We start from the raw sequence: 56,423 nt of genomic DNA on the forward strand, positions 1-56,423 counted from the left end.
TCGAACTGCTCCGCCAGATCAGCGTCGGGATCTTCAGCTGGGGAACCGCGGGGCATCTGCTCTACTTCGTGGTGATGATTGCCCTCGGCCTGACCCTGACCACTAACCGGCTTCGGGCGCTGTTCCTGAAGTAGGGGCGCTTGTTGGGCCGGTCAGCTGGCCGTATGTGCGGGCGAAAACTTCGGCGAGGCGGTCGTTGAAGAGCACGAACTCGGCATGCTTCAACGACACCGGTGTGTGGTGCAGGAGTTCCTGCAGGCCGATGCGGGCCACGGTCCCGGGGTCCCATCCGTACACACCGGCACTCACGGCAGGAAAGGAAATGCTCCGGGCGCCCAGCTCCTCGGCTGCGGCCAGGGCGGTGCGGAAACAGGACCTCAGCAGTTCCGGATCGGTTTCCCCCGCGCCGGCGTTGGGACCCACGGTGTGCACCACCCAGCGCGCCGGCAGGTCGAACGCGTCGGTGGCGACGGACAGTCCGGTCGGCAGCCCCTGCGGCAGCGAGGTTCTCCGCAGTTCCTTACACGCCGCCAGCAGCTGCGGGCCGGCAGCGCGGTGGATGGCGCCGTCCACTCCGCCGCCGCCGAGCAGGGAAGAATTGGCGGCGTTGACGACGACGTCGGTATCCCGCGTTGTGATGTCGCCGGTGGCGATGGTGATCTCCATCGAGCCAGTCTGCCACTGCCGCGGATCCGCTGCCACCGCCTACGGAGCGGGGTGCAGTCGCGCGGAGCGAACACGGCACCGGGCACCTGTCCAAGTTTGAGAGAATGGGAGCATGCAGTCGATCCGAAACGGCAAGACGCCGTCGTCCCCGTCCTCACCCGGCCGCGGCATCAGCCGCAGGATGGGCAATACGGGCATCGTCGTGATGCTCATTGTCTTCCTCGTCGCCGTGGTTTTTGCCGCCAACCAGAATGACGTCATCGGCTGGCTGGTGGTCATTGTGTCCCTTGGCTGGCTGCTCCTGTCGACGTTCGTGGTGCTCTCCGTCCGCAGCGCCACCCGCAAGGCGACCGCGAAGCTTGCCGGTGCCACCGCCGGCCTCGCTCCCCGCGCCGGAGTGCAGGTTGTGGATGAAAGCACCACGGTCCGTGACCAGAAACTGGACCACAGCTTCAAGATTGTCCAGGTCCAGGCCAAGGTCATCGCCGACAACCTGGACACGGACCGGGAAATGGTGGACCGTGCCTTGGAAACCATCGAAATCACGGCGCACAACGGCCGTGGCATGATCAAGAAGGACGAGGGCGGTCCGGTCGAAGGCACCGTCGTCGACTAGGTTCACCCACCGGCGGAACCCTGCGGCCCGCCGGATCGGTCGTTTCGGGATGAACAGCTACTGAGGAGTATGGTTATTCGCGTGAGTTCGGCATCAACGGGAACTATGGACAGTTCCGGAAAAGCACTGCGCATTGCGTCGGTGAATGTCAACGGCATCCGCGCCGCCTACAAGCGGGGCATGGCCGATTGGCTCGCGGACCGCGATGTGGACATCCTGTGCCTGCAGGAGGTACGTGCCCCCGACGCCGTCCTGAAGGACCTCCTGGGCGACACCTGGCACATCCAGCACGCCGAATGCATCGAGGCCAAGGGCCGCGCCGGCGTCGCCATCGCCTCCCGCACCGCTCCGGTGGCGGTCCGCGAACACATCGGCGACGACTACTTCGCCCTGTCCGGCCGCTGGGTCGAGGCGGACTTCAAGGTGCCCGTTGCGGGAGAGGAAAAAATCCTCACCGTCGTCAGCGCCTACGTCCATTCCGGTGAAGTGGGCACCCCCAAACAGGTGGATAAATACCGCTTCCTCGACACCATGGCCGTCCGGTTGCCCGCCCTCGCGCAGACCAGCGACTTCGTGCTGGTGGTGGGGGACCTGAACGTGGGCCATACCCCCCTGGACATCAAGAACTGGAAGGGCAACGTCAAGCGTGCGGGGTTCCTTCCCGAAGAACGTGCGTACTTTGACCGCTTCTTCGGCGAGGAAATCGGCTACACGGACGTACACCGATCCCTCGCCGGCGAGGTCAACGGTCCGTACACCTGGTGGTCCTGGCGCGGGCAGGCTTTCGACAACGACTCCGGCTGGCGCATTGACTACCACATGGCCACGCCGGAGCTGGCGGAACGAGCCGTCACCGCCGTCGTCGACCGTGCCCCCACCTACGACTCCCGCTTCTCAGACCACGCTCCAGTAGTGATCGATTACCAGTTCTAAGGGCCTCCTTCCATGACATCGAACTCTTCCAGCCGCCGCCGCATCCTCTCGGGCATGCAGCCGTCCGCTGATTCCCTGCACCTGGGCAACTACCTCGGCGCCCTGGTGAACTGGGTGCGGCTCCAGGACGAGTACGACGCCTACTTCTTCATCCCCGACCTGCACGCCATCACGGTGCCGCAGGATCCCGAGGACCTGCGCAAGCGCACCCGCGTCACCGCCGCCCAGTACATTGCCGGCGGTGTCGACGTCGACAAGGCCACGCTGTTCGTGCAGTCGCAGGTGCCCGAGCACGCCCAGCTGGCCTGGGTGCTCAACTGCCTCACCGGATTCGGTGAAGCTTCCCGCATGACGCAGTTCAAGGACAAGCAGCAGCGCTTCGGTTCGGATTCGGCCAGCGTCGGCCTGTTCACGTACCCGATCCTGCAGGTGGCCGACATCCTGCTCTACCAGCCGCACGGTGTGCCGGTCGGCGAAGACCAGCGCCAGCATGTTGAGCTCAGCCGTGACCTTGCGAAGCGTTTCAATACGCGGTTCGGTGACACCTTCGTAGTGCCCGAGGTCTTCATCCAGAAGGAAGCGGCGAAGATCTACGATCTGCAGAACCCGTCCGCGAAGATGTCCAAGTCCGCGGCGTCTCCCGCGGGCCTGATCAACCTCCTCGACGAGGACAAGGTCATTGCCAAGCGGATCAAGTCGGCTGTGACCGACGACGGCAGCGAGATCCGCTTCGACCGGGACGCCAAGCCGGGAATCTCGAACCTGCTGTCCATTTACTCCCTGATCAGCGGACGCAGCGTGGAAACCCTGGAGAAGGAATACGAGGGGAAGATGTACGGTCACCTGAAGGTGGATCTCGCAGACGTGGTCACCGAACACATCCGGCCCATCCGGGAACGTGCCCTGCACCTGCTGGACGATCCGGCCGAACTGGACCGCCTGCTGGCCGTCGGTGCGGCCAAGGCACGGGAATCAGCATCGGTGACCCTTGCGGATGTCTACAACAAGGTCGGTTTCCTGCCGCTGGGCAGCGTTACCGCATAGCCTTATGAAAATCTCCGAATCCTTCGACCAGGCCATGGCAGCAGGCGCCCACGCTCCCCAATGCGCAGCGCGCTGCGTGGGAATAGTCATTGCGGTTCCGGAGCCGATGGCAAGCGAGCTGAAGGCGGCTCGTGCGTCCTTCGGAGATCCCCTGGCCGCGGTGATCCCGGCCCACATCACCCTGGTGACCACCACGGAAACCGATGACTGGGAAGCCACGCTGCAGCATGTGCGGAAGGTTGCCGCCGCGCAGGAGCCGTTCCGGGTGACCCTGGAGGGGACGGGTTCCTTCCGGCCGGTCTCGCCGGTGGTCTACCTGAATGTCAGCGAAGGTTTTAACGAGTGCACGGCCCTGCACAAGGAACTCCAGAGCGGTCCGCTTGCCCGGGACCCGGCCTTCCCGTTCCATCCGCACGTGACGGTGGCACACGACGTCAGTGAGCAGGGCATGGACGAAGCAGCCCGCCGGCTGCGCGGCTACTTTGCAGGTTTTACCGTGGACTGCGTGGGCCTCTACGAACACGATCCGACCGGGCTGTGGAAACTTCACGAGCACGTCCGGCTCGGATCCGGGGCCGACGGGTCCTAGTCGCCCGGGTCCAGGTCCACATAGGTGCCGGCCCACGCTGCGATGATGGCCGCTGCCCGGGCCGTCTGCGGACGTTCGACCATGAGGTGGTCGCTGCCCTCCAGGGAGATGAAGTTGCGGGGATGGCGCGCCGTCCGGAAAATCTCGCTCGCGTTCTCGATGCCGACCGTGTTGTCGGTGGGGGAGTGCATCACCAGCAGGGGCAGGTGGAGTTCCCTGATGTGATCCGTGAGGTCGTGGCTGTGCAGGTCCTCAATCAGGTGCCGGCGGATCTCCAGCTCTCCGCCGCCGAGGTCCACGGAAGCCGACCCTTGATCGGCAATCCGGTCCAGCTCGGATTCAAAGAGATGAACCACGTGGGAGGGGCGGAAAGGGGCGGCGATGGTCACCACTGCGTCCAGCCCGGGAACCCGGGAGGCTGCCGCCAGGACCGCCGCTCCTCCGAGCGAGTGGCCGATCAGCAGGGATGCCGGGCGCCCGGTCTCCGCCATGAAGGCGCACGCGTTGAGGACATCTTCCACCTTCGTGCTGAAGCTGCCGTCCTCCCAGTTGCCGGTGGATCCGCCCAGGCCGGCCGCGTCGTAACGCAGCACGCCGATGCCGTGGCCGGCCAGCGCCTTCGAGATCCGGGACGCGGCCGCACTGTTCTTGCCCAGCGTGAAACCGTGGCAGAAGACCGCCCACGCGCGGGCACCGCCGTCGGGCACATCGAGGGTTCCCGCCAGAGTGGTCCCGTTGACGCCGGAAAAAGACACAGATTCGAACGAAGGCATGGACCAACCCTATCGGGAACGCAAAAGGCGCCGGTAAGCGGTTGAAACCGCTTCCCGGCGCCTCTCTGGCGTGCTTAGAGGGAGCGGGACAGGATGGCCTGCTTGACCTCTGAAATAGCCTTGGTGACCTGGATGCCGCGGGGGCAGGCTTCCGAGCAGTTGAAGGTGGTGCGGCAGCGCCACACGCCTTCCTTGTCGTTCAGGATTTCCAGGCGCATGTCGCCGGCATCGTCACGCGAATCAAAGATGAAACGGTGTGCGTTGACGATGGCCGCCGGGCCGAAGTACTGGCCGTCGGTCCAGAACACCGGGCACGAGGACGTGCAGGCGGCGCACAAGATGCACTTGGTGGTGTCGTCGAAACGCTCACGGTCCTCGGCGGACTGCAGGCGTTCCTTCGTCGGCTCGTGGCCCTTGGTGACCAGGAACGGCATGATCTCGCGGTAGGACTGGAAGAACGGCTCCATGTCCACGATCAGGTCCTTTTCCACTGGCAGGCCCTTGATGGGCTCAACGAGGATGGGCTTGGACGTGTCGAGGTCTTTCAGCAGGGTCTTGCAGGCCAGGCGGTTGCGGCCGTTGATGCGCATGGCATCGGAACCGCAGACACCGTGCGCGCAGGAGCGGCGGAAGGAGACGGAACCGTCATGCTCCCACTTCACCTTGTGCAGGGCATCCAGCACGCGGTCGGTGCCGTACATGGTCAGTTTCCACTCGTCCCAGTAGGCTTCGTCGGAAAACTCCGGGTTGTAGCGGCGGACCTTCAGCGTGATCTCGAACGAAGGGATTTCTCCGCCGATCGATTCGGGGAGCTCTACCTTGGAGGCCGGCTCGGCGATTTCGGTTGTCATTAGTACTTCCTCACCATCGGCTCGTAGCGCGTGAAAATGACCGGTTTGGTGTCCAGCCGAATGCCGGCGGTGTGCTCGGAGTTCTCGGTTTCGTCCACCTTGTAGGCCATCGAATGCTTCATGAAGTTCTCGTCGTCGCGCTCCGGGAAGTCCTCGCGGAAGTGACCGCCGCGGGATTCGGTGCGGTGCAGGGCGGCAACGCTCATGACCTTGGCCAGTTCCAGGAGGAAGCCCAGCTCCACGGCCTCCAGGAGGTCGAGGTTGAAGCGCTTGCCCTTGTCCTGGACGCTGATCTTCTGGTACCGCTCCTCGAAGGAAGCGATGTCCTTCAGGACCTGCTGGATGGTGTCCGCGGTGCGGAACACCTGCATGTTCAGGTCCATGGTGTTCTGCAGGTCGCGGCGGATCTCGGAGACACGCTCGGTGCCTTCGGAGTTGCGCACGTGGTCCAGCAGGGCAACCGTTTCCAGTTCGGAGTTCTCCGGCAGGTCAACGAAGTCCGCGCCCAGGGCGTACTCTGCGGCGTAGATGCCGGCCCGCTTGCCGAACACGTTGATGTCCAGCAGGGAGTTGGTGCCCAGCCGGTTGGAGCCGTGCACGGACACGCAGGCCACCTCGCCGGCTGCGTACAGGCCGGGGATCACGGTGTCGTTGTCCTGGAGGACCTCGGCCTTGATGTTGGTGGGGATGCCGCCCATGACGTAGTGCGCGGTCGGGAACACCGGCACCGGTTCGGTGTAGGGTTCCACGCCCAGGTAGGTCCGGGCGAACTCGGTGATGTCCGGCAGCTTGGCATCGATGTGCGCCGGTTCCAGGTGCGTCAGGTCCAGCAGGACGTAGTCCTTGTTCGGGCCGCAGCCGCGTCCCTCGCGTACCTCGTTGGCCATGGAGCGGGCCACGATGTCACGCGGGGCAAGGTCCTTGATGGTCGGTGCGTAGCGTTCCATGAAGCGTTCACCCTCGGAGTTGCGCAGGATGGCGCCTTCGCCTCGGGCGGCCTCCGAAAGGAGGATGCCCAGCCCGGCCAGGCCGGTGGGGTGGAACTGGATGAACTCCATGTCCTCCAGGGGGATGCCCCGGCGGAACGCGATACCCATGCCGTCGCCGGTCAGGGTGTGTGCGTTGGAGGTGGTCTTGTAGACCTTGCCTGCGCCGCCGGAGGCGAACACCACGGACTTGGCCTGGAAGATGTGCAGCTCGCCGGTGGCGAGGTCATAGGACACGACGCCGGCAACCCGCTTCTGGCCGTTCTGGTCCACCACGGTGATGAGGTCCAGCACGTAGAACTCGTTGTAGAACTCGACGTTGTGCTTGACGCAGTTTTGGTACAGCGTCTGCAGGATCATGTGGCCCGTGCGGTCCGCTGCGTAGCAGGCGCGGCGCACCGGTGCCTTGCCGTGGTCACGGGTGTGGCCGCCGAAGCGGCGCTGGTCAATGCGGCCTTCGGGGGTGCGGTTGAACGGCAGACCCATTTTTTCCAGGTCGAGCACGGCGTCGATGGCTTCCTTGGCCATGACCTCGGCTGCGTCCTGGTCCACCAGGTAGTCACCGCCCTTGACGGTGTCGAAGGTGTGCCATTCCCAGTTGTCTTCTTCGACGTTGGCCAGTGCCGCACACATGCCGCCCTGCGCCGCACCGGTGTGGGAGCGGGTCGGGTACAGCTTGGTCAGTACCGCCGTCCGTGCACGCTGACCGGATTCAATGGCGGCACGCATACCGGCGCCGCCGGCGCCGACAATGACGACGTCGTACTTGTGGACCTGCATAGCAGATGCTCTTTCTGTTGGAACTACTAAGAATTCTTCGCGGGCGTACCCGTGGTGGCTCTCCGGCGGCTGCTGCTAGCGCGAGCTGCAGAAACTGCCGATCAGTTCAGCCGGTGCGTCTGCGGGGCAGGGATCGAAGGTGAAGATCACCATGGTGCCGAGCAGGACAATAACGAAGGTGGCGATGTAGAGGACCGTCTTGAGCCACATGCGGGTGGTCTTCTTGTCACCGTAGTCGTTGATGATCGTACGGACGCCGTTGGCGCCGTGCAGCATCGCCAGCCACAGCATGACCAGGTCCCAGACCTGCCAGAGGGGGCTGGCCCACTTGCCGGCCACGAAGCCGAAGTCCACGGCGTGGATGCCGTCGCCGACGACCAGGTTCATGAACAGGTGGGTGAAGATCAGGACCACCAGGATCACGCCCGAGAGGCGCATGAACAGCCAGGCCAGCATTTCGAAGTTGCCGCGGCCGGACCCGTTGCGGGTGTACCGCGGGGCAATGCGTCCTGACCGGGGTGCTTCGAGGGCGTGGGCTTCGTTTGTTGATGTGCTCATTGGTTACTAACCCCCGAAGACGTTGGGCAGGTGGCGGATGGAGAAGCCGATAACCGTAACGGCCCACAGGGCAACGACGCCCCAGAGCATCTGGCGCTGGTACTTGGGCCCCTTCTTCCAGAAGTCGATCAGGACTACACGCAGGCCGTTGAAGGCATGGAACACAATGGCTGCAACGAGGCCAAGCTCGCCCAGGCCCATAATCGGGTTCTTGTAGGATTCGATCACCACGTTGTAGGCCTCGGGTGAAACTCGCACCAGTGAGGTATCCAGGACGTGGACCAAAAGGAAGAAGAAGATCGCCACGCCGGTGATACGGTGCACTACCCACGACCATTGGCCCTCGCGGCCACGGTAGAGAGTGCCTGCTGGTAACTTCGACACTGAATTTTCCTCCCTGCATCGCAGCGGCGTTAGCGCGTGTTCCACGCAGTGATGACGCCGGTGCGACAGCGATATAAGCTCTACCATAATCTAGGCTGACGTGACGGGGCTTTCAATTTAGGTTGCCCTATGGTGTGACCCTGATTACATTGAATCGGCACCCTGAACGGTGTAGTGGGCCGGTTCCTGAGGTTCGAGGGCAGGCTGGGCTAACCTTGGCAATGATGAGTAACGAAAAACCGCATGCCGCTCCCGCGTCCGCCGTCCTTGACCGCTTTTACGGGGTCATCCCGGCCGGCGGTGTCGGGACGCGCCTTTGGCCCCTGTCGCGTGCCGCAGCGCCGAAGTTCCTGCATGACCTGACAGGGTCGGGCTCCACCCTGATCCGGGCCACGTATGAACGCCTCAGCCCGCTCAGCGGAGACCGGGTCATGGTCGTTACCGGGGCGGTGCACCGCCAGGCCGTGCGGCAGCAGTTGCCGGAGATCTCCAACAAGAACCTGGTCCTGGAACTGGAACCCAAGGATTCAGCCGCCGCCATCGGCCTCGCTGCGGCCATCCTCTATAAGCGGGATCCGCAGATCATCATGGGCTCCTTCGCTGCGGACCAGGTCATTGCTCCCGTCGAGGTTTTCCAGGCTGCCGTCCGGGAAGCGGTGCACACGGCGGCGCAGGGATATATCGTCACGATCGGCATTGAACCGACGCATCCCTCCACCGGTTTCGGCTACATCTGCGCGGGGGAGCAGCTCCGCGTCGCCGGTGCTCCCAGTGCACGCTCCGTGGTCGAGTTCGTGGAGAAGCCTTCGGCGCAGGTTGCGCAGACGTACCTGGACAGCGGCAGCTACAGCTGGAACGCAGGCATGTTCGTGGCACCGGTGGACCTGATGCTCAAGCACCTCGAAGCCAGTGAGCCCGTGCTTTATGCCGGACTGATGGAAATCGCGGACGCCTGGGATACGACCAGGCGCCGCGAAGTGGTGCGGCGGATCTGGCCCACCCTGCCCAAGATCGCCATTGACTATGCCGTCGCGGAACCGGCGGCGGCAGCGGGCGACGTCGCCATGATCCCCGGAGCCTTCAGCTGGGACGACGTCGGCGACTTCGCCGCGATCGGCCGCCTCAACCCGGCAGCGGAAAACAGTGACCTGACCGTGCTGGGGGAGGGGGCGCGGGTCTATTCCGAAAACGCCACGGGAATTGTCGTCTCCGACACCAAGCGCGTCATTGCGCTGATCGGCATCGACGACGTCGTCATTGTGGACACCCCGGACGCCCTGCTGGTGACCACGAAGGAGCACGCGCAGGAAGTCAAGAAGGCCGTTGAACACCTGAAGGCCAGCGGCGACACCGACGTCCTGTAACCGGGAGGCGCCGGGACGCCGACGTCCAGCCGCCGGGAAGTAAAGACCCGTCACGGGGCGTCGTTTCCGACGCAGCGCATTCCCGCTTTGGTCCCGAAATTGGCTAACCTTGAAGTTGTGCAGACTATCCCGTTGAGCAATTCCCCCATCCCCTCACTACAGGGGAGCGTGGCGCCGCTCCTCGACGGATTGATCGGGTTCCGGCGGGACCTGCATGCCCACCCCGAGCTTTCGCACAAGGAGTTCCGCACCACCGACCGCATTGTCGAGGCCCTCGAAGACGCCGGGCTGGCGCCGAAGCGCCTGGAGAATACAGGTGCCGTGGTGGACATCGGCGACGGACCCATCTGCCTTGCCGTGCGCGCCGACATCGATGCGCTCCCGGTGCTGGAGGAGACCGGACTGCCCTATTCCTCGGAAAACACCGGCATAGCCCATGCCTGCGGCCACGACATCCACACCACGGTCATGCTGGGCGTTGCCAAGGTGCTCGCGGGGTTCGACGCCGCCGGTGGGCTGGGCGGCCGGGTGCGGGTGATCTTCCAGCCGGCCGAGGAAGTGATGCCCGGCGGTGCGCTCTCGGTGATCGAACAGGGCGCCCTGGACGGCGTGCCGCGGGTCCTGGCCTTGCACTGTGATCCCCGGGTGGACGTGGGACGGGTGGGCACCCGCATCGGTGCGATCACCTCGGCCTCGGACACCATCCGGATCGAACTCACCGGCCGCGGCGGGCACACCTCCCGGCCGCACCTGACCGAGGACCTAGTCTTCGCCCTGGCGGAAATCGCCGTCAGCGTCCCTGCCGTACTTTCCCGCCGGATCGACGTCCGCAGCGGCGTCTCCGTGGTCTGGGGGCAGATGCATGCAGGCTCCGCCCCGAATGCGATTCCCGGGCACGGCTTCATGGCGGGTACCATGCGCTGCCTCGACGCCGAGGCCTGGCATGCAGCGGGTGAGCTGCTGGACAAAGTGGTCCGGGAAATCGCGGCACCGTTCGGTGTCGACGTCCATCTGGAGCACATCCGGGGAGTTCCGCCGGTCATCAATGCGGACGCCGAGATCAGCCTGATTGAGGCGGCGGCGCGCGCCGAGCTGGGCGAGGACGCCGTGGTGCTCGCGCCGCAGTCCATGGGCGGAGAGGACTTCGCCTGGATGACGCAGGCGGTGCCGGGAGCCCTGATGCGGCTGGGCACACGCACCCCGGGCGGCGAAACCTTCGACCTGCACCGCGGTGACTACAACCCTGACGAACGGGCCATTCGCTGCGGCGTCAGCGTAATGGCCGCGGCAGCCCTGCGGGCGGCCAGGGGCCTGCGGCACTGACGCTGCGCGTCTCCTTCCCGCCGCAACGGGCCGCGTAACGCGGCGACACAATAGGTCCCGCCCCGCCGCCGGGACCTTAGCAGTCCCGTCAGGGCCCGTGGTGGAGATTTGGTAACGAGATGCCAACAATGTCCGGCCAGCGCCGGATTTGGACTTAGTGTTGCCTCCGACACATTATGGTTATGTTGCTGCGGTCCAACGACGGACGAGCGCTGCGCCACACGCTGCACCTCCGAGAGGGCACCGTACGGCGAATACCATTTCTTTTCTGGAGGAACATTGAAGAATTACCCGCGCAGCTTTAAGCGCAACGCAGGCGTTTCCGCCGCAATGCTCGGCGTGTCAGCTCTCCTGCTTTCCGGCTGCGGTGCTGCACCGGAAGAGGAAGAAGGCGGTTCCGAGGCGGCCAACAGCGACTTCACCGGCTGCATCGTCTCCGACGCCGGCGGCTGGGATGACCGCTCCTTCAACCAGTCCAGCTACGAAGGCCTGATGGCGGCCAAGGATTCGCTGGGTATCGAGACCCGGGACGCCGAGTCCCAGGCTCCGACCGACTTCACCAACAACGTGGACAGCATGGTCCAGGCCGGCTGCGACCTGACCGTGACCGTCGGCTTCCTGCTGTCCGATGCCACGAAGGCAGCGGCCGAGGCCAACCCCGACGTGAACTTCGCCATCGTCGATGACAACGCCATCGAGCTCGACAACGTCAAGCCGATCATCTACGACACGGCCCAGGCTGCCTTCCTCGCCGGCTACGTCGCTGCAGGTTCCTCCGAGACCGGCACCGTTGCCACGTACGGCGGCATGAACATCCCCACCGTGACCATCTTCATGGATGGCTTCGCCCAGGGCGTCGAGTACTACAACGAAGAAAACAGCGCGGACGTGAAGGTCCTCGGTGCAGATTCCTTCGTCGACAGCTTCGACAACCGCGCAGCAGGCAAGACCCTCACGGAGAACTTCATCAACGAGGGCGCCGACGTCATCATGCCCGTCGCCGGACCGGTTGGCCTGGGCACCATGGAGGCCGTGGTTGAGGCCAACGACGGCGGCAAGAACGTCCGTGCCGTCTGGGTTGACTCCGATGGATACGAAACCGCCGAAATCGGCAAGGAATTCATCCTGACTTCCGTCATGAAGCTGATGGGCGACGCCGTCGAAGACGTCGTCACCGAGTCCACCGAAGACAACTTCAGCGCCGAGCCCTACGTCGGCACGCTGGAGAACGGCGGCGTCGACCTGGCGCCGTTCCACGACCAGGAAGCCAACGTCCCGGACGAGGTCAAGACCGCGGTCGAAGACATCAAGGCCAAGATCATCTCCGGTGAAATCCCGGTTGAGTCCGAGTCCAGCCCGAAGCAGTAACGGCGGGCAGACCTGCTCCACAGACAACCGCCGTGTCCCGCAGTTGCGACTGCGGGACACGGCGGTTTGTCTGTGCCGGACAGCCCTACCTCCCACACAGCACTTTAGAAGAAATAGATTGGTTGGGGTTTTGTGAAACTCGAGCTTCAAGGCATTACCAAGCGATTCGGTTCGCTGGTTGCCAATGACCACATCGACCTCGTGGTCGAGCCGGGGCAGGTACACAGCCTCCTCGGCGAGAACGGCGCGGGAAAATCGACGCTGATGAATGTCCTCTACGGCCTCTACGAGCCGACAGAGGGAAAGATCCTCATTGACGGGCGGCCGGTGACGTTCAACGGCCCCGCGGACGCCATGTCCGCAGGCATCGGCATGGTGCACCAGCACTTCATGCTCGTCCCGGTCTTCACCGTGGCCGAGAACGTGGCCCTGGGAAATGAGAAAACCAAGTTCGCCGGAATGCTGAACCTGGACGAAACACGCCGCCGGATCCGTGAGATCTCGGACCAGTACGGGTTCGACGTTGATCCCGACGCCCTCGTGGAAGACCTGCCCGTGGGCGTCCAGCAGCGCGTGGAAATCATCAAGGCGCTGATCCGGGACGCCGAAGTCCTGATCCTCGACGAACCCACTGCGGTCCTCACCCCGCGCGAAACCGACGAACTGCTGGGCATCATGCGCCAGCTCACCGGCGACGGCAAGGGCGTCGTGTTCATCTCGCACAAGCTGCGGGAGGTCAAAGCGGTGTCCGATGTCATCACGGTCATCCGCCGCGGCAAGGTGGTCGGCTCCGCAGACCCCAGCGCCGGCACCACCGAACTGGCCGCCCTCATGGTAGGCCGCTCCGTCAGCCTGAGCCTGGACAAGGCACCGGCAGTCCCGGGCGAGGAAACCTTCCAGGTTGAAAACCTCACCGTTGTTTCCGCCAGCGGCCAGCCGGTGGTTAACGGCCTGAGCTTCGGCATTGCCAAGGGTGAAATCCTGGCCGTCGCCGGCGTGCAGGGCAACGGCCAGACCGAGCTCACCGAAGCGGTCATGGGCCTGCAGGACCACGTGACCGGCTCCATCCGGCTGGACGGGCGGGAACTGGTGGGTATGAAGACCCACAAGATCATCGATGCCGGAGTCGGCTTCGTACCCGAGGACCGCAACGTGGACGGGCTGGTCGGTACCTTCTCGGTGTCCGAAAACCTCGTCCTCAACCGCTACAACGAGCAGCCCTTTGCGCGCGGCCTGTCGATGAAGCCGGCCGTGGTCGGCGCCAATGCCGACGAAAAGATCGCCGAGTTCGATATCCGCACGCAGAGTGCGGCCACCCCGGCCGGCACGCTGTCGGGCGGTAACCAGCAGAAGGTAGTCATGGCGCGGGAACTGTCCCGGCCGCTCTCTCTGTTTATCGCCAGCCAGCCCACCCGCGGGGTGGACGTCGGGTCGATCGAGTTCCTGCACCGGCGGATCATCGCCGAGCGCGAAGCCGGTACGCCGGTGATGATCGTGTCCACCGAACTGGACGAAGTCCTCGAGCTCGGGGACCGCATTGCCGTGCTGTACGGCGGCCGCCTGATGGGCATAGTCCCCGGCGGCACATCGCGGAACGTGCTGGGCCTGATGATGGCCGGCATGACCGCCGACGAGGCGCTGGCCCGAGAGGCCGCGCCCGAAGAGAACCACATTGAGGGAGGGGCCCAGTGAGCCCGGAAAAGTCCACCACAGGTGGGCCAGCACCAGACCGTAAGACGTCGGCCGCCGACGAGGCACGCCTCGAGGTAGCCGCGGAGACTGCCGGAGGCCAGCTGGCCCCGCCCGCCGCCGCTGTCGGCAGCACCATTACCCCCGAACCGGATACCCGGCGCGGGGTCCTCGAGCGGATCGTGACCGGAAACGGCCTGGTATCCCTCCTCGCTGTCCTGATGGCCCTCGTGGTGGGCGGGGTGCTGATTGCCCTGACCAACGAGGAGGCCACCGAGGCAGCAGGCTACCTCTTCAACCGGCCCGGCGATTTCTTCGCCGCAGCCTGGGACGCGGCGGCCAGTGCCTACTACTCGCTCTTCCAGGGGTCGGTCATCAACCTGGAGGCGGAGTCCTTCTCCCGTGCGATCTACCCCCTCACGCAGACGCTGACCACCGCCACACCGCTGATCTGCGCCGGTCTCGGCGTGGCCCTGGCCTTCCGTGCCGGCCTGTTCAACATCGGTGCGCAGGGCCAGATCATCATCGGTGCCACCCTGGCGGCGTGGGTCGGGTTCACCTGGCAGCTGCCCGCAGTACTGCACATCCTGCTCGTGATCATCGCCGGCCTGCTCGGCGGAGCCATTTGGGCCGGCATCGCGGGCCTGTTGAAGGCCCGCACGGGAGCGCACGAGGTGATTGTCACGATCATGCTCAACTACGTGGCCATCCAGCTCGTCGCGTTCCTGCTGACCACCCCCGGTTTCCAGCGCGAGGGAAGCAACAACCCGATCAGCCCGCTGGTCGCTGACAGCGCCATGTTCCCCAAGCTGCTGGGCTCTCAGTTCCGCCTGCACTGGGGCTTCGTCCTGGCGATTGCCGCCACGGTCTTCGTCTGGTGGCTGCTCAACCGCTCCACGGTCGGCTTCGAACTGCGTGCCGTGGGTGCCAACCCCGACGCTGCCCGCAACGCCGGCATCAGCACCACGAAGGGCTACGTAGTGGTGATGCTCATTGCCGGTGCCCTGTCCGGCCTCGCCGGTGTCTCCCAGGTTTCCGGAACGGAGCGCGTGCTGACCACCGATGTGGCGGCCAGCTTCGGCTTTGACGCGATCACGGTGGCCCTGCTGGGCCGTTCGACGCCGTGGGGCACCTTCGCCGCCGGACTGCTCTTCGGTGCCTTCCGCGCCGGCGGTGTTGCCATGCAGACCAACACCGGTACAAGCATCGACATTGTCCTTGTGGTCCAGTCCCTGATCGTGCTGTTCATCGCGGCCCCGCCGCTGGTGCGGTCGCTGTTCAGGATCCCCACACCCGGAGCATTCCGCTCCAACCGCAAGTCCGCCGCAGCCGCCGGAGGAGCAGCATGAGCACCGCAACCACCACCACCCCCGCGCTGACCCCGGCACCCGCCGCCCTCGTCCGCAGCTGGAAGACTCCCATCCTGCTGGGCGTCCTCGCCCTGCTGTCCCTGGTGTTCTTCGCCTTCGGGGCTCCGTCCACCGATGTCACCTTCCGCCTGACCGATCCGGGGGCAGCAATTACGCTGCCGGACCTGGTCTTCTCCGCCAAGGCCTTCGGCTGGGCCGGAGCCATCGTGCTGGTCCTGGCCGCCGCCTGGGCGTTCGTCCTGGTCCGTTCCGGAAGGCGCGTGCCGCTCTGGCTCCCGGTGATCTTCGGCGTCGTCTTCGTGGCTGCCTTCCTGTCCTGGTCCGTCGGCAGCGCCGGCACACCCAACATTGCCCTCTACGGCCTCCTGGCCGGCAGCATCACCCTGGCCGTACCCCTGATCTTCGGTTCGCTTTCGGGCGTTCTGTGTGAACGCGTGGGTGTGGTGAACATCGCGATCGAGGGCCAGCTGCTCTTCGGCGCCTTTGCCGCCGCAGTGGCAGGCACCCTGTCCGGCAGCGCCTTCGTCGGTTTGCTGGCGGCCGCCGTCGCCGGTGTCCTCGTCTCGCTGGTGCTGGCGGTCTTCAGCATCAAGTACGTGGTCAACCAGGTCATCGTGGGCGTGGTGCTGAACGTGCTGGTATCGGGCCTTACCGGCTTCCTCTTCTCCACCGTGCTCAGCGCCAACCCGGCGGAACTGAACTCCGCGCCGCGCCTGCCGAACATCCGGATACCGCTGCTGGCGGACATTCCCATCATCGGACCGATCCTGTTCGACCAGTCGCTGATCGGCTACCTGATGTACCTGGCCGTTGCCGCGGTCTGGTTCGGGCTCTTCCACACCCGCTGGGGCCTGCGGACCCGTGCAGTCGGGGAACACCCCAAGGCGGCGGACACCCTCGGTGTCAACGTCAACCGCACCCGGTTCACCAACGTGCTGCTTGCGGGCGCGGTGGCCGGCATCGGCGGTTCGTTCTTCACCCTCGTATCGGTCTCCAGCTTCGGCCAGGACATGACCGGCGGACAGGGCTACATCGCCCTCGCGGCCCTCATCCTTGGCCGCTGGAACCCGCTGGGTGCCGCAGCCGCGGCCCTGCTGTTCGGCTTTGCCACCAACCTGCAGTACGTCCTGGGCCTGCTGGGCACCCCGGTGCCCAGCCAGTTCCTGTCGATGCTGCCCTACGTGGTGACGATCTTCGCCGTGGCAGGGGTTGTGGGCAAGTCCCGCGGTCCCGCCGCCAGCGGCGTGCCGTACATCAAGGGATAGCTCGTAAAGGGACCTGCCGCCGGGAAACCGGCGGCAGGTCCCTTTCCGGTCCTGCTGGACCGGACGCTCCATTGGAAGGAAGATATGACACAGACAACCCCCGGCCAGGTGGACTGGGAGCTGCTCCTGGAAACCGCCCGCGCGGCCCTGGCCCAGGCCTATGTGCCCTACTCGAAGTATCCGGTGGGTGCCGCGGCACTTACCGACGACGGCCGGATCGTTTCCGGCTGCAACATTGAAAACGCCTCCTACGGGCTGACCCTGTGCGCCGAGTGCTCCATGGTCAGCCAGCTGCACATGACCGGCGGCGGCCGCCTGGCCGCCTTCGCCTGCGTGGACGGCTCCGGCAACGTACTGATGCCCTGCGGCCGCTGCCGCCAGCTGCTGTACGAATTCCGGGCACCGGGCATGCAGTTGATGACCGTAAGCGGCATCCGGAGCATGGACGAAGTCCTGCCGGATGCCTTTGGACCGCAGCACCTCGAAGGGCAGGACAACTAATGAGCGCGGAAAAGTTCGACGCCGTAGACATCATCGGCATCAAGCGGGACCGGGGAACACTGAGCCCGGAACAGATTGACTGGACCATCGACGCGTACACCCGCGGGGCCATCGCCGATGAGCAGATGGCCGCATTGAACATGGCCATCCTGCTCAACGGCATGAGCCGGGAGGAAATCTCCCGCTGGACTGCCGCCATGATCAATTCGGGGGAGCGGATGGACTTTTCATCCCTGGGCAAGCCCACCTCGGACAAGCACTCCACCGGCGGTGTGGGTGACAAGATCACCCTTCCGCTGGCCCCCCTGGTCGCCGTGTTCGGCGTTGCGGTTCCGCAGCTCTCCGGCCGCGGGCTCGGCCACACCGGCGGCACGCTGGACAAGCTCGAAGCCATTCCGGGCTGGCAGGCGGCCCTCACCAACGATGCGCTGATGGCCCAGCTGCGCGACGTCGGCGCCGTCATCTGCGCCGCCGGTGCGGGCCTGGCCCCGGCGGACAAGAAGCTGTACTCGCTGCGGGATGTCACCGGTACGGTGGAAGCCATTCCGCTGATCGCCTCCTCGATCATGAGCAAGAAGATCGCCGAGGGCACCGGCTCCCTGGTGCTCGACGTCAAGGTCGGCAGCGGCGCCTTCATGAAGGACGAGGCCCGCGCCCGCGAACTGGCCGAGACCATGGTGGCACTGGGCAAGGACGCCGGCGTCAACACGGTGGCGCTGCTCACCGACATGTCCACGCCGCTGGGCCTGACCGCCGGCAACGCCATCGAGGTGCAGGAGTCCGTGGACGTGCTCGCCGGCGGCGGTCCCGAGGACGTCGTGGAGCTCACCCTGGCCCTGGCCCGGGAAATGCTCACCGCGGCGGGACAGCCCGACGCCGACCCCGAAGCGGCGCTGAAGGACGGCCGTGCCATGGACGTCTGGCGCCGGATGATCTCCGCCCAGGGCGGCGATCCGGACGCTGCGCTTCCGGTGGCCCGGGAATCCGAAACCATCTACGCCCCGGCGGACGGTGTGCTGGTGGAACTTGATGCCCTCTCCGTCGGTGTGGCAGCCTGGCGCCTCGGCGCCGGCCGTGCCCGCAAGGAAGATGCCGTCCAGGCCGGAGCCGGCGTCGTTATGCACGCCAAGCCCGGCGCCACGGTCCGGGCCGGTGAGCCGCTGATGACGCTGCTCACCGATACCCCCGAAAAGTTCGACCGGGCCCGCGAGGCACTGGCCGACGCCGTCGTCGTGGCTCCGGAGGGATCCCGTCCCGCCCGGAAGCTGATCATCGACCGGATCAGCTAGGCACGCCGGGCCCCCGGTGCCCCCGCGGCGCTTCGCCGCGGGGGCACCGCTGTGTCCGTGGCATGCTTGTAAAAGGATCGGTTAGCTATTTCAAGGAGCGGCACCTGTTGGATGTTCTCAGTGCCACGGTGGACGGCATCAACAACTTCATCCTCTCCACAGCGGGTTCGCCGTGGGTCTACGTGGGCCTTCTGGCCTGCTGCCTGATCGACGGGTTCTTCCCGCCGGTGCCCAGTGAGTCACTGGTGGTGGCGCTGGCTTCCCTGGCCCTCAGCGGCGCCGGCGTGAACATCTGGCTGATCATTCCGGCTGCGGCCCTGGGCGCCTTCCTGGGCGACAACCTGGCCTACCTGCTGGGCCGGTGGATCGGAATGGACAGGTTCGCCTGGATGCGCCGGCCGAAAACCCAGCGGTCCTTCACCTGGGCCCGGCATGAACTGGAAAAACGCTCGGTCTCACTGATCCTCGTGGCCCGGTTCATTCCGGTCGGCCGCGTGGTGGTGAACCTCACCGCGGGCGCCACCGGCTTCCCGCGCCGCCGGTTTATCTTCCTCACCGCGGTATCCGGGGCCGTCTGGGCCGCCTACAGCGTGGCGATCGGCGCGCTGGCCGGTGCCTGGTTCAGCGAGCACCACCTGCTGGGGGTAGTGGTGGGTGTCACCGGCGCCCTGGTGCTGGGCCTGATCATTGACCGCGTCATCACCATGGTCCGGGGAACCGCGCCCGGCGCCCCGCGTCCCGCCGCAGACGACATGCCGAACGCCGGCGAAGAGGGATCCACGCAGAAGGCCGCCTGAAACACCGTAGAGTTGCCGTGTGACTGAGCCTACAAACAATCTCCAGAAACCTGTCTCCGACGTGCGCAGCCTGCCGAAGGTGTCACTGCACGACCACCTGGACGGCGGCCTGCGTCCGGCCACCATCATCGAGCTGGCCGCCGCCGTCGGGCATACCCTGCCCAGCACCGACCCCGCGGAACTGGAGGCATGGTTCCGCGACTCGGCAGACTCCGGGTCCCTGGAGCGCTACCTGGAAACTTTCGACCACACCATTGCCGTCATGCAGACCCGCGAGGGCCTGGTGCGCGTGGCCCGTGAATTCGTTGAGGACCTGGTGGCCGACGGCGTGGTCTACGCCGAAGTGCGCTGGGCCCCGGAGCAGCACGTGCAGGCCGGCCTGAGCCTGGACGAAGCCGTGGAAGCCGTCCAGGCCGGGATCGAGGAGGGCGTCGCCAACGCCGAAGCGGCCGGCAGCTTCATCCAGGTGGGCCAGCTGATCAGCGCCATGCGGCACGCCGACCGGGCGATGGAAATTGCCGAACTCGCCGTCCGGCACCGCGATTCCGGCGCGGTGGGTTTCGATATTGCCGGTCCCGAAGACGGTTTCCCGCCCGCACGGTTCAAGGCCGCCTTTACCTACCTGGCGGAACACCAGTTCCCGGTGACGGTGCACGCCGGCGAAGCTGCCGGAGTCGAAAGCATCGTTGACGCCCTGGTGCACGGGCGGGCGCTACGGCTGGGCCACGGCGTGCGGATCGCCGAGGACATTGACGTCGAATTCGAAGAACCCGCAGCCGCAGATGAGGCCGAGGTGGGCATCGTGAGCATGGGCCGGGTGGCCAACTGGGTCCGGGACCGGGGGATCCCGCTGGAGGTCTGCCCGTCCTCGAACCTGCAGACCGGTGCCGTGGCCTCCTTCGGCGAGGACATCGAGACGCATCCGATCGACCTGCTGTACCAGACCGGATTTGCCGTCACCATCAACACGGATAACCGCCTGATGAGCTCCGTCACCCTTACCGGCGAATTCGAGCTGCTCATGGACACCTTCGAGTATGACCTCGACGACGTCCTGGAACTCACCATGAACGCCGTCAACGCGGCATTCCTGCCCCTGGACGAACGGGCCGCGCTGTCCGCCTATGTCACCGAGGGATTCAACCGCGCCCGTGGCTGACCTCGCCCTGCCCGATGACCTCGGCGAGCGGTTCACCCGCCTCGCCGAGGTCATCGGTGCCCTTCGGGAACGGTGCCCGTGGACCCGGGCGCTGACCCACGAGTCGCTGCTCGAGTACCTCGTGGAGGAAACCTATGAGCTGGTTGAAGCAGTGGAAGGCGGCACGGCCGGTCCCGGACGGACGGAGGAACTGCGCGGGGAGCTCGGCGACGTCCTGCTGCAGGTGCTGCTGCACGCCCGCCTGCAGCAGGAAGCCGGAAGTTTCTCCGTGGCGGACGTGGTTGACTCCCTCACCGCGAAGATGATCCGCCGCAACCCCCACGTTTTCCGCCCGGACGGCAGTCTTCGCGAGGGCACCGGGGAATCCGGTATTGCGGCCATCGAACAGGCCTGGGATGAGGCGAAGAAAGCGGAGCGCCCGTCCCGGACCTCGGCCTTCGAAGGAATTCCGGCCGGGCTGCCGGCCCTGCTCCTGGCCGCCAAGACAATCTCCCGCGCCCGCAGGGCGGACCGGCCGCTGCCCCCGCCGAGGCGGGCACCGGATGCTGGATTCACCGACGAAACCGAACTCGGGGACGTCCTGCTCTCCCTGGTCCGTCGCGCCTCGGAGCAGGGGCTCGACGCCGAGGCGGCACTTCGTGCGGCCATCCGCCGGTACACGGCCGACGACGCCGCACGCTGACCGCGACGCCGGTCGGCGGCAGCCCCGGATTTGCCCGATCTCCGTGATTCAGCCCACCGGACCTTACTCGGAGCCGCGATTCTATTAGGCTAAGAAGCAGACACTGTGACCTGCTGCCCAAGCAGGACTGCGGTTTTCTCCCTAATCGTTCCAATGAACAGGAGCAATTCCATGGCCATCATCGATGCCATCCATGCCCGTGAAATCCTCGATTCCCGCGGCAACCCCACCGTTGAGGTGGAGGTGCTGCTCGACGACGACACCTTCGGCCGCGCAGCTGTTCCCTCCGGCGCCTCGACCGGCGCGTTCGAAGCGAACGAACGCCGCGACGGCGAGAAGAACCGCTACCAGGGCAAGGGCGTGCTGCAGGCCGTTGAAGCCGTCATCGAACAGATCCAGCCGGCCCTGCTCGGATTCGACGCAGCCGACCAGCGCGCCATCGACCAGGCCATGATCGACCTGGACGGCACGGAGAACAAGTCCGGGCTGGGTGCCAACGCCATCCTCGGCGTGTCCCTCGCCGTCGCCCGTGCCGCCGCGGAGTCCGCCGCGCTACCGCTGTACCGCTACCTCGGCGGCCCCAACGCGCACGTCCTGCCCGTGCCGCTGATGAACATCCTCAACGGCGGCTCGCACGCCGATTCCGACGTCGACATCCAGGAATTCATGATTGTTCCCCTGGGCGCGCAGACGTACTCCGAGGGCCTGCGCTGGGGCGTCGAGGTCTACCACAACCTCAAGTCCGTGCTGAAGGAAAAGAACCTCTCCACCGGCTTGGGTGACGAAGGCGGCTTCGCGCCGAACCTGCCCTCCAACCGCGCAGCACTGGACCTGATCATCGAAGCCATCGAGCGGGCCGGCTACGTTCCGGGCAACGACATCGCCCTGGCCCTGGACGTGGCAGCCTCCGAGTTCTTCAAGGATGGTTCATACCTCTTCGAAGGACAGAACCGGTCCGCCGCCGAAATGTCGGCGTACTACGAGGAACTGGTCCGCGACTACCCGCTGGTCTCCATCGAGGACCCGCTGGACGAAGAGGACTGGGACGGCTGGAAGACCCTGACCGCCTCGATCGGCGACAAGGTGCAGATTGTGGGCGATGACCTCTTCGTCACCAACCCCACCCGCCTGGAAACCGGTATCAAGAACAACGCCGCCAACTCGCTGCTGGTGAAGGTCAACCAGATCGGTACCCTGACCGAAACCCTGGATGCCATCACCATGGCCCAGCGTGCCGGTTACACCACCATCACCTCCCACCGCTCGGGCGAGACCGAAGACACCACCATCGCGGACATCTGCGTGGCGACCAACGCCGGGCAGATCAAGACGGGTGCCCCGGCCCGTTCCGAGCGCGTCGCCAAGTACAACCAGCTGCTGCGCATTGAAGAGGAACTGGACGACGCCGCCCGCTACGCCGGGCGCAGCGCCTTCCCGCGCTTCACCGGCGCCAAGTAACCGGACCGCTGCCTGCAGCCGGAAACCGGCTGCAGGCGTTGCGGAACAGGCAGCAGACACTGCGGGTGGGTAACCTCATAGGAGGGAACCCACCCGCGGGTGTTTCCTGACCCATTTCAGCATCGATACAGACAGGATCCGCATGCCGACCCGACGCCCCAAGGTTCCCAGGCCTGCGGCCCCCGTGAACGCCCATGGAGCGAGTACGGGCGGAGGGAAACCCGCATCGACACCGGCTGCGGCGAAGCCTTCCGCCGCAGCGAAACCTTCCGCAGGCAGGCAGGCATCGGTTCCACAGGCTGCGGCGCCCAAGACCGCAGCGCCCAGGTCTGCTGCACCCAGAACTGCAGCACCGAGAGCCGCCGCACCCAAAGCCACCGCACCCAAAACCGCTGCACCGGAAGCCAAGCCGCGTGCGCGGAAGCTGTCGGCGTCGGACGCCCGGGCAGCGGTCCGTTCGCAGCTCTCCGGCGGCATCCGCCGTCAATCCGATCCGGCACCGGAACACCAGGCTCCGGCTGAAGCCGAGACCCAGGACGAGCTTCGTCCCGTCCCGGCCAAGGCGTTTTCCGGACGGCTGCTGGTGCTGGCCATGGTGATGATCGCGATCACCGTCCTGCTCGCACCGTCGGTCCGGACGTACCTGCAGCAGCGCTCGGACATAGCGGCGGCCAAGGCGGAAATAGCCGAGGCCGAGGCAACGCAGGCAGAACTGGAAGTCCAGCTGGGCCGCTGGGAGGACCCCGCCTATATCAAGCAACAGGCCAGGGAACGGATTTTCCTGGTGATGCCCGGGGAAAAGCGGTACCTGGTCAAGGGTGAAAACGGCGTGGAAGAAGCCGAGCAGCTCGCCGCCGAAGAAGAGACCGAAGACCTGCGGTGGGTCGATTCCCTCTGGGACTCGGTCAAGAAATCCGCCACGGCACAGTAATCTGGAGGCTGATAGAAGAAGCAGCCCGGGGCCCTGACCGGCCCCACGGAAGGAACCTCCTGCATGACCCAGGACCAGCTCGCCCCCACCCAGGAAGACCTGGAAACCCTGAGCCGGCAGCTTGGCCGCCCGGTGCGCGACGTCGTTGAAATCGGCGCCCGGTGCGTCTGCGGCAACCCGTTGGTAGCCACCACGGCCCCTCGCCTGAGCAACGGCATCCCGTTCCCCACCACGTACTACCTGACGCACCCGATCATCACGTCCGCCGTGTCCCGGCTCGAAGCCGCGGGAATGATGACGGACATGTCCCGGCGGCTGGAGGAGGATCCGGAGCTGGCGGAGCGTTACCGCAGTGCCCACGAGCACTACCTGCGGGTCCGCGACGAAATCGGAGAGCGGACCGGTACGGGCCCTGTGCCGGAAATCGACGGTGTGTCCGCGGGCGGGATGCCCACCCGGGTGAAGTGCCTGCACGTGCTGGTGGGCCATTCCCTGGCCGCCGGACCGGGGGTCAATCCGCTGGGAGACGAAGCGCTGGCCGCCATCAGTCAATGGTGGACAACGGATCGCTGTTACTGCGAAGGTGCTTGGGACACCGCTGCTCCCGCTCCGGCACGCGACCTGAGCCGCCACACCAAGACGCAGGGCCTCAGCCCGGAAGAACTCGAGAGCAAAAAGGCTGCCCGCCGGCAGGCAACGGACGCCGCAACCAGTGAAGGGGAACTGTGACAGGCCAGGAAGACAGCCGTGCCGAAGGCATGCGCGTAGCCGCCATTGACTGCGGCACCAACTCCATCCGACTGCTTATTGCAGACATCACCCGGGACAGCGGTGGAGCAGCGCAGCTGACCGACGTCGTACGCCTCATGCGGGTGAACCGGCTGGGGCAGGGAGTGGACGCCACCGGACGGCTGGCCGACGACGCCCTGGAACGGACCTTCGCCGCGGCGGACGAGTACGCCGCCCTGATCCGCGAACACGGAGCTTCGCGGATCCGCTTCGTCGCCACCTCCGCCAGCCGCGACGCGGAAAACAGGCAGGAGTTCGTGGACGGAATCCGCGAGCGGCTCGGCGTTGAGCCTGAAGTCATCAGCGGTGACGAGGAGGCTGCACTGTCCTTCGCGGGCGCAGCAAGCGTCTTCGCCGGAGGAAACGGCGCCAAGACGCTCGTGGTGGACCTGGGCGGCGGCAGCACCGAGTTTGTTCTCGGCGACAGTTCCGGTGTCATCGCGGCCAAGAGCACCAATATGGGCTGCGTGCGATTCACCGAACGGTACCTGCACTCGGATCCGCCCGGCGAAGCGGAAATCGCTGCGGCGAGGACCGAAATCCTGGACATGATTGCCTCCGCGCTGGTCGCGGTCCCGCTGGCTGAAACCGACCGGCTGGTGGGGGTGGCGGGCACCATCACCACGGTCACCGCCGCTGCCCTGGACCTGGCGGAATACTCTCCCGATGCCATCCATGGAACCGAATTGAGCCGAGAACAAATCGACGCCACGGCTGATGCCCTGCTGCGCCGGGACCGCGCTGCGCGGGCGGCCCTGCCGTACATGCACCCGGGCCGGGTGGACGTTATTGGTGCCGGCGCGCTGATCTGGCGGACCATCGTGGACCGCGTGGACGAACTGACGGACGGCCGCGTGTCCACAGCGTTCGCGAGCGAGCACGACATCCTTGACGGCATCGCCCTGAGCGCGTGAGTTTCTCCGGGACCGCCCCCGGCCGCCGCCGGGGAGCAGCGGCACGCCTGCGAGCCGCTGCCGCCGTGCTCTGCGCTGCCGTGGCGCTTCCGCTCCTGGCGCCCGCGCCTGCCTCCGCGGACGAATGGCGGGACAAGCAGTACTGGCTTGCGGACTATGGCGTCACCGAGGCCTGGAAGACCACCAAGGGCGCGGGCGTGAAGGTCGCCGTCATCGACACGGGCATCGACGCGAGCCATCCCGACCTCGCCGGAGCGGTCACGGGCGGATTCGACGCGTCCGGCGCCGGTGATCCGCAGGGCGCCAAGGGCCTGGGCAGCACCCCAGGGCACGGCACGCTGGTGGCAACGCTGCTGGCCGGCCGGGGGCACGAAAAACCCGCGGAAGACAAGGACTCCAAGGACTCCAAGGACGGGGAGGACAAGCCGGGCAAGGAGACGGAGGGCGACGACAAGGACAAGCCCGCCGACCGCCCGGACGGGATCATCGGCGTTGCTCCGGAAGCGGAGATCCTCGCCGTCTCCACCTGGATCGGCGGTACCAATCCCGCCGGCGTCCCGATCGACATGCAGATCCCCACGGCTGTCCGCTGGGCTGTCGATAACGGTGCCAAGGTCATCAACATGTCCCTGGGTAGTTCCTCGACCGCGTGGCCGGAGAGCTGGGATGACGCGTTCCTCTACGCCGAGCAGAATGACGTGGTGGTTGTCGCCGCCGCCGGCAACCGCGGCGGTGGCATGGTCCAGGTCGGGGCGCCCGCCACGATTCCGGGAGTTCTCACCGTCGCCGGGCTGAACCGGCAGGGCGAGGCCAGCCAAGGCTCGTCCTCCGAAGGCATCAGCATCGGCGTGGCCGCACCCGCCGAAGACCTCGTCGGCGGGCTGCCCGGAACCACCTCCCGCTATGCGGACTGGGAGGGCACCTCCGGGGCAGCGCCGCTGGTATCCGGGGTGGCTGCACTGATCCGTGCAGCGCATCCGGAACTCAGTGCGGCGGATGTGATTAACCGGATTGTCAGTACTGCCCGGGACGCCGGGGCACCGGGCATTGACACCATCTACGGCTACGGGATCCTGGACGCGGATGCCGCCGTGAACGCTGATGTTCCCGCCGTTGCCGGTAACCCGCTCGGAACCATTGCCGAGTGGATCCGCGTGCACCGGCGGGTGGCGGACGCTTCGCCGGGTGCAGCCGACATTCCCGCTCCCACGGTCCCGGATCTGCCCGAACCTGCAGTCCCGGAGGCGCAGGAGCCCGTCGTGTTGAACGAAGGACTCTCGGCCGCCGTGGTGCTGGGATTCGGGGCGCTTTTGCTGACGGTCCTCGTGGCGGGCACGGTCCATGTCAGCCGCGTCCGGCGCCGGTCCATGCAAGCCCAGGAGACGTCCAACGCGGACACCGGCTCCCTCGACGAGGCCGGCGTCCGGTAGCGAAAATCACTATACGCAGTTTTGTCAAATGCTTCGTGAAGACTTTCACAAACTCAGGTAGGATTAGGGCATGGCATCGAACAAGCAGTTTTCTGATCGTCCCCGCGTTCTGGTGGTCGGCGGTGGTTACGTCGGTCTGTACGTAGCCAAAGACCTCCAGAAGAAGGTAAAGGAACAGGGTGGAATTGTTACGGTAGTGGACCCGCTGCCGTACATGACCTACCAGCCTTTCCTCCCCGAGGTCGCCGCAGGCACCATTGAAGCCCGCGACGCCGTTGTATCCCACCGCATGCACCTGAAGAACACCGAGCTGATCACCGGCAAGGTCACTTCCATCAACCATGCCGCCCGCACGGCCACCATCGAGCCCGGCGACGGCAGCGAACCGTTTGAACTGCCCTACCAGGACGTTGTCCTCGCGGCAGGCTCCATCACCCGCACCTTCCCGATCCCGGGGCTCGCCGAGGCCGGCATCGGCATGAAGAGCATCGAAGAAGCAATGGCTACCCGCAACCACGTGCTGGAGCGGATTGAAACCGCTTCGCTCATGCCCGCAGGCCCGGAGCGTGAGCGCGCCCTGACGTTCGTCGTCGTCGGCGGCGGCTTTGCCGGCATCGAAACCCTGACCGAGCTTGAAGACATGGCCCGCGACGCGGTCCGGATCAATGACCGGCTGCGCCGCGAAGACCTCCGCTTCGTCCTGATCGAAGCCATGGGCCGGGTTATGCCCGAGGTCAAGCCGGACCAGGCCGAGTGGGTTGTCTCCAGCATGCGTGAGCGCGGCATCGAGGTGCTGCTGAACACCTCGCTGGCCTCCGCTGAAGGCGGCGTCCTCAAGCTGATCAACATGGCGGACAAGTCCCCGGCCGGCGAGTTCGGTGCCGACACGCTGATCTGGACCGCAGGCGTGCAGGCCAACCCGATGGTCCGCGCCACCGACTTCCCGATCGACGAGCGGGGCCGGGTACGCGCCAACGCCGAACTGCGCATCACCGGCGACGAGGGCCCCATCGACGGCGCCTGGGCAGCCGGCGACGTCTCCGCTGTTCCGGACCTTTCCGGCGGCGGCGTAGGCGGCTTCTGCGTCCCGAACGCACAGCACGCCGTGCGCCAGGCCAAGCTGCTGGCCAAGAACATCATGGCCGCACGCTACGGTGTCGGCGAAGTCGAGGAATACAACCACAAGAGCCTTGGCGCCGTCGCAGGCCTGGGCCAGTACAAGGGCGTTGCCAACATCATGGGCTTCGGCCTGAAGGGCTTCCCGGCCTGGCTGGCACACCGCGGCTACCACGGCCTGGCCATGCCGATGTTCGAGCGCAAGTTCCGCGTCATCGCGGGCTGGCTGCTGAACGTAAGCTACGGCCGCGACCTGACCTCGCTGCGCCACCTGGAAGACCCGCGCCGCGGCTTCGAGGAAGCAGCAACGCCGGCCAAGAAGCCGGCCGTGAAGGCCTAGTCTTCCGCAACGTACGTAGACGACGACGGCGGCCCTCCAGCAGGAGGGTCGCCGTCGTTGTGTTTCCTGCCGTCCCGGCGTGTCCAGTAGGCTTGGAAATCAATGGCAGAGCCCCAGTAGCCCAATTGGCAGAGGCAACCGACTTAAAATCGGTGTGTTGTCGGTTCGAGTCCGACCTGGGGTACTAGCACTCCATATGGCGGGCGCTTCACATATGGCAGGCGCAGCCGGGTTTGGGGCTCTAGCCCCGTGCGGACCGGTTGCGGTGCCGCTTCAGGAGCCCGCCGGCCAGCAGGCCCAGAATGACCACGGCCGCAATCCCCGGAAGAACCACGTCCGAAGCGGTGCGTTCCTCGTCCACCGCCTCCGCGGAGGACGGCGAGGGGGTGCTGCTCGGGCCGGGGGACGCCGTGCCTGACGGAACACCCGTGCCGGCGCCACCGGTCCCGCCGGAGCCGATGCCGGTGCCCGGCGCGGTCGTGGAATCCGCTGTTGCCGGTGCGGTCGGAGCCGGTGCCGTTTCTGTCGGCGCTGTTTCCACCGGCGCCCCGGGGGCCGGAGCCGGAACGGGGACGGCGGGAACCGCCTCGGAGTAATGGCCCGTGGACGGGTCGTAGGTGCTTTCGCCCGGATTGAAGGTCGGTGCGGGGACAGACGGGTTATAGGTGCCTTCGACGCAGACCTCCACCCCGTCAACCACACCGGGAATCGTGCCGGGCCCGCACTGCACCGCGAAAGCGGGAACAGCGGGAGCCGTCAGGAACAGGGCCGCGAGCGGAAGCGCGGCAGCGGACAGGCGTAATACGTGCATTATTTCCCCCAAGAGACGGTCTCCCGCCATCGTATAGGTCCAACCCGCCTTTCCCTGCAAGGGCACCGGCGTCGGAATGTGACGAGCGTTACAAGGCTGTAACCCCAAACCCTTATATTCGACACAATGTTCCATTAGTTTTTCTTCTAATCAGGAACACCTGGTAATTGCGTCAAAGGCACCCGCCTTTCGATCGGGGAGAAACTTTTATGACTGCACTACGCACTGCCGGCGGTCTTGGCTCGGGCACCGCATACGCCCGCACCGCCAAAATCGCCGCCCTTGGATTGGGTCTCGCACTGTTTGCCAGCGGCTGCAGCGGCGGCGGGGAATCATCCGCGGAAGACACCGCGGGCTCGACCGAGACCGAGACCGCTGCGGCGGCGGCCCTGTCGTGTCCCGAGAATGAGGGCGGAAAGGGCGAAGACCCGGGTGCGGCGGGAGATACAGCGGCCGTGCCGGCTTCCACCGGGACCACCGACGTTCCGCTGAAGATCGGCTCGCTGCTCCCGACTACGGGTGAACTCTCCTTCCTCGGCCCGCCGGAAATTGCCGGCGTCAATTACGCCATCCAGCAGGTGAACGAGGTCGGCGGCGTCCTGGGCCAAAAGGTCGAGGTCATCCACCGTGACTCCGGCGACACCACCACCGACATTGCCACCCAGTCCGTGACGGACCTGCTCAGCCAGGACGTCAGCGCCATTGTCGGTGCCGCATCGTCGGGCGTTTCCAAAACCGTGATCGGACAGATTACCGGCGCCAATGTCATCCAGTTCTCGCCGGCCAACACCTCGCCGGACTTCACCGACTGGGACGACAACGGTCTGTACTGGCGCACCGCGCCCTCGGATGTGCTGCAGGGCCGGACCCTGGGCAACTACATCATGAGCTGCGGCGCCCAGACCGTCGGCATGATCGTCCTGAACGACGCCTACGGCACCGGTCTGCAGAACAACATCACCAGCAGCGTCGAGTCCGCCGGCGGACAGGTGGTCATTGCCGAGATGTTCAACGAGGGTGACTCCCAGTTCAGCAGCCAGGTCGACGCCGTGGTGGCCCAGGACCCCGATGCCATTGTGGTCATCAGCTTCGCGCAGGCCAAGAGCATTGTGCCGCTGCTGACTGCCAAGGGCGTGGATCCCACGCAGCTGTTCTTCGTGGACGGCAACACCTCGGACTACAGCAAGGACCTGGAAGCCGGGACGCTTGAAGGGGCACAGGGAACCATCCCCGGCCCGTTCGCCTCGGACAACTTCAAGAATGCCCTCCTCGAGATTGATCCGGGCCTGAAGGACTGGTCCTACGCCGGTGAAAGCTACGACGCCGTGACCATGCTGGCCCTGGCAGCGGAAGCCGCCGGATCCACCGATCCCCAGGCCATGGCAGCCGAGCTGCAGGGCGTGTCCGCGGAAGGCGAGAAGTGCTTCGACTTCGCCGGCTGTGTGACCATCCTGCGCAACGGCGGCGATGTGGACTACGACGGCTACTCCGGCCCGGTCACGTTCGATGAGAACGGCGACCCCACGGAAGCGTTCATCGGGATCTACCAGTACGACGCCGACAACAAGCCGGTGCCGAGCCGCTCCGAAGAAGGCAAGCTCTAACCTCCCTACAGCAGAACAGCCCCCGCCGGACGGCGGGGGCTGTTCTGTGTTCCGGGGTTACCGGGAGCTGTCAAGCATCTGCCAGCGTCCCGAGGTAGAGCTGGATGACCTTCGGATCCTTCATCAGTTCACGCCCCGTGCCGGTATAGGCATCGCGGCCCTGGTCCAGCACGTAGGCGCGGTCACAGATCTGCAGGCAGCGTCGCGCGTTCTGCTCGACCATGATGACGGACACTCCCGCCCGGTTGATTTCGTGGACCCGCAGGAACGCTTCGTCCTGCTTGACGGGGGAGAGGCCTGCCGACGGTTCGTCCAGCAGCAGCACTGCCGGTTCCATCATCAGGGCCCGCCCCATGGCTACCATCTGGCGTTCTCCGCCGGACAGGGAACCTGCCCGCTGGGCACGGCGCTTGTGGAGTTCAGGGAACAGGCCCGCCACGAACTCGAAGCGTTCCTGGAATCTCTTCGGTGCCTGGTACAGGCCCATCTGCAGGTTTTCTTCAATGGTGAGGGACGCAAACACATTGTTGTTCTGCGGAACGAAGCCCACGCCCCGGCTGACCAGTTTGTTGGCCTTCAGCCCGGTAAGGTCCTGGCCGCGGACCACAACGGTGCCCGAGTGCACCTTCACCAGTCCGAACATGGCCTTGAGCAGCGTCGACTTTCCCGCGCCGTTCGGTCCGATGATGCCGATCAGCTCGCCTCTGCGTGCCTCGATGCTGCACCCGTTGAGAATGTTGACGCCGGGAATGTAGCCCGCCACGAGATCGGTTACCTTGACGACGGAGTCGCCCTCGAATGCATCGGCAGTCATGCCTGGTCCTTCCGTTCGTCGATCCGCCCGCCGACCACGCCGTCAGGTTCCATGCCCACCGAGGATTCGGCGTCGTGCTCCAACTCGGCCTCCAGCTTTTCGAAGCCCGCCGAATCGCCGAGGTCCACGTCATGGTGGGCACCCAGATAGGCGTCGATCACGGCCTGGTCCTTCATCACCTCGGCGGGCGGTCCCTCGGCCACCACCTTGCCTTCGGCCATGACCACCACCCAGTCGGCAATGTGCCGGACCATGTGCATGTCATGCTCCACGAACAGGACAGTCATGCCCTCGGCCTTGAGGTTCTTGATGTGGTCCAGCAGGGACTGGGTCAATGCCGGGTTCACGCCGGCCATCGGCTCGTCGAGCATCACCAGCTTCGGGCGGACCATCAGTGCCCGGGCCATTTCCAGTAGCTTGCGTTGGCCGCCGGAGAGGGACGCGGCATAGTCCCCGCGTTTGGTGTCCAGTTTGAATTTCGCCAGCAGGACATCGGCCTGGTCCGTGATTTCCTTTTCCCGGCTGCGCCACAGCGGGGGCAGGAAGGCGCGCCACAGTGATTCCCCGGGCTGTGAAGCTGCACCCAGGCGCATGTTCTCTATCACCGTGAGCTTGCCCATCACCTTGGTCAGCTGGAAGGTGCGCACCATGCCCAGCCGTGCCACCTTATAGGCAGACATACCGGCGAGGTCACGGCCTTCGAACTGCCACTCACCCGACTGCGGTGTGTCGAAACCGGTCAGCAGATTGAACAGGGTGGTCTTGCCGGCGCCGTTGGGGCCGATGAGGGCCGTGATCTTGTGCCGGGGGATTTCCACGTGGTCGACGTCGACGGCGTTGATCCCGCCGTAGGTCCGGGTGACGTTCTTCGCCACCAGGATGGGATCCCGCTTCCTGCATCCCGGCGCTACGGCGCCGGCAGCGATGGGGCGGGTATCGGACATGTACTCGTTGCTGCCGCCAGCCGCCGGGGCTGCGGGAGCGGCGGCACCGGGTTCTGCGGCGTGCGCCCCGGCGCGGACCTTCGCCCTAGGCTCGTCGAAACTCATGCGAACGCCAGCTCCTTCTTGTTGCCCAGAATGCCTTGCGGCCTGAAGATCATCAGCAGCATCAATGCCACACCCACAAGGATGTAGCGGATCTGCCCTGCCTGGGAAGTGGAAATGAAAGTGATGTATCCGGCTTCGATGGCGCCGTACAGCAGCCCCTGGGTTACGGAGAGCAGGACCCAGAAGATCATGGAGCCGAGCACGGGACCGAGCACGGTGGACATGCCGCCCAGCAGCAGCGCCGTATAGAGGTAGAACGTCAGCTCCGTACCGTAGTTGGCCGGCTGCACCGCGCCCCGGGGGAGGGTGAAGACGATACCGGCAACCGAACCCAGGACGCCGCCGATAATCAGAGCCTGCATCTTGTAGGCGTAGACGTTCTTACCCAGCGCGCGGACGGCGTTTTCGTCCTCCCGGATGCCCTTGACCACGCGTCCCCACGGGCTGCGGATCAGCAGCCAGACCAAGACACAGGCTCCAATCACCAGGGTCCAGGCCACAATCCGGACCCATACGTCGCGTTCATTCATGGCGAAGGGGCCGAGGTTGTAGCTTCCGGCGGGAATGGGGTTCAGGTCGTAGAAGCTGCCGGTGAAGGCTGCGAGTCCGTTGGCGGACCCGGTGATCGGCGTCATGCTGTTGGTGGTGACCACATACCGGATGATTTCGGCCGCTGCGATGGTGACGATGGCCAGGTAATCGGCCCTCAGGCGCAGCGTCGGGATGCCGAGGATGACGGCGAAGACCACGGATCCGAGCAGTGCAATCAGCAGCGCGACAGGCAGGGGCGCGTTGAAGGACAGGATCGGGATGGCGAACCCGTAGGCGCCTACCGCCATGAATCCGGCCTGGCCGAAGTTCAGCAGCCCGGTGTAGCCGAAGTGGACGGCCAGGCCGAGCGCGGCCAGCGCATAGGCGGCTGTCGTGGGGCTGATGATCTCGTTGAGAGCACCGAGAAGAATGTTGACGAAATCCATGAGGGCCCCTAACCGATGCGCTCGCGGCGGCCCAGGATGCCCTGGGGACGGACAAGCAGGACAAGAATCATGATGACCAGCGCGCCCACGTATTTCAGGTCAGCCTCCAGCCAGAGCGTCGAGATCTCCACGAAGAGTCCAACGATCACGGAACCGATCAGGGCGCCGAAGACGGTGCCGAGGCCGCCGAGGGTAACGCCGGCGAAGATGAGCAGCAGGATCTGCTGGCCCATGTTGAAGGAAACGCCGGGACGGTAATAGGCCCACAGGATTCCGCCGAGCGCAGCCAGCGCGCCGCCGACCACCCAGACGAGCCGGATCACCCGGTCCACGTCGATACCGGAGGCGGCGGCAAGCGCGGGGTTGTCGGAGACCGCGCGGGTTGCCTTGCCGATCCGGGTGCGCAGCAGCAGCAGCGCTACGACGAGGATGACCGCCAGGCTCACGACGAGCGAGACCAGGGTGTTCTGCGGGATCGAGACCGGTCCGAGCTCCAAGGTCGGGCTCTGGGCCCCCGGCAGCTGCTTGGTACCGCCGCCCAGGAAGAACAGCACGGTGTAGCGGACGGCTACTGCCAGACCGATGCTGATGATCATCATCGGAATCAGTCCGGTGCCGCGCCGGCGCAGGGGTTTCCACAGTCCGGCGTCCTGCACGTACCCGAAGGCCGCACCGCCGGCCACGGCCAGCGGGATGGCCACCCACGTCGGCATCCCAAGCGCGGCAAACCCAAAGGTCAGGACGGCGCCCATGGTGACCATTTCACCGTGTGCGAAGTTCGTCAGCCCGGTGGTGCCGAAGATCAGGGACAGGCCGACGGCGCTGAGCGCCAGCAGCAGGCCGAAGCTCAGCCCGGCCACGGCACGCTCGGTGATGGTGGACAGGAAACTGTCCTGCTGGACGACGATTCCTTCGCCGAGAAGGAACAGCGTGGTGATGTTGGATGTCCCGGCAAAAGTCACGGTGCGGGGGTTCTGCTGCTCCTCCGCCAGTGCGACGTCGTCGGGCAGCGTGGACTCGTCGAGCTCGACTTCGTAGGCTCCCTGCTCGGGCACCCCGATGGACCAGGATCCGTTTGCCGCGGTCACTGCTTCGCCCTCGAACCCATTGCCGGTGGCGGTGATCGTCACCCCTTCAACGGGGGCGCCGGCGTTCTTGAGGACGCCGCTGATCCGGTCGCGGTATTCCGCCCCGTCAGTGGGTCCCGGACTGGCTGAGGACGCCGGAGCATCCGGTGTGGCTGTTGTTGCCGAAGCGGCTGGAGCTGAGAGCAGCACGGCAGCAAACAACGCTGCCATGGCCGCCAGCATCCCCAGATACCGGGTCAGCGCCGATGTTCTTACCAAGTTCTGAAACCTCCACGCATGGCTGCGGCGCCGGAGAATCGGCGCGCAGGGGGGCATATGTGACATAGGTCACCGAATGGGCAACATGCTACCCACTGAATGTTTCAGGCAGTGACGTTTCTCCCTGTGCGCATGTCGCGATCGGGTAACGACTTCACTGCGGCAGGCGCAAGCCCCGCCGGTCCGAAAGGACCTGGGTATGCCGAACCGTTACCCGCGGGCACGCGTTCACGGGAATCCGCGGGCCTCCGCGTCCGTTGTACTTGGTAGGCTGGGCTGAAACAGCCCCCCAGATGGAGGACAGATTCAATGGCACTTGGCGGAAATCCGGTATTCAACGGAAAGAACTTCCGTTCGCAGACCCGCGGCGGCACCGCCACGGGTTCGCTGGCAACTGATAACAGCTACATGACCCCGCAGCAGCTGCAGGATCTCTACACTGCCCCGTCAGCCAAGCCGTCGGACATGGGCCGCATGACGTACGACGACGTCATCATGAAGACGGTCTTCTGCCTGGCGATGGTCCTGGTGGGCGCCGCGGTTCCCACCTTCCTGCTGCCGGGCATGGGCGGCGGACTAATGCTCGTGGGCGCCCTGGGCGGTTTCGTCCTGGGCCTGGTGAACTCGTTCAAGCGTGAGCCGGTTCCGGCTCTGATCCTGGCCTACGCCTTCCTTGAGGGCATGTTCCTGGGCGGCCTGACCGCTGTTTTGGACACCGCCTACCCGGGGGTCGGCCTGCAGGCAGTGCTCGGCACCCTGGCAGTCTTCGCCGTCACGCTCGTGCTCTTCCGCAGCGGCAAGGTCCGGGCCACGCCCAAGGCTGTGCGCTTCTTCATGATCGCCATCATCGGCTACGCGGTCTTCTCCCTGCTCAACGTGGGCCTGATGATCTTCGGCGGCGTGCAGGACCCGTGGGGACTGCGCGGCAGCGTGGAGATTTTCGGCATCCCGCTCGGCGTTTTCATCGGCCTCCTCGCCATCGGCCTGGCGGCGTTCTCGCTCATCATGGACTTCACGTCCATTGAGCAGGGTGTGAAGGCCGGGACCCCGGAGCGTTACTCCTGGACCGCTGCGTTCGGCCTGACCGTAACGCTGGTGTGGCTGTACGTGGAGATCATTCGTCTCCTGTCGATCCTCCGCAGCAACGACTAATCCCGCCGGGATCGACGAAGGTACCCTTCCCGGAAGGACCGCAGGCACCGAGCCTGCGGTCCTTCCGCGTTTAACCCTCCGCGTGGCCTTGATCCGGCGTCGGACTCTGGGCAGCGGCGGCCGGCGGACGTAGCATGGCGGCGCGGAGCAGCCCCGGCAGGGCAGCCTCCGCCGGGAAAGGAATGCGCGGAAAAAGTGCGCGCGGAAAGAGCGGGCGGCCCGGGCGTCCCGCGGCCGACCGTGCGGGAAAGGAATCAGCCATGGCCGGACCGCAGCCGCAGTCGGTGGTCGAGGAACTCGTAGCCGTCCTGCTGTCCGGTTCGGACACCGGGGTATTCCTCGCGGAAGCGGCAGGGGTGGCCGCCCGGAGACTGGGACTGTCCCCGCCGGCCGGATGCACCATAGCGGTTGAGCGCAGCCGCAGGCCGCGCCTCGCAGGCAGGACCGGCAACCTGCAGGAGGTGCTCGGCGATGACGAATACGGCCCCGGCAGCCCCGGCGGTACCGTGCTGGGGGGAGGGCCGAGTGCCGTAATACCGGATCTGGCTGCAGCGCACCGCTGGCCTTCCCTGGCAGGGGCTGCGGTCCAGGGCATTCGGGCGGTTGCCGCCGTCGCCCTGCCGTTGGCAGGGGACCGGGGGGCGCTCAGCTGTTATGCGGTGTCGGTGAACGCCTTCGGACCGGAGGAGATGGCGGCGGTGCAGGCGGTAGCGGCCGAGACGGCCAAGGCCCTGCGCCTGGCACTGCTCCTCGATGCCCAGGTGAACCGGGCGGCAAACCTGCAGGCGGCCCTGGAATCACGGACCGTGGTGGACCTGGCGGCCGGCATCATCATGGGGCAGAACGGCTGCAGCCAGCAGGCCGCGATCGACATCCTGCGCAGCGTGTCCAACAGCCGCAACATCAAAATCCGCAATGTCGCAGCCGGAGTCGTGGCTGCGGTAAGCGACCGCGTGAGCACCCATTTTGATGAGTGACCGGAAACCGGTACGGGTAGGATAAGGCGGCATGAACGCAACCGGCAGCGAAAGTGCGGCGGCCGCCCCGGCCACAGGGGCGCAGTACGAAATCACCCACGGTGGAGCCCGCGCCGTCATCGGGTCCCTGGGCGCAGCCCTGCGCCGGTACACGGTGGACGGAGTGGAGCTGGTGCAGACCTACCCGGACAGCGCCATCCCGCCCTCCGCCAACGGAGTGCTGCTGGCACCTTGGCCCAACCGGGTGGCGGACGGCCGCTGGACACTGGACGGACACGTCCAGCAGCTGGACATCACGGAGCCTTCGCGGGGGCACGCCAGCCACGGACTGCTGCGCAACACCGGCTACACGCTCCGTGGGCAGGTGCCGGGCGCCGTGGAACTGGGTGCCGAGATCTTCCCGCAGCACGGGTATCCGTTCCACCTGCTGCACCGTGCACGCTACAGCCTCGACGACGACGGCGGGCTGACCGTTCGGCAGAGCCTCACCAACCTGGGCGAAGCGGAGGCCCCCGTTGCCCTCGGAGCCCATCCGTTCCTGCGCCTCGGCGACGTCCCGACGGAAGCCCTGGTGCTGACGGTGGCTGCGGCGAGGGAAATCACCGTCGATGACCGGCTAATCCCCAACGGCAGCCGGGAACCAAGTGGACCGGCGGACCTCCGGACCGGAGCACAGGTGGGGGGACTGGACCTGGACAGCGCCTACACGGACCTGGCCCTCGACGGAACCGGGCCAGGCGCGGTGCACCGGCACGTCCTCGAAGCCCCCGACGGACGCACCGTCAGCCTCTGGTCCGGACCGGAATGCGGTTACGTCCATGTCTTTGTCACCGACAAATTCCCCGGGCAGTCCCGCGCCGTTGCCCTGGAACCCATGACGGCACCGGCAAATGCGCTGAACTCCGGAGAAGGACTGGTCTGGCTGCCGCCCGGCAAGACCTTTGCCGCCCGCTGGGGCATCACGGCGGAGCTGGCGGCGGTGCGGTAACAGCGGCGGACAGGCACGTAAAGACGGGTCCGGAGGGGGCCGGATATGGAAAGATGGCCCCATGAAACCCCACGTACGCCGCACTGCGGCGCCCCGGGCGCTGCAGGCAGCAGCAGCGAATTCCAGCCGGAACAATGACGAGGTCCCTTTCGCCCTGCGGGTCAGCGCGGCCTGGGCCTGGCGGCTCGGCATCGTCCTGATTGTCGGCGCCGGACTCATCTGGATCCTCAGCCACTTCTCGCTGCTGGTTATCCCGTTGATGATCGCGGCCCTGCTGGCAGGGCTGCTGTCTCCGGTCACTAACTGGCTGCGGCGGAACCGGCTGCCCGGCGGACTGTCGGTGGCGGTGACCATCGTGGCCTTCCTGGGCGTCGTCACCGCTGCCCTGGCGCTGGTGGGACGCCAGCTCGCCCTCGGGTTCCGCGACCTCTGGGGAGAAACCCTGCAGGGCGTACGCCAGGTCCAGGACTGGTTGTCCTCGGGCCCGCTGAACATTTCGGCCGGTGACCTGGATTCGTTGCTCGACGAGGCCACGACCACCCTGCAGGACAACTCGGCCAACATCCTTTCCGGTGCCCTGAGCGTGGGCAGCAGTGCCGGGCATTTCGCCGCAGGCACCCTCCTGACCCTCTTCGCGTTGGTCTTCTTCCTGCTGGACGGACGCAGGATCTGGGAATTCACCTCAGGACTGCTGCCCCGGCGCGCCCGGCCCGCCGCCTACGGGGCAGGTATCCATGGATGGGAGTCCATGGTCAACTACGTGCGGGTACAGGTGGTGGTGGCACTTATCGACGCCATCGGCATCGGGGCAGGCGCAGCCCTGATCGGCGTGCCGCTGGCCCTGCCGCTCGGGGTCCTGGTGTTCCTGGGCTCGTTTGTTCCGCTGGTGGGTGCCTTCGTCACCGGATTTGTGGCCGTGCTGCTGGCGCTGGTGGCCAACGGCGGTGTCAACGCCCTGATCATGCTGGGCATCGTGCTGCTGGTACAGCAGCTGGAATCACACATCCTGCAGCCGTTGATCATGGGACGTGCCGTGTCCCTCCACCCGCTGGCCGTCATCCTGGCGGTCACGGGAGGCAGCCTCGCCGCCGGGATCCCCGGCGCCCTGTTCTCCGTGCCGCTGCTGGCCATTCTCAACACGATGATCCGCTACATTGCGGCGCGGGGCTGGGAGCATGACCTTGCCGTTGAACAGGATGAAGAGAACGACGACGGCGCCGGTCCCGGGGAGGGGCAAACCGGCCCCGGTGCCGTGCAGGCTGCAGGGGAGGACCGGGTATGACCGATCTGCCTCTGCTGCCAGTGACTCTGGACGACGTCCGGGCCGCAGCGAAACTCCTCGACGGCGTCATTGCCCACACCCCCGTCGAGATGTCCCGGGCCCTGGCCCGCGGGACCGGATCCCCGGTCTACCTCAAATGCGAGAACCTGCAGCGGGCAGGTTCCTTCAAGGTCCGCGGCGCGTACGTCCGCATGGCCAAGCTGTCACCGGCGGACAAGGCACGGGGAGTGGTGGCCGCCTCTGCGGGGAACCATGCCCAGGGCGTGGCCGTGGCTGCAGCACGGCTGGGCATTGCCGCGCGGATCTACATGCCCCTGGGCGTGGCGCTGCCCAAGCTGGCGGCCACGCGCGGCCACGGCGCAGAGGTGGTCCTGCACGGGCACACCGTGGATGACGCCCTGGCGGAAGCGCAGCGGTACGCCGACCGGACGGGAGCCGTCTTCGTCCATCCCTTCGACAACGTGGATGTGGTGGCCGGACAGGGGACCATCGGGCTCGAACTCCTGGACCAGATACCCGACCTGGACACGGTGCTGATGGGCGTGGGCGGCGGCGGCCTGCTCGCAGGCGTTGCCGTTGCGCTCAAGTCCCGTGCCCGGGAGCTGGGGCGCGAAATTCGGATTATCGGCGTGCAGGCGGAAAACGCGGCATCCTATCCGCCGTCGCTGGCCGCTGACGCCCTGGTACCGCTGACCCGGGTCAGCACCATCGCGGACGGCATCGCCGTCGGGCGTCCCGGGCAGCTGCCGTTCTCCATCATCCGTGAGCTCGTGGATGATGTGGTCACGGTCAGCGAGGATTCCCTGGCCCGCGCACTGATTTTCCTCCTCGAGCGTGCCAAGATGGTCGTGGAACCTGCGGGAGCCGTTGGAGTGGCTGCACTGATGGACGGGAAGATCGACAACCCCGGAAACACGGCAGTGATTCTCTCCGGCGGCAATATCGACCCGATGCTGATGCTGAAAGTCATCCAGCGGGGACTGGCGGCTGCGGGCCGGTACCTGGTGGTCCGTATCCTCCTTGACGACCGTCCCGGGTCGCTGGCGACGATTTCGCGCATCATTGCGGAATCGGATGCCAATGTCACGGGCGTTGACCACACGAGGGTAGGAGGATCCATCAGCATGGGAGATGTCGCCATCACCATCAACATGGAAACGAAGGGCCACGAGCACTGCGAACTCGTGCTGAAGAACCTGCGCGCCGTCGGCTTCCAGCCCGTCGTGCTGCCGGGATAGGCCATGGCTGCCTCCCGTGCCCGCACCGCCCTGGCCGGCTCGCTGCTTTTTGCCGCCGCGCTCTGGGCCGTGTACCTGCTCACCTTCCTCATCAAACCGGTCATCTTCCCGCTGCTGGGCATCCTGCCCCGGCAACTGGAGGGCCTTGACGGCGTGGTGTTTGCCCCGCTGCTGCATGCCGGCATTTCGCATCTCCTGGGCAACACCTTGCCGCTGATCGTCTTTTCGTTCCTGACCCTGCTCGAAGGGGTCCGGCGGTTTGTCTCGGTCCTGGCCATTTCCTGGTTGTGCTCCGGCATCGGAGTGTGGCTGTTCGGCACCGGACTGACCGTAGGGGTGTCGGGCGTGGTGTTCGGCTTGTTCGCCTATCTGATGGTCCGCGGATTCTATAACCGCAGCGTTGCGCAGATCCTGCTCAGCGGTGTCCTCTTCCTGGTGTACGGGTCGATCCTGTGGGGCCTTTTCCCCACATCGTGGGGCGTCTCGTGGCAGGCTCACCTGTTCGGCGCCGCCGGCGGCGTGCTCGCCGCCGTTGTACTGCGCCGGGAGGCGCCAACGCAAAGGCGGGCCCTCCCGTAGGAGAGCCCGCCTATGCTTTGCTGCTGAGCGGAAGTGCCTAAGCCACGTAGGGCTTGGCGGAAATGATTTCCACGGTGATGCTCTTGCCGTTCGGGGCGGTGTACGTGGTGCTGTCCCCGGCCTTGAGGCCCTGGATGGACGCGCCCAGCGGTGACTTTTCGCTGTAGACGTCGATGCTGCCGTCACCGGCGATCTCGCGGCTGCCCAGCAGGAAGGTCTCGACGTCGCCGGCGACGCGGGCTTCCACCAGCATGCCCGGCTCGACAACCCCGTCATCGGCCGGTGATTCACCAACATGTGCGTTCTCAAGGAGCTGCGTCAGCTGCCGGATCCGGGCCTCAGCCTTGCCCTGTTCCTCTTTGGCTGCGTGGTAGCCGCCGTTTTCCTTGAGGTCGCCCTCGGACCGTGCCTGCTCGATACGGGCAACAATCTCCGTCCGGCCGGGGCCGGACAGGTGATCCAGTTCCGCCTTCAGGCGGTCGTAAGACTCCTGCGTGAGCCAGGCGACTGATGCGCTGTTGGTTGACACGGGTATCTCCTTATATAAACGTCCGGGCCATCTGTTGGTCCGGCATGGCTGAATGCCCGCCGGCCGGATTGGCCTGACAAGCAAAGACCCCGCCGGGCGGTGACCGTCTGGTGTGGGTCCTTCTCCAAGGGCCAGCCGGTGCCTGGGCGGGGCATGTCGTAAGTTCCCATAGTAGTTTGCCTGCCGCCATAACCCAATATGCGCAGGCGGGCGTCTTGCCGGGCTAGTCCTCGTCCACGATCCAGCAGGAATTCACGCCGCCGGTGACCGCAGGGGAGTCGATGCGCAGTTCCACCTGCCGGGTGCTGCTGTCCGGATCATCCGGTCCCAGGACCACCGTCTTCCAGCCCACGACGGCGTAGCTTTCGTTGAGCGCCTGCACAGCGCACGCTGCGGTGCTGCCGGCCGACTTGTCGACCTTGATATCCACCACCACGCGGCCCTCCTCGGGAAAGGTGAAGCCCACGTCCTTGGACGTTACCGTGCCGGTGGAGGACGGGATGCTCCATACCGCGGCGGCCACCACGGCAGCTGCCACCGCTGCGGACGCCGCGGTGACCGCCGCACGGCGGGACAGGCGCCGCTTTGGAGCGCCGTAGCGATTGGCTAGGCTGGACTCGGACGTGGAACCGTCCGGCTGCTGGGGTGGCGACGTCACTGGTCGGCCTTCCGAAGTGCTCACAGGCCCATTTTAGCCGCCGGTTCCAACGCCATATTCCGCTTACCTCAGGAGTTGCCTTGTCTGCCCGCGAAAGCACTGATTCCCGGCCCACCGCCCCGCTGCGTTTGCTCGCGGTCCATGCCCACCCCGACGACGAGGCCAGCAAGGGAGCGGCCATGATGGCTTCCTATGCGGCAGCCGGCGTCGAAGTGATGGTGGCCACGTGCACCGGCGGCGAGCAGGGATCCATCCTGAATCCCGGAGCGGAAAATGATCCTGCGGCCAAGCGTGACCTGGCGGGACTGCGCCGGCGGGAAATGGCGGCTTCCCGGGCAGCGCTGGGAATCCAGCACCGCTGGCTCGGATTCGCGGACTCCGGGCTGCCCGAGGGCGACCCGCTTCCGGACCTGCCGTTTGGCTGCTTTGCCCTGCAGCCGCTGGAAAGGGCCGCGGCGCCCCTGGTCAAGCTGGTCCGCGAGTTCCGGCCGCACGTCATCGTCAGCTATGACGAAAACGGCGGTTACCCGCACCCGGACCACATCATGGCCCACAAGGTTGCTGTGGAAGCGTTCGCCGCCGCGGGCGATCCGGAACGGTATCCGGGGACGGGGCCTGCCTGGGAACCCGCCAAGCTCTACTATGACCGGGCATTCAACCCCGAGCGGTTCCGGGCCCTGCATTTTGCCCTGGAGGAAGCCGGCCTGCAGTCTCCGTACGCAGAACGGATCGCGGCCTGGCAGGAGACCGACACCGAGGGGCACCAGCCGCCGGCTCCCACCCATGCCACCACCACGCAGATCGAATGCGGCGATTTCTTCGAGGTCCGGGACGAGGCCCTGCGCAGCCACCGCACGCAGGTGGATCCGAACGGTTTCTTCTTCGCGGTCAGCCCCGACATGCAGCGCAAGGTCTGGCCCTGGGAGGACTACTCCCTGATCGAGTCCCGCGTGGAAACCGAGCTGCCGGAAACGGACCTGTTCGCTGGCATACGATAGACCCTAGGAACGTAGGTTCCGCCGCAGTATCGGCTAAAAGAGAGATATACCGTGAACTTCCTGTACAGCCTGGCTACGGCCGTCACCCCGGCACCGGACGAGACCCTCGCGCCGGGGGTTGCCGCAGAGGACGTCACCCCGGGCCTGCTGGGGTTCCTCTTCACGCTCTTCATGGTGATTGCGATCATCCTGTTGATCCGCGATATGACCAAGCGCATCCGCCGGGTCCGCTACCGCGAGCAGGTCCTGGCCGCACAGGAAACAGCCGACCGGGAAGCGTCCGGAACGGAAGCCTCCGGCCGTCCCGAAGGCTCCCGGACCGCACTGTCCATGGACAAGGACGTAAAGGATCCCGCAGACCGGGACAGCACTTGGGACCACCTGAGGTAGCGGGTGTCCCATGGCTGAAAGACTGAGGAACCAGGCATCGGCCTATCTGCGCCAGCATGCGGACAATCCCGTTGACTGGTGGCCTTTCGGCGAGGACGCCTTCGCCGAAGCCCGGCGCCGGAATGTTCCCGTCTTTGTTTCCGTGGGGTATGCAGCCTGCCACTGGTGCCATGTCATGGCGCACGAATCGTTCGAGGACGCCGCCACGGCCGAGTACCTCAACGCGAACTTTGTCTCGGTGAAGGTGGACCGCGAGGAGCGCCCCGACGTCGACGCCGTGTACATGGCCGCTACGCAGGCCCTGACCGGGCAGGGCGGCTGGCCGATGAGTGTCTTTACCCTCCCGGACGGGCGTACGTTCTACGCCGGCACGTATTTTCCGCCCCGGCAGCTGCAGGGGATGCCTTCCTTCCGGCAGGTGCTGGAAGCGGTGTCCTCCGCCTGGCGGGACCGCCCGCAGGAGGTGGAAGCCAGCGCCGCGCAGATAGCCGCCCACCTGGCATCGGCGCAGGACGGAAACCGCCGGCTGGTCGGCACGCTGGAGCTTGCCTCCGGGGCCGGACCGCTTTCGGGCGATGTCCTGGAAGCTGCCGTTCAGGCCGTAGCCGAGCAGGAAGATCCCCGCTTCGGGGGGCTCGGCGGGGCGCCGAAGTTCCCGCCGTCGCCCCTGCTTCGGTTCCTGCTGCTATACGGTGCAACCGGCCGCCCGGGCTCCGGCACCGCCGCCGGCGTTGCCGGCCGCACCTTGGAAACCATGGCCCGCAGCGGGCTCTACGACCAGCTCGAAGGCGGCTTCGCCCGGTACACGGTGGACCGTGCCTGGGCCATTCCGCACTTCGAAAAGATGTTGTATGACAACGTCCAGCTGCTGCGCCTCTACGCGCACTGGAGCCGGTCGGCCGCCGCCGGGGAGCAGCGCGGGCTGGCACTGCGGGTCACCGCCGACACCGCGGGCTGGCTGGCACAACGGCTGCGTGTGGAGGGCGGAGGCTTTGCCTCTTCGCTCGACGCCGACACCCTGGTGGACGGAAAGCGGAAGGAAGGCGCCACCTATGTGTGGACTGCCTCCGAGCTGCGCAGCGTCCTGGACGGGGCCGGGGAAGACGCCGATGCGGTACTTGCCCTGCTGGACCTGGACACCGGCCGGATGGAGGACGGCGGCTCCACCCTGCACTTCGGGCGCCGGCTGAACCCCGAGGAAGAACAGCTGTGGCAGCGCTGCAGGCCCGCCCTGCTGGCCGCACGGGATCTGCGTCCGCAGCCCGAACGGGATGACAAAGTAGTGGCCGGCTGGAACGGCCTGGCCGTTGCGGGCCTGGCCGACGCTGCCCTCGCGCTCAGCGACGCCGGGGATCCGCGGGAGAAGGCGGCGCAGCTGCTGGACCTGGCACGGGACGCCGCCGGTTACCTGCTGCGCGTCCACTACCGGAACGGCGTCCTGGCCCGTGTGTCGCACGCAGGCACCGCCTCCGGCATCGAGGGCCTGCTGGAGGATTATGCCGGTGCGGCCGAGGGCCTGTTTGCGCTTTTCGCCGCCACCGGCGAGGAACAGTGGTACCGCGCTGCGGAGGAACTGGTCCTGGCCGCGGAGCAGAAATTCATCGTGGATGGGGTCCTGCAGGACGCCGCCGTGCGTACCGACCAGCTTGCTGCCGCGCAGGGGTCGCTCTCTGCCGCCGATCCGATGGACGGTCCCACACCCAGCGGCACGGCACTGTTTGCCGGCGTGCTGGTAACGTATGCGGCCTATTCCGGGTCCTCGCGGCACCGCGCCCTCGCGGAGGCGCTGCTGGCCCATGTGCAGCTCGTGGCGGCCCGCGCACCACGCGCCGGCGGCTGGGCCATGGCTGTTCTCACACAGGCACTGGAAGGTCCGCGGGAACTGGCCGTCACGGGCAGCGATCCCGTCCTGCTGGGGCAGCTGCTCCGCGCCGGGCGTACGGCGGGCGGTCCCGCCCTCGTCGTGGCCAGCGGATCCGGCGGGGAAACCGCGGTACCGCTGCTGCGCGGGCGGCCCGCGCCGGACGGGGGAGCCCTGGCGTTCCTGTGCAGGGGAATGGTCTGCAGCCGGCCGGTATCCGATCCGGCGGAGCTGGCGGCGCAGTTCGCCGCATTGAACTCCTAGCCGGCGGCGCGGACGGCCATCAGGATCGCTATGTAATGGGCGGCAAAGCCGGCCAGCGTGAAGGCATGGAAGATCTCGTGGAAGCCGAACCAGTCAACGGAAGGGTTCGGCTTTTTCATGGCATACATGACGGCGCCGGCGATGTACATGGCACCGCCCACGCAGATGAGGACGGCGGCAGCGGGGTTGGCTGCATAGAAGTCCGGAATGTAGAACAGGGACGCGCAGCCCAGCGCTATGTAGACGGGGGTATACAGCCAGCGCGGTGCGTTCAGCCACAGGAGCCGGAATGCGACACCGACCAGCGCACCGGACCAGATGATCCACAGCAGCGTCACCGCACTCTCCCGGGGCAGGAGGGACCAGGCCAGCGGGGTATAGGAACCGGCAATCACCAGCATGATGTTGGTGTGGTCCAGGCGCTTGAGCACCACCTTCACCTTTGGGGACCAGTTTCCGCGGTGATAAACGGCGCTGGTGCCGAACAAAAGCACGCCGGTAAATGCGTAGATTGCCGAGGCGATCCGGGTACCGGCCGTGGGGGCGAGGACCACAAGGACGATGCCCGCAGCCAGCGCCAGGGGAGTGGCACCTGCATGCAGCCATCCGCGCAGCCGGGGCTTGATTTCCAGCTGCTCGGCAACGGCTTCCACAGTGTTTTCCAGGGGGCCGGGTGCAGTCCGCGATTCGGGGTCGTGCTGGGCCGGAACCCTTGAGGCGGGGGCGGAAAATGGTGACGAATCCATAACGGAATTCTAACCTACGTTCGGGTAACTTACGGTTGGGTAAGCCGTCGCCGCTGCGGATCTGCGCTTTTGCGAGGTGAGCTAGCGGTAGCCTAGGAGAAGATTTTATCCTTTGGGCACACCCGGGGGTTTGCGGGACCGGCCGTTTGGTGGTTCCACCCCGGATCCCAGGTACGTGAGGCAAACAATGAAATTCCCCGGTGTTGTCTACGCTTACTACGAGCGTAAGCTGCGGCGGTCGCTTATCGGAGACCGAATCCCCGAACACATCGGGGTCATGGTGGATGGAAACCGGCGGTGGGCCAAACTTGCCGGCGCACCCACCAGCGACGGCCACCAGGCCGGCGCGGACAAGATCCTGGAGTTCCTCGGCTGGTGCCAGGAACTGGGCGTGCGGATGGTGACTCTCTACATGCTCTCCACCGACAACCTGAACCGCGACCCGGACGAGCTGGAACCGCTGCTGGACATTATCGGCAACACCCTGGACCGGCTGGGGGAACAAGGCAACCTGCGGGTCCAGCCCGTAGGGGCACTGGAGATCCTTCCGTCGCGGCTGGCCAAACAGCTCTCCGAGCTCGGGGAAAGCACCGGCGACGCCGAGGGGCTGCATGTCAACGTGGCGATCGGGTACGGCGGACGCCGGGAAATCGTGGATGCCGTCAAGGAGCTGCTCCGGGATGCCGAAGCCGAGGGCAAGAGCATTGCGGACGTGACCGAGGAAATCTGCGACACGAAGATTTCCGAGTACCTGTACACCCGCGGACAGCCTGATCCGGAACTGGTCATCCGGACCTCCGGCGAGCAGCGTCTCTCCGGTTTCCTGATGTGGCAGAGCGCGTACAGCGAGTTCTACTTCTGCGAAGCGCTCTGGCCGGACTTCCGCCGGGTGGACTTCCTGCGCGCCCTGCGCGACTATGCCAGCCGGCAGCGGCGCTTCGGGTCCTGACGGATGGTCCGTCAGGAGCCAACGCCGGCCCAACGGCCGTGCCTGCCGTGTCCTGCTGCGGCGCAGCTGTCCGCGGGCGTACTTTGGTCCTGTCAGCCGGTTCTTAGCCTGCCGGGGTGCGTCTTCGCCAAGCATCCCTGCGGACGAGGCGGGACGGCCATGACACGCGCAAGGGAATAGAGCCAGCGACCGGGGCCCTTGGGGGTGCCCCTGACGGGAGTTCCACGTGGCAGCTGAACAGAACGTGCGGGGAACGGAGCGGACCAGCTTTGTACTGGATACATCGGTACTGCTGTCCGATCCGCGAGCGGTCCTCCGCTTTGCCGAACATGAGTTGATTCTTCCGCTGGTGGTCATCACCGAGCTCGAACGGAAGCGCCTGGATCCGGACCTGGGCTACTTCGCGCGCAGCGCCCTGCGGCTCCTGGACGATCTGCGCATACAGCACGGTGGCCTGGGGACGGCGATTCCCCTGGGCACGAGCGGCGGAACGCTGCGGGTCGAGCTGAACCACATTTCCACGGAGGTGCTCCCGGCGGGAATCCGTGGCAGCGACAATGACAGCCGGATCCTTGCCGTAGCGAAGAACCTCGCCGACGGCGGCCGGAACGTTACCGTGGTGTCCAAGGACCTGCCGATGCGGGTCAAGGCATCGGCCATGGGGCTGGCAGCGGATGAATACCGCAGTGAACTGGTTCGGGACAGCGGCTGGACCGGAGTGGCTGAGCTGGAGATCTCCGATGCGGACATGGCGCTGCTCTATGACCACCAGCCGGTCCTGGTTCCCGAGGCGGCGGAACTGCCGGTGAACACCGGCACCGTGCTGATGGCCGGACGTGCCTCGGCCCTGGGGCGAGTGGGAGCCGACAAGCGGCTGCGGCTGGTCCGCGGGGACCGGGACGTTTTCGGGCTGCACGGCCGCTCCGCGGAACAGCGGCTGGCCATCGACCTGCTGATGGACCGCGAGGTGGGTATTGTCTCGCTGGGCGGACGGGCAGGAACGGGCAAGTCCGCGCTGGCCCTGTGCGCCGGGCTGGAGGCCGTCCTGGAGCGCAGGGAACACCGGAAGGTCATGGTCTTCCGGCCGCTCTACGCCGTGGGCGGGCAGGAGCTCGGTTACCTGCCGGGCACGGAGTCCGAGAAAATGGGCCCCTGGGGACAGGCGGTCTTCGACACCCTGGAGGCACTGGTCTCCGTGGAAGTCGTGGAGGAGGTCCTGGACCGCGGGATGCTCGAGGTGCTGCCGCTGACCCACATCCGGGGACGCTCGCTCCATGACTCCTTCGTCATTGTGGACGAGGCCCAGTCATTGGAGAAGAACGTCCTCCTCACCGTTCTGTCCCGGATCGGACAGAACTCGAAGGTGGTCCTCACCCACGACGTCGCCCAGCGGGACAACCTGCGGGTAGGGCGCCACGACGGCGTGGCGGCTGTCGTCGAAACGCTCAAGGGCCACCCGCTGTTCGGACACGTGACCCTCACGCGCTCGGAACGATCGCCGATCGCCGCACTGGTGACCGAACTGCTGGAGGAGGGCCAGATCGGCTGACTTGTCCACAGCAGCCGGCCCCGCCGTCCGTAGCCGGCCCGGCGCGGCTACGGTGGTGCCATGGCGGGGATCCTGGCGGAGTACTGGCGGAACGGAACGGCCGGCGCTGCCGTGGCCGCGGTTCTGCTCGGCCTGGCACTGGCCTGGTTCGCCGTTTTGGCGGTCCGGCTGGCTGTGATTGATATCCGCACCCGCCGCCTGCCCAACGCGTTGGTCCTGCCGTCCTATCCCGTAGCCGGGGGACTGCTGGCCGGCGCGGCGCTCAGCGCGGGGGAACCCGGACGCGCCGCCGGGGCGGTCCTGGCGGCCGCTGCACTGTGGGCGGGGTTTTTCGCGCTGCGGCTGCTGAGCCCGGCCGGTTTGGGATTCGGTGACGTCAAACTCGCCGGGCTGCTGGGTCTCTATCTGGGGTTCCTCGGTCCGGCCCAGGTCCTGGCGGGAACGGCGGCGGCGTTTGTGCTCGGCGGCATCTGGGGGCTGTGGCTGATTCTCGCCAGGGGCGGCACGGCGTCGTCCACCATGGCCTTCGGACCGTTCCTGCTCCTGGGCGCCGCAGCTGCCATGCTGGCCCCTGCCCTAGAGTAAGACCATGCCTACTCCTGATTTTGTCCTGTCCCTGCGGAAGCGGATCGGGCACGATCCGCTGTGGCTGCCCGGCGTCACCGCCGTAGTTTTCAATGCCGACGGGGAGGTATTACTGGGCCGACGCAGCGATAACGGCAAGTGGGCCCTGATCACCGGCATGCTCGAACCCGGGGAGGACGCCGGACCGGGCACCCTGCGGGAAGTCGAAGAGGAAACCGGTATCCGCGCCGAACTGGAGCACCTCATCCACGTTGGGGCGCACGGACCGGTCACTTTTCCCAACGGGGACATCTGTTCCTTCCTGAACCTGGCCTTCAGCTGCCGGTACGTTTCCGGTACGGCCCGGGTGAACGACGACGAATCCACCGAGGTGGGCTGGTACGCCCTGGATGCCCTGCCGCCCCTGAGCGAACGGCACAGGATGCTGGTTGACCTGGCACTGACGGCCGACGGAGTGCCGGTCTTCGAACGCTGATCCGGTGACAAACCGAAGGGCCGTACCCGCACGCGGGACGGCCCTTCGGTCGTTCAGTCAGGGGAGCTGTTACTTCTCCCGGTAGGGGTTCTCGGGGGCCTGCTCCGGTGTCTGCGACGGTGTCTGCGACGCGTCCGCCGGCGTCTCAACCCGGCCAGCCGTCTTGGAACCGTTGAGCGCGGCCAGGCGCTCCGCTTCCAGCCGGTCCGCTTCGGGACCGGCGACTGCTTCGCCGCGGGCGACCATGCCGGCCACATCGGACAGCGGGATCTCCTTCAGGAAGAAGGCCAGGACCAGTGCGATTACCAGGAACGGGATGAGGTACCAGAAGACCGGGGCCAGGGAATCGGCGTAGGCGGTGACGATGCCGTCCCGCAGGGGTTCCGGAAGGGTTTCCAGGACGGACGGCTGCAGGGTGGCCGTCGCCTCGCCGGCGGCCGACGCGTTCAATCCGGCACCGGTGAAGGTTTCCTCCAGGTTGTCTGCGAGGCGGGACGTGAACATTGCTCCGAAGATTGCGACACCCAGGGATGCACCGACCTCGCGGAAGTAGTTGTTGCTGGAGGTCGCGGTGCCGATCTGGTCCACGGGAACGGAGTTCTGGACCACCAGTACCACTACCTGCATGATGTAGCCGAGGCCGGCGCCGAAGACGAAGAGCTGGGCGCAGATGACCCAGACCGGGGTATCGGCGGACAACGTGGTCATCCAGAGCATGGCGGCAATCACCAGCACCGCACCCATGATCGGGTACTTCTTGTACTTTCCGGTCTTGGTGATGGCCAGACCGGAGTAGATGGAGGTGCCCATCATGCCCACCATCATCGGCAGCATCAGCAGGCCGGAGACGGCGGCGGAGGTGCCGGTGGACATCTGCAGGAACGTGGGGACGAAGGCCAGCGCCGCAAACATGCCCATGCCCAGGGTGAAGCCGATGGCGGTGCTGTTGACGAAGATGGGGTTCTTGAACAGGCTGAGCGGAATGATCGGATCTTCGACGCGGCGTTCGATCATCACGAAGATGAGGGCAGCCAGGAGCATGCCGGCGCCGAAGAGCAGGGTCGCCGGGTCCGTCCAGCCGCGGTCGTCGCGGCCGCCGAAGTCGGTGAAGAAGATCAGGCAGGTGGTGGCGGCGGACAGGAACAGCACGCCGCCGATGTCGATGCGCTTGGACGCCTTCTTGGTGGGCAGCGTCAGCGTGAAGAAGGCGATCAGGAAGGCGATGATGCCGATCGGGATGTTGATGTAGAACGCCCACTGCCACGTCATGTGGTCCACGAAGAAGCCGCCCAGCAGGGGGCCGGCCACGGCGGACAGGCCGAAGATGCCGCCCAGCGGGCCGAGGTACTTACCGCGCTGGTCGGCGGGCACGATGTCGGCAATGATGGCCTGGGACAGGATCATCAGGCCGCCGCCGCCGAGGCCCTGAATGGCCCGGAAGATCACGAAGGCCCAGAAATCGGTGGCAAAGGCGCAGCCGACCGATGCCGCGGTGAAGAGGGCAATGGCGAACAGGAAGAGGTTCCGCCGCCCCAGCACGTCGCCGAACTTGCCGTAGATCGGCATCACGATGGTCGTCGCCAGCAGATACGCCGTGGTGATCCAGGTCTGGTGCTCGACGCCGCCCAGTTCCCCGACGATGGTGGGCATGGCGGTGGAAACAATGGTCTGGTCGAGGCTGGAAAGCAGCATGCCCGCGATCAGGGCGGAAAAGATGATCCAGATGCGTTTCTGGGTCAGCAGAAGCGGCCCGGAGCCGCGTTCGGCGGTTGTTGTCATGACGGGTCCTTGCTTGAAGGGACGGGGGAGAAGGAAGAAAAGGCGGCACGGGCGGACTCCACCGTGGAGGTGAGAACGGCACGGTAGCTGCGCGTGTTGTCCGGGTCGAAGAATTCCGGTCCGGCCCGCTGGAGAAGTGCGGAGAAGACGGTGGCAACGGCAATGATCTGCGGATCATCCTGTCCGAGGTGCTCACGCTGGGCGATGAGCCTGCGCAGGCGCTCGTCCGCCTCGCGGTTGCCCTGCATCAGTTTCAGGACCAGCCGCGGTTCGGTGGACAGGGCATCCTTGAGCTGGGCGAGCTCGGTCCGGGAGACGGCCATGGATTCCATGTGGGCCACGGAAAGATCCACGAGGTCCCGGAGCAGGGTAGGGGACAATCCGGCATCCGGGGTTCCGGCTGCGATGAACAGGTCGGTGAGTTCCTCCGGAAGCGCAGCGGGGGCGCCGAGTACGGCATCTTCCTTTGCGGGGAAGTAATTGAAGAAAGTGCGCCGGGAGATGCCCACCTGCTCGCACAGTTCCTCCACGGTGAAGCCGGCCAGTCCGTGTTCGGCGGTGAGTCCGCGGGCGGCACGGGTGATGGCGCTGTGGGTGGCTGCCCGTTTGCGTTCCCGGAGCCCGCCGTCCGAAGCTGCACTCTTCCTCATGAAGTAAACTTTTGCACGCTGACCCTATAAGTGCAAACAACCTCCCGGTGCGGTCCGCGGGCAGCAAAAAGGGGGCTGCACGCGGGCAGCCCCCTTTGAGTGATGCCGGAACTACGCCTGCGGCGGCTTGGTCATGGAGAGGACGTCCAGGGCCTTGTCCAGCTGCTCGGCGGTCAGTTCGCCGCGTTCCAGGTAACCGAGGTCCTCGACGGCCTGGCGGATGGTCTTGCCTTCCTTGACCGAGTACTTGGCGATCTTCGCGGCGTTTTCGTAGCCGATGAACTTGTTCAGCGGAGTAACGATGGACGGGGACGCCTCGGCCAGGTAGCGGGCCCGCTCCACGTTGGCTTCGATGCCGTCGATCATCTTGTCGGCCATCACGTGCGAGGAGTTGGCCAGCAGGCGGATGGATTCCAGCAGGTTGGCCGCGATCACCGGGATGCCCACGTTCAGCTCGAAGTAGCCGAAGGTTCCGGCCCAGGCCACGGCGGCGTCATTGCCGACTACCTGCGCTGCGACCTGCAGGACGGCCTCGGAGATGACGGGGTTGACCTTGCCGGGCATGATCGAGGAACCCGGCTGCAGGTCGGGGATCGCGATTTCGCCCAGGCCGGTGTTAGGGCCGGAGCCCATCCACCGCAGGTCGTTGGCGATCTTGGAGAAGGACACCGCAATGGTGCGCAGCATGCCGGAGACCTCGACGAGGGCGTCGCGGTTTGCCTGTGCTTCGAAGTGGTCGCGGGCCTCGGTCAGCGGCAGGTTCGTGTCGGCGGCCAGCAGCTCGATCACGCGCTGCGGGAAGCCCGCCGGGGTGTTGATGCCGGTGCCGACGGCGGTGCCGCCCAGGGGGACCTCGGCAACGCGGGGGAGGGAGGCCTGCACGCGTTCGATGCCGTAGCGGACCTGTGCGGCATAGCCACCGAATTCCTGGCCCAGGGTCACCGGGGTGGCATCCATGAGGTGGGTGCGGCCGGACTTGACGACGTCCTTGAACTCCTCGGCCTTGCGCTCCAGGGAGGCCGCGAGGTGCTCGAGCGCGGGGATCAGGTTGTTGATCAGGGCGCTGGTGGCGGCCACGTGCACCGAGGTTGGGAAGACATCGTTGGAGGACTGCGAGGCGTTCACATGGTCGTTCGGGTGAACGGTGGTCTCGCTGCCGGCTTCCTTCAGGGCGCGGGTGGCCAGTTCGGCGAGGACCTCGTTGGTGTTCATGTTCGAGGAGGTACCAGAGCCGGTCTGGAAGATATCGATCGGGAACTGGTTGTTGTAACTCCCGCCCGCCACTGCGTCTGCCGCCTTTTCAATGGCCCGGGCGCGCTCCTCGTCGAGCACCCCCAGTTCGGCGTTGGCAGTCGCGGCGGCCTTCTTGATACGGGCGAGTGCTTCGATGTGCGAGGGCTCCAGCGTGGTGCCGGAGATGGGGAAGTTCTCTACCGCGCGCTGCGTCTGCGCGCGGTAGAGGGCAGAGGCCGGAACCCGGACCTCACCCATGGTGTCGTGTTCGATGCGGTATTCGGAGGTGTCAGAAGTCATGCCCCCCAGCCTAATCTCCGAACGCGCCGCAGTAGAAACTGCTACTTGGGGACAGCGGAACGCACGACGGCGGGGTGTTCCAGCGCACCGAAGCCGGACACGAGTTCGGCGTTGCCTTCGGCGAGACGGTAGGAGAGCCCGATGACCGCCACCCGTCCTTCGTCCACCGCGTCGGAGATCACGCGTGAACTCTCCACCAGGCGCTCAGCGGTCTGCTTGGTGTGCTCCACCACCATGTCATTGACCTCAAACAGGTCCTTGCGGTGCGAGGCCAGTACCGAGGGCGTGATCCGCTCGACCAGTGAGCGGACATAGCCGGTGGGGGTTTCGCCGGTGTCTACCGCTTCCTTGGCCGCGGTGACCGCACCGCAGCTGTCATGGCCGAGCACCACGATCAGGGGCACGCCCAGGGTGCCCACGCTGTACTCCAGCGAGCCGAGCACGGCGTCGTCAATGACCTGTCCGGCGGTGCGGACCACGAATGCGTCGCCGAGGCCGAGGTCGAAGATGATCTCGGCAGCGAGACGGGAATCCGAGCAGCCGAAAATTACGGCAAACGGGTTCTGCCCCTCCACCAGCGAACTGCGCCGCGGTGCGTCCTGGTTGGGATGGCTGGCGGTGCCGGCGACGAAGCGTTCGTTGCCTTCGCGGAGTCTCTGCCAGGCCTGGGCGGGAGTGATGATGTTGTCGTTCGCTGTTTCCACGTTATTGAGGTTACTCCTTGCGCCGCACCGGCCGCAGGCCGGTGCGGTTCAGTTGCTGCGCAGCTCCTGGAGCGCCCGTTCGGCGAGGACGTCGAACTCTGCCAGATCGGCCGACCCGGACAAGAGCAGGGTCTGGCCGTCGATTTCCGTGACCAGGGTTGCTTCCCCGTTGGAGGAATCGCGCAGTTCCCAGGTGACCCCTCCGGCCGGGCGTTCGCCCGATACGGTGGAATTGCCGGTGTGCTCGAAGATCCAGGTGGGGTTTGCGGCGTCGGTCTGGGTCAGGGAGATGAACTCGGTGTCGGGAGTGAGATATCCCACCTCCCAGTTCGGTACGCCGTCATTGCTGCCGGCGTTCCAGCGGGCGTAGTTGGCGCTCCAGCCGTCCGGAAGGTCCAGGGCCAGCGGGCGGTACCCGGCATCGCCGGCTGCCTGGTTGGCTGCTGCCGCCACATCGACGTTGCGGGCCTGCATCTTGGGTGCGGGGTTGAGCAGCACCGGCACCAGGCACAGCGCGAGCGTGAGGCCGGTGGCGATCAGCATGCCCATGACTGTGGCATTGGCCCGCTTGGCCTGTTTGCTGGTCAGTACCGGCGTCACGGGCTGGTCGGTGTGCTGGGGATCGGGCTGCGTTTCACTCACCCCTCCATAATCTCTTATGCGGCCGTGATGTCCTACTCCGCGCAAACTGCTGCCGGTGAAATCTTTCCCCGGGGTGGTGAGGAGCAGCACGCAGACTATGATCGGACAAAGGCCACCCGCTCCATTGCGGGTGTTACAGCAGAATTTCGAAGATGAGGTTTGACGTGTCCAAAGGCGCCCAGTACTCCACCCTTTCCCCCGCATTGGCAGTCGGTGACTCCGAGCCGGACCGCAACCTGGCACTGGAGCTCGTGCGCGTCACCGAGGCGGCAGCCATCGCCGGCGGCCACTGGGTGGGCTTCGGCGACAAGAATGCCGCCGACGGCGCTGCCGTGGATGCCATGCGTTCGCTGATTTCCACGGTCAGCTTCAATGGCGTAGTGGTCATTGGCGAAGGCGAGAAGGACGAAGCGCCCATGCTCTACAACGGCGAGCACGTGGGCGACGGCACCGGGGCACTCTGCGACGTTGCCGTGGACCCGATCGACGGCACCCGCCTGACGGCGCTGGGCATCAACAACGCCCTGGCCGTGCTGGCCGTGGCCGAGCGCGGCACGATGTTCGACCCGTCGGCCGTGTTCTACATGGAGAAGCTGGTCACGGGTCCCGAAGCAGCCGACATGGTGGACCTGCGCCTGCCGGTGAAGCAGAACCTGCACCTGATTGCCAAGGCCAAGGGCAAGAAGATCAACCAGCTTAACGTGATGGTGCTGGAGCGGGACCGCCACAAGCCGCTGGTCCAGGAAATCCGCGACGCCGGGGCACGGACCCGCATGCTCATGGACGGGGACGTTGCCGGCGGTATTGCCGCTGCCCGCGAAGGCACCGACGTTGATGCGCTGATGGGTATCGGCGGAACTCCGGAAGGCATCATCACCGCCTGCGCCGTGAAGACGCTCGGTGGCGTGATCCAGGGCCGCCTGTGGCCCACCTCGGACGACGAAAAGCAGAAGGCCATCGACGCCGGCCACGATCTGGACCGGGTGATGTCCACCAACGACCTGGTCACCAGCGACAACTGCTATTTCGCCGCCACCGGCATCACCGATGGCGACCTGCTGCGCGGCGTGCGCTACAAGAAGGACCGCGTGCTGACCCAGTCGATCGTGATGCGTTCCAAGTCCGGCACCATCCGCGTGGTGGACGGCGAGCACCAGGCCCACAAGTGGGAGTCCTACGCTCGCTCGAACTAGGGCGGGGCGCTTTCCCCTGCAGTAACGTAACGAGGCAGGCGGCCGGGATACCGGCCGCCTGCCTCGTTTCGAGCGCAGCAGTGAAGCCAAGTAGGCTGGAAGGCATGACACTGCGCGTTACCCCCTGCTTCGATGC

General features: G+C 66.1%; 57 protein-coding genes and 1 tRNA gene (2 of these 58 running past the window's edge). 39 read left to right on the top strand and 19 right to left on the bottom strand.

The window, feature by feature from the left end:
- Window positions 1-134: the end of an ABC transporter permease gene (locus tag AC5RT8_RS06390; protein ID WP_494094876.1), read on the top strand. Its footprint begins 700 nt before the window's first position; 134 of the gene's 834 nt are visible here — the last part of the coding sequence; the start codon falls outside the window, past its left edge; its stop codon occupies window positions 132-134.
- On the opposite strand, the gene AC5RT8_RS06395 is transcribed toward AC5RT8_RS06390, so the two are convergent.
- On the bottom strand, window positions 103-666 hold the full coding sequence (locus AC5RT8_RS06395; protein ID WP_494094877.1) for an O-acetyl-ADP-ribose deacetylase: 564 nt from the start codon (window positions 664-666) through the stop codon (window positions 103-105). The genes AC5RT8_RS06390 and AC5RT8_RS06395 overlap by 32 nt on opposite strands.
- A gap of 112 nt (window positions 667-778) precedes the next feature.
- Between AC5RT8_RS06395 and AC5RT8_RS06400 the strand changes: the two genes are divergently transcribed.
- From AC5RT8_RS06400 to AC5RT8_RS06415, 4 genes are all read left to right on the top strand, one after another.
- Window positions 779-1,282, top strand: coding sequence for a hypothetical protein (locus AC5RT8_RS06400; protein WP_494094878.1), 504 nt, complete (start codon window positions 779-781; stop codon window positions 1,280-1,282).
- 105 nt (window positions 1,283-1,387) lie between these two features.
- Complete coding sequence (locus AC5RT8_RS06405) at window positions 1,388-2,215, top strand: exodeoxyribonuclease III (RefSeq protein WP_494094879.1); 828 nt, start codon at window positions 1,388-1,390, stop codon at window positions 2,213-2,215.
- Window positions 2,216-2,227: 12 nt separating this feature from the next.
- Window positions 2,228-3,259: a tryptophan--tRNA ligase gene (gene trpS / locus AC5RT8_RS06410; RefSeq protein ID WP_494094880.1), complete on the top strand. Its 1,032-nt coding sequence runs from the start codon at window positions 2,228-2,230 to the stop codon at window positions 3,257-3,259.
- A 4-nt stretch (window positions 3,260-3,263) separates the two neighbouring features.
- Window positions 3,264-3,848 (top strand): 2'-5' RNA ligase family protein, encoded by a 585-nt coding sequence (locus tag AC5RT8_RS06415; RefSeq protein WP_494094881.1) that lies wholly within the window; start codon window positions 3,264-3,266, stop codon window positions 3,846-3,848.
- Here the strand turns inward: AC5RT8_RS06415 and AC5RT8_RS06420 are convergent.
- From AC5RT8_RS06420 to sdhC, 5 genes are all read right to left on the bottom strand, one after another.
- Complete coding sequence (locus AC5RT8_RS06420) at window positions 3,845-4,621, bottom strand: alpha/beta hydrolase family protein (protein WP_494094882.1); 777 nt, start codon at window positions 4,619-4,621, stop codon at window positions 3,845-3,847. The two genes, AC5RT8_RS06415 and AC5RT8_RS06420, sit on opposite strands and share 4 nt — an antisense overlap.
- A 74-nt stretch (window positions 4,622-4,695) precedes the next feature.
- Complete coding sequence (locus AC5RT8_RS06425; protein ID WP_494094883.1) at window positions 4,696-5,472, bottom strand: succinate dehydrogenase iron-sulfur subunit; 777 nt, start codon at window positions 5,470-5,472, stop codon at window positions 4,696-4,698.
- Entirely contained in the window at window positions 5,472-7,238 is a 1,767-nt protein-coding gene (gene sdhA, locus AC5RT8_RS06430; protein ID WP_494094884.1) for a succinate dehydrogenase flavoprotein subunit, read from the bottom strand. The genes AC5RT8_RS06425 and sdhA overlap by 1 nt, the downstream gene beginning before the upstream one ends.
- Window positions 7,239-7,313: 75 nt before the next feature.
- Window positions 7,314-7,796, bottom strand: coding sequence for a succinate dehydrogenase hydrophobic membrane anchor subunit (locus tag AC5RT8_RS06435; RefSeq protein WP_494094885.1), 483 nt, complete (start codon window positions 7,794-7,796; stop codon window positions 7,314-7,316).
- A 6-nt stretch (window positions 7,797-7,802) separates the two neighbouring features.
- Window positions 7,803-8,180, bottom strand: a complete 378-nt coding sequence (gene sdhC, locus AC5RT8_RS06440; RefSeq protein WP_146363726.1) for a succinate dehydrogenase, cytochrome b556 subunit — start codon at window positions 8,178-8,180, stop codon at window positions 7,803-7,805.
- A 224-nt stretch (window positions 8,181-8,404) separates the two neighbouring features.
- Here sdhC and AC5RT8_RS06445 point away from each other — a divergent pair, with 224 nt between their 5' ends.
- The 18 genes from AC5RT8_RS06445 (at window position 8,405) to AC5RT8_RS06530 (ending at window position 28,149) form a co-directional block, all read left to right on the top strand.
- Window positions 8,405-9,544, top strand: coding sequence for a mannose-1-phosphate guanylyltransferase (locus tag AC5RT8_RS06445; protein WP_494094886.1), 1,140 nt, complete (start codon window positions 8,405-8,407; stop codon window positions 9,542-9,544).
- Between the two features lie 132 nt (window positions 9,545-9,676).
- The gene (locus tag AC5RT8_RS06450; RefSeq protein WP_494094887.1) at window positions 9,677-10,867 is read left to right on the top strand and encodes an amidohydrolase; all 1,191 of its coding nucleotides are present in this window, start codon (window positions 9,677-9,679) and stop codon (window positions 10,865-10,867) included.
- A 279-nt stretch (window positions 10,868-11,146) separates the two neighbouring features.
- The gene (locus AC5RT8_RS06455; RefSeq protein WP_494094888.1) at window positions 11,147-12,235 is read left to right on the top strand and encodes a BMP family lipoprotein; all 1,089 of its coding nucleotides are present in this window, start codon (window positions 11,147-11,149) and stop codon (window positions 12,233-12,235) included.
- Between the two features lie 132 nt (window positions 12,236-12,367).
- Window positions 12,368-13,927, top strand: coding sequence for an ABC transporter ATP-binding protein (locus AC5RT8_RS06460; RefSeq protein WP_494094889.1), 1,560 nt, complete (start codon window positions 12,368-12,370; stop codon window positions 13,925-13,927).
- A complete protein-coding gene (locus AC5RT8_RS06465; RefSeq protein WP_494094890.1) occupies window positions 13,924-15,273 on the top strand; it encodes an ABC transporter permease in 1,350 nt (449 codons plus the stop codon). Before AC5RT8_RS06460 ends, AC5RT8_RS06465 begins: the two co-directional genes overlap by 4 nt.
- Entirely contained in the window at window positions 15,270-16,559 is a 1,290-nt protein-coding gene (locus tag AC5RT8_RS06470) for an ABC transporter permease (protein ID WP_494094891.1), read from the top strand. The genes AC5RT8_RS06465 and AC5RT8_RS06470 overlap by 4 nt, the downstream gene beginning before the upstream one ends.
- An 84-nt stretch (window positions 16,560-16,643) precedes the next feature.
- The gene (locus tag AC5RT8_RS06475) at window positions 16,644-17,060 is read left to right on the top strand and encodes a cytidine deaminase (protein ID WP_494094892.1); all 417 of its coding nucleotides are present in this window, start codon (window positions 16,644-16,646) and stop codon (window positions 17,058-17,060) included.
- The gene (locus AC5RT8_RS06480; protein WP_494094893.1) at window positions 17,060-18,349 is read left to right on the top strand and encodes a thymidine phosphorylase; all 1,290 of its coding nucleotides are present in this window, start codon (window positions 17,060-17,062) and stop codon (window positions 18,347-18,349) included. The genes AC5RT8_RS06475 and AC5RT8_RS06480 overlap by 1 nt, the downstream gene beginning before the upstream one ends.
- 128 nt (window positions 18,350-18,477) lie before the next feature.
- Complete coding sequence (locus AC5RT8_RS06485; protein WP_494095184.1) at window positions 18,478-19,146, top strand: DedA family protein; 669 nt, start codon at window positions 18,478-18,480, stop codon at window positions 19,144-19,146.
- A gap of 19 nt (window positions 19,147-19,165) precedes the next feature.
- Window positions 19,166-20,305, top strand: a complete 1,140-nt coding sequence (locus AC5RT8_RS06490) for an adenosine deaminase (RefSeq protein ID WP_494094894.1) — start codon at window positions 19,166-19,168, stop codon at window positions 20,303-20,305.
- Window positions 20,298-20,987 carry a MazG nucleotide pyrophosphohydrolase domain-containing protein gene (locus AC5RT8_RS06495; RefSeq protein WP_494094895.1) on the top strand — a complete coding sequence of 230 codons (690 nt, stop codon included), beginning with the start codon at window positions 20,298-20,300 and terminating at the stop codon, window positions 20,985-20,987. Before AC5RT8_RS06490 ends, AC5RT8_RS06495 begins: the two co-directional genes overlap by 8 nt.
- A gap of 171 nt (window positions 20,988-21,158) precedes the next feature.
- Window positions 21,159-22,445 carry a phosphopyruvate hydratase gene (gene eno / locus AC5RT8_RS06500; RefSeq protein ID WP_494094896.1) on the top strand — a complete coding sequence of 429 codons (1,287 nt, stop codon included), beginning with the start codon at window positions 21,159-21,161 and terminating at the stop codon, window positions 22,443-22,445.
- Window positions 22,446-22,587: 142 nt separating this feature from the next.
- Window positions 22,588-23,376, top strand: a complete 789-nt coding sequence (locus AC5RT8_RS06505; RefSeq protein WP_494094897.1) for an FtsB family cell division protein — start codon at window positions 22,588-22,590, stop codon at window positions 23,374-23,376.
- 63 nt (window positions 23,377-23,439) lie between these two features.
- The gene (locus AC5RT8_RS06510; RefSeq protein WP_494094898.1) at window positions 23,440-24,105 is read left to right on the top strand and encodes a DUF501 domain-containing protein; all 666 of its coding nucleotides are present in this window, start codon (window positions 23,440-23,442) and stop codon (window positions 24,103-24,105) included.
- 29 nt (window positions 24,106-24,134) lie between these two features.
- The gene (locus tag AC5RT8_RS06515) at window positions 24,135-25,079 is read left to right on the top strand and encodes a Ppx/GppA phosphatase family protein (RefSeq protein WP_494095185.1); all 945 of its coding nucleotides are present in this window, start codon (window positions 24,135-24,137) and stop codon (window positions 25,077-25,079) included.
- Window positions 25,076-26,509 (top strand): S8 family serine peptidase, encoded by a 1,434-nt coding sequence (locus tag AC5RT8_RS06520; RefSeq protein WP_494094899.1) that lies wholly within the window; start codon window positions 25,076-25,078, stop codon window positions 26,507-26,509. The genes AC5RT8_RS06515 and AC5RT8_RS06520 overlap by 4 nt, the downstream gene beginning before the upstream one ends.
- A 70-nt stretch (window positions 26,510-26,579) precedes the next feature.
- Entirely contained in the window at window positions 26,580-27,965 is a 1,386-nt protein-coding gene (locus tag AC5RT8_RS06525) for an NAD(P)/FAD-dependent oxidoreductase (protein ID WP_494094900.1), read from the top strand.
- 110 nt (window positions 27,966-28,075) lie between these two features.
- Window positions 28,076-28,149: transfer RNA gene (locus AC5RT8_RS06530), tRNA-Leu, on the top strand.
- A gap of 57 nt (window positions 28,150-28,206) precedes the next feature.
- Here the strand turns inward: AC5RT8_RS06530 and AC5RT8_RS06535 are convergent.
- Window positions 28,207-28,776 carry a hypothetical protein gene (locus AC5RT8_RS06535; protein ID WP_494094901.1) on the bottom strand — a complete coding sequence of 190 codons (570 nt, stop codon included), beginning with the start codon at window positions 28,774-28,776 and terminating at the stop codon, window positions 28,207-28,209.
- Between the two features lie 209 nt (window positions 28,777-28,985).
- Here AC5RT8_RS06535 and AC5RT8_RS06540 point away from each other — a divergent pair, with 209 nt between their 5' ends.
- Window positions 28,986-30,380 carry an ABC transporter substrate-binding protein gene (locus tag AC5RT8_RS06540; protein WP_494094902.1) on the top strand — a complete coding sequence of 465 codons (1,395 nt, stop codon included), beginning with the start codon at window positions 28,986-28,988 and terminating at the stop codon, window positions 30,378-30,380.
- A gap of 70 nt (window positions 30,381-30,450) precedes the next feature.
- On the opposite strand, the gene AC5RT8_RS06545 is transcribed toward AC5RT8_RS06540, so the two are convergent.
- The 4 genes from AC5RT8_RS06545 to AC5RT8_RS06560 form a co-directional block, all read right to left on the bottom strand.
- Window positions 30,451-31,194: an ABC transporter ATP-binding protein gene (locus AC5RT8_RS06545; protein WP_494094903.1), complete on the bottom strand. Its 744-nt coding sequence runs from the start codon at window positions 31,192-31,194 to the stop codon at window positions 30,451-30,453.
- Window positions 31,191-32,138 (bottom strand): ABC transporter ATP-binding protein, encoded by a 948-nt coding sequence (locus AC5RT8_RS06550; RefSeq protein ID WP_494095186.1) that lies wholly within the window; start codon window positions 32,136-32,138, stop codon window positions 31,191-31,193. The genes AC5RT8_RS06545 and AC5RT8_RS06550 overlap by 4 nt, the downstream gene beginning before the upstream one ends.
- A gap of 101 nt (window positions 32,139-32,239) precedes the next feature.
- The gene (locus AC5RT8_RS06555; RefSeq protein ID WP_494094904.1) at window positions 32,240-33,220 is read right to left on the bottom strand and encodes a branched-chain amino acid ABC transporter permease; all 981 of its coding nucleotides are present in this window, start codon (window positions 33,218-33,220) and stop codon (window positions 32,240-32,242) included.
- Window positions 33,221-33,228: 8 nt separating this feature from the next.
- Window positions 33,229-34,530 (bottom strand): branched-chain amino acid ABC transporter permease, encoded by a 1,302-nt coding sequence (locus AC5RT8_RS06560; protein ID WP_494095187.1) that lies wholly within the window; start codon window positions 34,528-34,530, stop codon window positions 33,229-33,231.
- 345 nt (window positions 34,531-34,875) lie between these two features.
- On the opposite strand from AC5RT8_RS06560, the gene AC5RT8_RS06565 reads away from it, so the two are divergent.
- The 6 genes from AC5RT8_RS06565 to AC5RT8_RS06590 all read left to right on the top strand — a co-directional run bounded on the left by AC5RT8_RS06565 (window position 34,876) and on the right by AC5RT8_RS06590 (window position 40,782).
- Complete coding sequence (locus AC5RT8_RS06565; RefSeq protein WP_494094905.1) at window positions 34,876-35,718, top strand: Bax inhibitor-1/YccA family protein; 843 nt, start codon at window positions 34,876-34,878, stop codon at window positions 35,716-35,718.
- Between the two features lie 260 nt (window positions 35,719-35,978).
- Complete coding sequence (locus tag AC5RT8_RS06570) at window positions 35,979-36,695, top strand: ANTAR domain-containing protein (RefSeq protein WP_494094906.1); 717 nt, start codon at window positions 35,979-35,981, stop codon at window positions 36,693-36,695.
- Window positions 36,696-36,726: 31 nt separating this feature from the next.
- The gene (locus tag AC5RT8_RS06575) at window positions 36,727-37,683 is read left to right on the top strand and encodes an aldose 1-epimerase family protein (protein ID WP_494094907.1); all 957 of its coding nucleotides are present in this window, start codon (window positions 36,727-36,729) and stop codon (window positions 37,681-37,683) included.
- Window positions 37,684-37,744: 61 nt separating this feature from the next.
- Window positions 37,745-38,965, top strand: coding sequence for an AI-2E family transporter (locus AC5RT8_RS06580; RefSeq protein WP_494094908.1), 1,221 nt, complete (start codon window positions 37,745-37,747; stop codon window positions 38,963-38,965).
- Window positions 38,962-40,203, top strand: a complete 1,242-nt coding sequence (gene ilvA, locus AC5RT8_RS06585) for a threonine ammonia-lyase (protein WP_494094909.1) — start codon at window positions 38,962-38,964, stop codon at window positions 40,201-40,203. The genes AC5RT8_RS06580 and ilvA overlap by 4 nt, the downstream gene beginning before the upstream one ends.
- Window positions 40,204-40,206: 3 nt before the next feature.
- Complete coding sequence (locus tag AC5RT8_RS06590; protein ID WP_494094910.1) at window positions 40,207-40,782, top strand: rhomboid family intramembrane serine protease; 576 nt, start codon at window positions 40,207-40,209, stop codon at window positions 40,780-40,782.
- 37 nt (window positions 40,783-40,819) lie between these two features.
- On the opposite strand, the gene greA is transcribed toward AC5RT8_RS06590, so the two are convergent.
- Entirely contained in the window at window positions 40,820-41,311 is a 492-nt protein-coding gene (gene greA, locus AC5RT8_RS06595) for a transcription elongation factor GreA (protein ID WP_494094911.1), read from the bottom strand.
- 223 nt (window positions 41,312-41,534) lie between these two features.
- Complete coding sequence (locus AC5RT8_RS06600; RefSeq protein WP_494094912.1) at window positions 41,535-41,993, bottom strand: DUF4307 domain-containing protein; 459 nt, start codon at window positions 41,991-41,993, stop codon at window positions 41,535-41,537.
- 56 nt (window positions 41,994-42,049) lie between these two features.
- On the opposite strand from AC5RT8_RS06600, the gene mca reads away from it, so the two are divergent.
- From mca to AC5RT8_RS06615, 3 genes are read left to right on the top strand one after another with little or no spacing between them, the layout of a single operon-like run.
- The gene (mca, locus tag AC5RT8_RS06605; RefSeq protein WP_494094913.1) at window positions 42,050-42,967 is read left to right on the top strand and encodes a mycothiol conjugate amidase Mca; all 918 of its coding nucleotides are present in this window, start codon (window positions 42,050-42,052) and stop codon (window positions 42,965-42,967) included.
- Between the two features lie 51 nt (window positions 42,968-43,018).
- On the top strand, window positions 43,019-43,357 hold the full coding sequence (locus tag AC5RT8_RS06610) for a hypothetical protein (RefSeq protein ID WP_494094914.1): 339 nt from the start codon (window positions 43,019-43,021) through the stop codon (window positions 43,355-43,357).
- Window positions 43,358-43,367: 10 nt separating this feature from the next.
- A complete protein-coding gene (locus AC5RT8_RS06615) occupies window positions 43,368-45,482 on the top strand; it encodes a thioredoxin domain-containing protein (protein ID WP_494094915.1) in 2,115 nt (704 codons plus the stop codon).
- Here AC5RT8_RS06615 and trhA read toward each other — a convergent pair.
- Window positions 45,479-46,228, bottom strand: a complete 750-nt coding sequence (trhA, locus tag AC5RT8_RS06620; RefSeq protein WP_494094916.1) for a PAQR family membrane homeostasis protein TrhA — start codon at window positions 46,226-46,228, stop codon at window positions 45,479-45,481. The genes AC5RT8_RS06615 and trhA overlap by 4 nt on opposite strands.
- 187 nt (window positions 46,229-46,415) lie before the next feature.
- Here trhA and AC5RT8_RS06625 point away from each other — a divergent pair, with 187 nt between their 5' ends.
- The 4 genes from AC5RT8_RS06625 to AC5RT8_RS06640 all read left to right on the top strand — a co-directional run bounded on the left by AC5RT8_RS06625 (window position 46,416) and on the right by AC5RT8_RS06640 (window position 49,786).
- Complete coding sequence (locus AC5RT8_RS06625; RefSeq protein WP_494094917.1) at window positions 46,416-47,177, top strand: isoprenyl transferase; 762 nt, start codon at window positions 46,416-46,418, stop codon at window positions 47,175-47,177.
- 226 nt (window positions 47,178-47,403) lie between these two features.
- Window positions 47,404-48,726: an RNA 5'-3' helicase PhoH2 gene (gene phoH2 / locus AC5RT8_RS06630; protein ID WP_494094918.1), complete on the top strand. Its 1,323-nt coding sequence runs from the start codon at window positions 47,404-47,406 to the stop codon at window positions 48,724-48,726.
- A gap of 60 nt (window positions 48,727-48,786) precedes the next feature.
- Window positions 48,787-49,311, top strand: coding sequence for a prepilin peptidase (locus AC5RT8_RS06635; protein WP_494094919.1), 525 nt, complete (start codon window positions 48,787-48,789; stop codon window positions 49,309-49,311).
- Window positions 49,312-49,315: 4 nt separating this feature from the next.
- The gene (locus AC5RT8_RS06640) at window positions 49,316-49,786 is read left to right on the top strand and encodes an NUDIX hydrolase (RefSeq protein WP_494094920.1); all 471 of its coding nucleotides are present in this window, start codon (window positions 49,316-49,318) and stop codon (window positions 49,784-49,786) included.
- A 69-nt stretch (window positions 49,787-49,855) separates the two neighbouring features.
- Here the strand turns inward: AC5RT8_RS06640 and AC5RT8_RS06645 are convergent, their stop codons facing one another.
- From AC5RT8_RS06645 to AC5RT8_RS06665, 5 genes are all read right to left on the bottom strand, one after another.
- On the bottom strand, window positions 49,856-51,565 hold the full coding sequence (locus AC5RT8_RS06645; RefSeq protein WP_494094921.1) for an MDR family MFS transporter: 1,710 nt from the start codon (window positions 51,563-51,565) through the stop codon (window positions 49,856-49,858).
- Complete coding sequence (locus tag AC5RT8_RS06650) at window positions 51,562-52,215, bottom strand: TetR/AcrR family transcriptional regulator (RefSeq protein ID WP_494094922.1); 654 nt, start codon at window positions 52,213-52,215, stop codon at window positions 51,562-51,564. The genes AC5RT8_RS06645 and AC5RT8_RS06650 overlap by 4 nt, the downstream gene beginning before the upstream one ends.
- A 111-nt stretch (window positions 52,216-52,326) precedes the next feature.
- A complete protein-coding gene (locus tag AC5RT8_RS06655) occupies window positions 52,327-53,748 on the bottom strand; it encodes a class II fumarate hydratase (protein ID WP_494094923.1) in 1,422 nt (473 codons plus the stop codon).
- A 41-nt stretch (window positions 53,749-53,789) separates the two neighbouring features.
- Window positions 53,790-54,452: a carbonic anhydrase gene (locus AC5RT8_RS06660; protein WP_494094924.1), complete on the bottom strand. Its 663-nt coding sequence runs from the start codon at window positions 54,450-54,452 to the stop codon at window positions 53,790-53,792.
- Between the two features lie 48 nt (window positions 54,453-54,500).
- Window positions 54,501-55,094: a DUF4245 domain-containing protein gene (locus tag AC5RT8_RS06665; RefSeq protein ID WP_494094925.1), complete on the bottom strand. Its 594-nt coding sequence runs from the start codon at window positions 55,092-55,094 to the stop codon at window positions 54,501-54,503.
- Between the two features lie 152 nt (window positions 55,095-55,246).
- On the opposite strand from AC5RT8_RS06665, the gene glpX reads away from it, so the two are divergent.
- On the top strand, window positions 55,247-56,287 hold the full coding sequence (gene glpX / locus AC5RT8_RS06670; protein WP_494094926.1) for a class II fructose-bisphosphatase: 1,041 nt from the start codon (window positions 55,247-55,249) through the stop codon (window positions 56,285-56,287).
- Between the two features lie 104 nt (window positions 56,288-56,391).
- Window positions 56,392-56,423, top strand: partial view of a lipid II:glycine glycyltransferase FemX gene (locus AC5RT8_RS06675; RefSeq protein WP_494094927.1) — the 5' portion only. The gene runs 997 nt beyond the window's last position; only the first 32 of its 1,029 coding nucleotides appear in the window; it begins with the start codon at window positions 56,392-56,394; its stop codon lies off the right edge, out of view.

The sequence above is a fragment of the Arthrobacter sp. Ms25 genome, from assembly GCF_059090365.1.

Coding starts and splice junctions, on each gene's coding strand:
- AC5RT8_RS06510 (WP_494094898.1), top strand. CDS start 23,440: ATGACCCAGGACCAGCTCGCCCCCACCCAGGAAGACCTGGAAACCCTG.
- AC5RT8_RS06445 (WP_494094886.1), top strand. CDS start 8,405: ATGAGTAACGAAAAACCGCATGCCGCTCCCGCGTCCGCCGTCCTTGAC.
- AC5RT8_RS06655 (WP_494094923.1), bottom strand. CDS start 53,748: ATGACTTCTGACACCTCCGAATACCGCATCGAACACGACACCATGGGT.
- AC5RT8_RS06535 (WP_494094901.1), bottom strand. CDS start 28,776: ATGCACGTATTACGCCTGTCCGCTGCCGCGCTTCCGCTCGCGGCCCTG.
- AC5RT8_RS06515 (WP_494095185.1), top strand. CDS start 24,135: ATGCGCGTAGCCGCCATTGACTGCGGCACCAACTCCATCCGACTGCTT.
- AC5RT8_RS06635 (WP_494094919.1), top strand. CDS start 48,787: ATGGCGGGGATCCTGGCGGAGTACTGGCGGAACGGAACGGCCGGCGCT.
- AC5RT8_RS06475 (WP_494094892.1), top strand. CDS start 16,644: ATGACACAGACAACCCCCGGCCAGGTGGACTGGGAGCTGCTCCTGGAA.
- AC5RT8_RS06525 (WP_494094900.1), top strand. CDS start 26,580: ATGGCATCGAACAAGCAGTTTTCTGATCGTCCCCGCGTTCTGGTGGTC.
- AC5RT8_RS06470 (WP_494094891.1), top strand. CDS start 15,270: ATGAGCACCGCAACCACCACCACCCCCGCGCTGACCCCGGCACCCGCC.
- AC5RT8_RS06615 (WP_494094915.1), top strand. CDS start 43,368: ATGGCTGAAAGACTGAGGAACCAGGCATCGGCCTATCTGCGCCAGCAT.
- AC5RT8_RS06560 (WP_494095187.1), bottom strand. CDS start 34,530: ATGCTGGCGGCCATGGCAGCGTTGTTTGCTGCCGTGCTGCTCTCAGCT.
- AC5RT8_RS06645 (WP_494094921.1), bottom strand. CDS start 51,565: ATGACAACAACCGCCGAACGCGGCTCCGGGCCGCTTCTGCTGACCCAG.
- AC5RT8_RS06415 (WP_494094881.1), top strand. CDS start 3,264: ATGAAAATCTCCGAATCCTTCGACCAGGCCATGGCAGCAGGCGCCCAC.
- eno (WP_494094896.1), top strand. CDS start 21,159: ATGGCCATCATCGATGCCATCCATGCCCGTGAAATCCTCGATTCCCGC.
- AC5RT8_RS06625 (WP_494094917.1), top strand. CDS start 46,416: ATGAAATTCCCCGGTGTTGTCTACGCTTACTACGAGCGTAAGCTGCGG.
- AC5RT8_RS06555 (WP_494094904.1), bottom strand. CDS start 33,220: ATGGATTTCGTCAACATTCTTCTCGGTGCTCTCAACGAGATCATCAGC.
- trhA (WP_494094916.1), bottom strand. CDS start 46,228: ATGGATTCGTCACCATTTTCCGCCCCCGCCTCAAGGGTTCCGGCCCAG.
- AC5RT8_RS06395 (WP_494094877.1), bottom strand. CDS start 666: ATGGAGATCACCATCGCCACCGGCGACATCACAACGCGGGATACCGAC.
- AC5RT8_RS06580 (WP_494094908.1), top strand. CDS start 37,745: ATGAAACCCCACGTACGCCGCACTGCGGCGCCCCGGGCGCTGCAGGCA.
- AC5RT8_RS06420 (WP_494094882.1), bottom strand. CDS start 4,621: ATGCCTTCGTTCGAATCTGTGTCTTTTTCCGGCGTCAACGGGACCACT.
- AC5RT8_RS06575 (WP_494094907.1), top strand. CDS start 36,727: ATGAACGCAACCGGCAGCGAAAGTGCGGCGGCCGCCCCGGCCACAGGG.
- AC5RT8_RS06570 (WP_494094906.1), top strand. CDS start 35,979: ATGGCCGGACCGCAGCCGCAGTCGGTGGTCGAGGAACTCGTAGCCGTC.
- AC5RT8_RS06480 (WP_494094893.1), top strand. CDS start 17,060: ATGAGCGCGGAAAAGTTCGACGCCGTAGACATCATCGGCATCAAGCGG.
- AC5RT8_RS06640 (WP_494094920.1), top strand. CDS start 49,316: ATGCCTACTCCTGATTTTGTCCTGTCCCTGCGGAAGCGGATCGGGCAC.
- AC5RT8_RS06405 (WP_494094879.1), top strand. CDS start 1,388: ATGGACAGTTCCGGAAAAGCACTGCGCATTGCGTCGGTGAATGTCAAC.
- AC5RT8_RS06550 (WP_494095186.1), bottom strand. CDS start 32,138: ATGTCCGATACCCGCCCCATCGCTGCCGGCGCCGTAGCGCCGGGATGC.
- trpS (WP_494094880.1), top strand. CDS start 2,228: ATGACATCGAACTCTTCCAGCCGCCGCCGCATCCTCTCGGGCATGCAG.
- AC5RT8_RS06545 (WP_494094903.1), bottom strand. CDS start 31,194: ATGACTGCCGATGCATTCGAGGGCGACTCCGTCGTCAAGGTAACCGAT.
- AC5RT8_RS06505 (WP_494094897.1), top strand. CDS start 22,588: ATGCCGACCCGACGCCCCAAGGTTCCCAGGCCTGCGGCCCCCGTGAAC.
- AC5RT8_RS06590 (WP_494094910.1), top strand. CDS start 40,207: ATGGCTGCCTCCCGTGCCCGCACCGCCCTGGCCGGCTCGCTGCTTTTT.
- AC5RT8_RS06435 (WP_494094885.1), bottom strand. CDS start 7,796: ATGAGCACATCAACAAACGAAGCCCACGCCCTCGAAGCACCCCGGTCA.
- AC5RT8_RS06425 (WP_494094883.1), bottom strand. CDS start 5,472: ATGACAACCGAAATCGCCGAGCCGGCCTCCAAGGTAGAGCTCCCCGAA.
- sdhA (WP_494094884.1), bottom strand. CDS start 7,238: ATGCAGGTCCACAAGTACGACGTCGTCATTGTCGGCGCCGGCGGCGCC.
- glpX (WP_494094926.1), top strand. CDS start 55,247: ATGAGGTTTGACGTGTCCAAAGGCGCCCAGTACTCCACCCTTTCCCCC.
- ilvA (WP_494094909.1), top strand. CDS start 38,962: ATGACCGATCTGCCTCTGCTGCCAGTGACTCTGGACGACGTCCGGGCC.
- AC5RT8_RS06540 (WP_494094902.1), top strand. CDS start 28,986: ATGACTGCACTACGCACTGCCGGCGGTCTTGGCTCGGGCACCGCATAC.
- AC5RT8_RS06650 (WP_494094922.1), bottom strand. CDS start 52,215: ATGAGGAAGAGTGCAGCTTCGGACGGCGGGCTCCGGGAACGCAAACGG.
- AC5RT8_RS06400 (WP_494094878.1), top strand. CDS start 779: ATGCAGTCGATCCGAAACGGCAAGACGCCGTCGTCCCCGTCCTCACCC.
- AC5RT8_RS06565 (WP_494094905.1), top strand. CDS start 34,876: ATGGCACTTGGCGGAAATCCGGTATTCAACGGAAAGAACTTCCGTTCG.